Annotated in this window: 50 protein-coding genes and 1 other RNA gene (1 of these 51 cut by a window edge); 20 read left to right on the forward strand and 31 right to left on the reverse strand. The window is 70.0% G+C overall.

Going from position 1 to position 57,671, the window contains the following annotated elements:
* Positions 1-94, forward strand: the 3' portion of a protein-coding gene (locus tag AB7F12_RS08485) for a hypothetical protein (protein ID WP_428499559.1). Its footprint begins 134 nt before the window's first position; the window shows 94 of its 228 coding nt (coding positions 135-228); its start codon lies beyond the left edge, outside the window; the stop codon is at positions 92-94.
* 179 nt (positions 95-273) lie between these two features.
* On the opposite strand, the gene rnpB is transcribed toward AB7F12_RS08485, so the two are convergent.
* Positions 274-672, reverse strand: an RNA gene (gene rnpB / locus AB7F12_RS08490) — RNase P RNA component class A.
* A 90-nt stretch (positions 673-762) separates the two neighbouring features.
* Here rnpB and AB7F12_RS08495 point away from each other — a divergent pair.
* Both AB7F12_RS08495 and AB7F12_RS08500 read left to right on the forward strand, forming a co-directional pair.
* The gene (locus tag AB7F12_RS08495; protein WP_428499560.1) at positions 763-1,524 is read left to right on the forward strand and encodes a sulfite exporter TauE/SafE family protein; all 762 of its coding nucleotides are present in this window, start codon (positions 763-765) and stop codon (positions 1,522-1,524) included.
* Positions 1,525-2,787 (forward strand): ArsB/NhaD family transporter, encoded by a 1,263-nt coding sequence (locus AB7F12_RS08500; RefSeq protein WP_428499561.1) that lies wholly within the window; start codon positions 1,525-1,527, stop codon positions 2,785-2,787.
* Between the two features lie 20 nt (positions 2,788-2,807).
* Here the strand turns inward: AB7F12_RS08500 and AB7F12_RS08505 are convergent, their stop codons facing one another.
* The 23 genes from AB7F12_RS08505 to AB7F12_RS08615 all read right to left on the reverse strand — a co-directional run bounded on the left by AB7F12_RS08505 (position 2,808) and on the right by AB7F12_RS08615 (position 26,972).
* Positions 2,808-3,473 carry a histidine phosphatase family protein gene (locus AB7F12_RS08505; protein WP_428499562.1) on the reverse strand — a complete coding sequence of 222 codons (666 nt, stop codon included), beginning with the start codon at positions 3,471-3,473 and terminating at the stop codon, positions 2,808-2,810.
* A complete protein-coding gene (locus tag AB7F12_RS08510) occupies positions 3,470-4,210 on the reverse strand; it encodes a zinc ribbon domain-containing protein (protein ID WP_428499563.1) in 741 nt (246 codons plus the stop codon). The genes AB7F12_RS08505 and AB7F12_RS08510 overlap by 4 nt, the downstream gene beginning before the upstream one ends.
* Positions 4,207-5,355 (reverse strand): Nif3-like dinuclear metal center hexameric protein, encoded by a 1,149-nt coding sequence (locus tag AB7F12_RS08515; RefSeq protein WP_428499564.1) that lies wholly within the window; start codon positions 5,353-5,355, stop codon positions 4,207-4,209. The genes AB7F12_RS08510 and AB7F12_RS08515 overlap by 4 nt, the downstream gene beginning before the upstream one ends.
* Positions 5,352-6,443 carry an Rv2231c family pyridoxal phosphate-dependent protein CobC gene (cobC, locus tag AB7F12_RS08520; RefSeq protein ID WP_428499565.1) on the reverse strand — a complete coding sequence of 364 codons (1,092 nt, stop codon included), beginning with the start codon at positions 6,441-6,443 and terminating at the stop codon, positions 5,352-5,354. Before cobC ends, AB7F12_RS08515 begins: the two co-directional genes overlap by 4 nt.
* 358 nt (positions 6,444-6,801) lie before the next feature.
* Positions 6,802-7,971, reverse strand: coding sequence for an amidohydrolase family protein (locus AB7F12_RS08525; RefSeq protein WP_428499566.1), 1,170 nt, complete (start codon positions 7,969-7,971; stop codon positions 6,802-6,804).
* Entirely contained in the window at positions 7,907-8,326 is a 420-nt protein-coding gene (locus AB7F12_RS08530; RefSeq protein ID WP_428499567.1) for a Rieske (2Fe-2S) protein, read from the reverse strand. Before AB7F12_RS08530 ends, AB7F12_RS08525 begins: the two co-directional genes overlap by 65 nt.
* 85 nt (positions 8,327-8,411) lie before the next feature.
* Positions 8,412-9,179 carry a polysaccharide deacetylase family protein gene (locus AB7F12_RS08535; protein ID WP_428499568.1) on the reverse strand — a complete coding sequence of 256 codons (768 nt, stop codon included), beginning with the start codon at positions 9,177-9,179 and terminating at the stop codon, positions 8,412-8,414.
* A 248-nt stretch (positions 9,180-9,427) separates the two neighbouring features.
* The gene (locus tag AB7F12_RS08540) at positions 9,428-10,321 is read right to left on the reverse strand and encodes a hypothetical protein (RefSeq protein WP_428499569.1); all 894 of its coding nucleotides are present in this window, start codon (positions 10,319-10,321) and stop codon (positions 9,428-9,430) included.
* A 47-nt stretch (positions 10,322-10,368) separates the two neighbouring features.
* Positions 10,369-11,619 carry a cytochrome P450 gene (locus AB7F12_RS08545; protein WP_428499570.1) on the reverse strand — a complete coding sequence of 417 codons (1,251 nt, stop codon included), beginning with the start codon at positions 11,617-11,619 and terminating at the stop codon, positions 10,369-10,371.
* A gap of 72 nt (positions 11,620-11,691) precedes the next feature.
* Positions 11,692-13,215 (reverse strand): FAD-dependent tricarballylate dehydrogenase TcuA, encoded by a 1,524-nt coding sequence (gene tcuA / locus AB7F12_RS08550; RefSeq protein ID WP_428499571.1) that lies wholly within the window; start codon positions 13,213-13,215, stop codon positions 11,692-11,694.
* Between the two features lie 289 nt (positions 13,216-13,504).
* The gene (locus tag AB7F12_RS08555) at positions 13,505-14,188 is read right to left on the reverse strand and encodes a GntR family transcriptional regulator (RefSeq protein WP_428499572.1); all 684 of its coding nucleotides are present in this window, start codon (positions 14,186-14,188) and stop codon (positions 13,505-13,507) included.
* Positions 14,189-14,279: 91 nt separating this feature from the next.
* Entirely contained in the window at positions 14,280-15,659 is a 1,380-nt protein-coding gene (locus tag AB7F12_RS08560; protein ID WP_428499573.1) for a dihydroorotase, read from the reverse strand.
* A gap of 50 nt (positions 15,660-15,709) precedes the next feature.
* On the reverse strand, positions 15,710-16,456 hold the full coding sequence (locus AB7F12_RS08565; RefSeq protein WP_428499574.1) for an aldolase/citrate lyase family protein: 747 nt from the start codon (positions 16,454-16,456) through the stop codon (positions 15,710-15,712).
* 50 nt (positions 16,457-16,506) lie between these two features.
* Entirely contained in the window at positions 16,507-17,175 is a 669-nt protein-coding gene (locus AB7F12_RS08570; protein ID WP_428499575.1) for a cysteine hydrolase family protein, read from the reverse strand.
* On the reverse strand, positions 17,175-17,786 hold the full coding sequence (locus tag AB7F12_RS08575) for a cysteine hydrolase family protein (RefSeq protein ID WP_428499576.1): 612 nt from the start codon (positions 17,784-17,786) through the stop codon (positions 17,175-17,177). Before AB7F12_RS08575 ends, AB7F12_RS08570 begins: the two co-directional genes overlap by 1 nt.
* Before the next feature lie 211 nt (positions 17,787-17,997).
* Positions 17,998-19,611 (reverse strand): UGSC family (seleno)protein, encoded by a 1,614-nt coding sequence (locus AB7F12_RS08580; RefSeq protein WP_428499577.1) that lies wholly within the window; start codon positions 19,609-19,611, stop codon positions 17,998-18,000.
* Between the two features lie 39 nt (positions 19,612-19,650).
* Positions 19,651-20,439 (reverse strand): SDR family NAD(P)-dependent oxidoreductase, encoded by a 789-nt coding sequence (locus AB7F12_RS08585; protein WP_428499578.1) that lies wholly within the window; start codon positions 20,437-20,439, stop codon positions 19,651-19,653.
* Positions 20,440-20,527: 88 nt separating this feature from the next.
* Positions 20,528-21,580, reverse strand: a complete 1,053-nt coding sequence (locus tag AB7F12_RS08590; protein WP_428499579.1) for an ABC transporter ATP-binding protein — start codon at positions 21,578-21,580, stop codon at positions 20,528-20,530.
* Positions 21,577-22,569 (reverse strand): ABC transporter ATP-binding protein, encoded by a 993-nt coding sequence (locus AB7F12_RS08595; RefSeq protein WP_428499580.1) that lies wholly within the window; start codon positions 22,567-22,569, stop codon positions 21,577-21,579. Before AB7F12_RS08595 ends, AB7F12_RS08590 begins: the two co-directional genes overlap by 4 nt.
* Position 22,570: 1 nt before the next feature.
* The gene (locus AB7F12_RS08600; protein ID WP_428499581.1) at positions 22,571-23,566 is read right to left on the reverse strand and encodes an ABC transporter permease; all 996 of its coding nucleotides are present in this window, start codon (positions 23,564-23,566) and stop codon (positions 22,571-22,573) included.
* Positions 23,563-24,492: an ABC transporter permease gene (locus AB7F12_RS08605; RefSeq protein ID WP_428499583.1), complete on the reverse strand. Its 930-nt coding sequence runs from the start codon at positions 24,490-24,492 to the stop codon at positions 23,563-23,565. Before AB7F12_RS08605 ends, AB7F12_RS08600 begins: the two co-directional genes overlap by 4 nt.
* A 37-nt stretch (positions 24,493-24,529) precedes the next feature.
* On the reverse strand, positions 24,530-26,050 hold the full coding sequence (locus AB7F12_RS08610) for an ABC transporter substrate-binding protein (protein WP_428499584.1): 1,521 nt from the start codon (positions 26,048-26,050) through the stop codon (positions 24,530-24,532).
* A gap of 109 nt (positions 26,051-26,159) precedes the next feature.
* On the reverse strand, positions 26,160-26,972 hold the full coding sequence (locus tag AB7F12_RS08615) for an MBL fold metallo-hydrolase (protein WP_428516424.1): 813 nt from the start codon (positions 26,970-26,972) through the stop codon (positions 26,160-26,162).
* 1,384 nt (positions 26,973-28,356) lie between these two features.
* Between AB7F12_RS08615 and AB7F12_RS08620 the strand changes: the two genes are divergently transcribed.
* The 9 genes from AB7F12_RS08620 (at position 28,357) to AB7F12_RS08660 (ending at position 38,426) form a co-directional block, all read left to right on the forward strand.
* The gene (locus AB7F12_RS08620) at positions 28,357-28,833 is read left to right on the forward strand and encodes a low molecular weight protein-tyrosine-phosphatase (protein ID WP_428501350.1); all 477 of its coding nucleotides are present in this window, start codon (positions 28,357-28,359) and stop codon (positions 28,831-28,833) included.
* Entirely contained in the window at positions 28,830-29,672 is an 843-nt protein-coding gene (locus AB7F12_RS08625) for a fructosamine kinase family protein (RefSeq protein WP_428501351.1), read from the forward strand. The genes AB7F12_RS08620 and AB7F12_RS08625 overlap by 4 nt, the downstream gene beginning before the upstream one ends.
* Before the next feature lie 331 nt (positions 29,673-30,003).
* Positions 30,004-31,629, forward strand: coding sequence for an ABC transporter substrate-binding protein (locus AB7F12_RS08630; protein ID WP_428501352.1), 1,626 nt, complete (start codon positions 30,004-30,006; stop codon positions 31,627-31,629).
* Positions 31,630-31,683: 54 nt separating this feature from the next.
* Positions 31,684-32,523, forward strand: coding sequence for a MaoC/PaaZ C-terminal domain-containing protein (locus tag AB7F12_RS08635; RefSeq protein WP_428501353.1), 840 nt, complete (start codon positions 31,684-31,686; stop codon positions 32,521-32,523).
* Positions 32,523-33,692, forward strand: a complete 1,170-nt coding sequence (locus AB7F12_RS08640; protein ID WP_428501367.1) for an acyl-CoA dehydrogenase family protein — start codon at positions 32,523-32,525, stop codon at positions 33,690-33,692. The genes AB7F12_RS08635 and AB7F12_RS08640 overlap by 1 nt, the downstream gene beginning before the upstream one ends.
* A 7-nt stretch (positions 33,693-33,699) precedes the next feature.
* Complete coding sequence (locus AB7F12_RS08645; RefSeq protein WP_428501354.1) at positions 33,700-34,590, forward strand: SDR family NAD(P)-dependent oxidoreductase; 891 nt, start codon at positions 33,700-33,702, stop codon at positions 34,588-34,590.
* The gene (locus AB7F12_RS08650) at positions 34,587-35,468 is read left to right on the forward strand and encodes an amidohydrolase family protein (protein WP_428501355.1); all 882 of its coding nucleotides are present in this window, start codon (positions 34,587-34,589) and stop codon (positions 35,466-35,468) included. The genes AB7F12_RS08645 and AB7F12_RS08650 overlap by 4 nt, the downstream gene beginning before the upstream one ends.
* Positions 35,465-37,036: an AMP-binding protein gene (locus AB7F12_RS08655; protein WP_428501356.1), complete on the forward strand. Its 1,572-nt coding sequence runs from the start codon at positions 35,465-35,467 to the stop codon at positions 37,034-37,036. Before AB7F12_RS08650 ends, AB7F12_RS08655 begins: the two co-directional genes overlap by 4 nt.
* Before the next feature lie 76 nt (positions 37,037-37,112).
* Complete coding sequence (locus AB7F12_RS08660) at positions 37,113-38,426, forward strand: DUF2252 domain-containing protein (RefSeq protein ID WP_428501357.1); 1,314 nt, start codon at positions 37,113-37,115, stop codon at positions 38,424-38,426.
* 25 nt (positions 38,427-38,451) lie between these two features.
* Here AB7F12_RS08660 and AB7F12_RS08665 read toward each other — a convergent pair whose 3' ends face one another.
* Positions 38,452-39,219, reverse strand: coding sequence for an IclR family transcriptional regulator (locus tag AB7F12_RS08665; RefSeq protein WP_428501358.1), 768 nt, complete (start codon positions 39,217-39,219; stop codon positions 38,452-38,454).
* 291 nt (positions 39,220-39,510) lie between these two features.
* Here AB7F12_RS08665 and AB7F12_RS08670 point away from each other — a divergent pair, with 291 nt between their 5' ends.
* The 8 genes from AB7F12_RS08670 to AB7F12_RS08705 all read left to right on the forward strand — a co-directional run bounded on the left by AB7F12_RS08670 (position 39,511) and on the right by AB7F12_RS08705 (position 49,997).
* Positions 39,511-41,010 carry a nucleobase:cation symporter-2 family protein gene (locus AB7F12_RS08670; protein WP_428501359.1) on the forward strand — a complete coding sequence of 500 codons (1,500 nt, stop codon included), beginning with the start codon at positions 39,511-39,513 and terminating at the stop codon, positions 41,008-41,010.
* Between the two features lie 430 nt (positions 41,011-41,440).
* Entirely contained in the window at positions 41,441-42,373 is a 933-nt protein-coding gene (locus AB7F12_RS08675) for a sugar ABC transporter substrate-binding protein (RefSeq protein ID WP_428501360.1), read from the forward strand.
* A gap of 122 nt (positions 42,374-42,495) precedes the next feature.
* Positions 42,496-43,830, forward strand: coding sequence for an amidohydrolase family protein (locus tag AB7F12_RS08680; protein ID WP_428501361.1), 1,335 nt, complete (start codon positions 42,496-42,498; stop codon positions 43,828-43,830).
* On the forward strand, positions 43,827-44,867 hold the full coding sequence (locus tag AB7F12_RS08685; RefSeq protein WP_428501362.1) for a GntG family PLP-dependent aldolase: 1,041 nt from the start codon (positions 43,827-43,829) through the stop codon (positions 44,865-44,867). The genes AB7F12_RS08680 and AB7F12_RS08685 overlap by 4 nt, the downstream gene beginning before the upstream one ends.
* A 28-nt stretch (positions 44,868-44,895) precedes the next feature.
* On the forward strand, positions 44,896-46,323 hold the full coding sequence (hydA, locus tag AB7F12_RS08690; protein WP_428501363.1) for a dihydropyrimidinase: 1,428 nt from the start codon (positions 44,896-44,898) through the stop codon (positions 46,321-46,323).
* 45 nt (positions 46,324-46,368) lie between these two features.
* Positions 46,369-47,610: a Zn-dependent hydrolase gene (locus AB7F12_RS08695; protein WP_428517894.1), complete on the forward strand. Its 1,242-nt coding sequence runs from the start codon at positions 46,369-46,371 to the stop codon at positions 47,608-47,610.
* A 75-nt stretch (positions 47,611-47,685) separates the two neighbouring features.
* Positions 47,686-49,089 carry a uracil-xanthine permease family protein gene (locus AB7F12_RS08700; protein WP_428501365.1) on the forward strand — a complete coding sequence of 468 codons (1,404 nt, stop codon included), beginning with the start codon at positions 47,686-47,688 and terminating at the stop codon, positions 49,087-49,089.
* 236 nt (positions 49,090-49,325) lie between these two features.
* On the forward strand, positions 49,326-49,997 hold the full coding sequence (locus AB7F12_RS08705) for a GntR family transcriptional regulator (protein WP_428517210.1): 672 nt from the start codon (positions 49,326-49,328) through the stop codon (positions 49,995-49,997).
* Between the two features lie 57 nt (positions 49,998-50,054).
* Here AB7F12_RS08705 and AB7F12_RS08710 read toward each other — a convergent pair whose 3' ends face one another.
* The 6 genes from AB7F12_RS08710 to AB7F12_RS08735 all read right to left on the reverse strand — a co-directional run bounded on the left by AB7F12_RS08710 (position 50,055) and on the right by AB7F12_RS08735 (position 57,624).
* Positions 50,055-50,639: an SDR family oxidoreductase gene (locus AB7F12_RS08710; RefSeq protein ID WP_428502300.1), complete on the reverse strand. Its 585-nt coding sequence runs from the start codon at positions 50,637-50,639 to the stop codon at positions 50,055-50,057.
* Positions 50,640-50,675: 36 nt separating this feature from the next.
* Positions 50,676-51,830: an MFS transporter gene (locus AB7F12_RS08715; RefSeq protein ID WP_428502301.1), complete on the reverse strand. Its 1,155-nt coding sequence runs from the start codon at positions 51,828-51,830 to the stop codon at positions 50,676-50,678.
* Between the two features lie 231 nt (positions 51,831-52,061).
* The gene (locus AB7F12_RS08720) at positions 52,062-53,465 is read right to left on the reverse strand and encodes a PLP-dependent aminotransferase family protein (protein ID WP_428517208.1); all 1,404 of its coding nucleotides are present in this window, start codon (positions 53,463-53,465) and stop codon (positions 52,062-52,064) included.
* 113 nt (positions 53,466-53,578) lie between these two features.
* Entirely contained in the window at positions 53,579-54,988 is a 1,410-nt protein-coding gene (locus AB7F12_RS08725; RefSeq protein WP_428502303.1) for a WS/DGAT/MGAT family O-acyltransferase, read from the reverse strand.
* A 10-nt stretch (positions 54,989-54,998) separates the two neighbouring features.
* A complete protein-coding gene (locus tag AB7F12_RS08730) occupies positions 54,999-56,240 on the reverse strand; it encodes a class I SAM-dependent methyltransferase (RefSeq protein ID WP_428502304.1) in 1,242 nt (413 codons plus the stop codon).
* A gap of 1 nt (position 56,241) precedes the next feature.
* On the reverse strand, positions 56,242-57,624 hold the full coding sequence (locus tag AB7F12_RS08735; RefSeq protein ID WP_428502305.1) for an FAD-binding oxidoreductase: 1,383 nt from the start codon (positions 57,622-57,624) through the stop codon (positions 56,242-56,244).
* Positions 57,625-57,671 lie beyond the last annotated feature (47 nt).

The raw sequence follows: 57,671 nt of genomic DNA on the forward strand, positions 1-57,671 counted from the left end.
CAGATGGGCCCGGAAATCGGGATGTGCCCCGCGGTTCTACGACGACGGGCTGGCCGAGCTCGCCGTCCGCCACGGGGTGGCGGTCGAGGGCTGAGCGCTGCCGGCGCGACGGCGCGCGTCATGGATTCGTCGCATACCCTCCGCCGACCAGCGCGGTCCGACCCGCCCCGGCGGCCGGACGCTGACCGCAGGACGAGCGCTGCCGTGTGGAGCATCTTCCGTGCGGGCTGCGCACAGTCGCTGCGGACATGAGCGGCAGGTCGGGGACGTGCGCGGACGAGTCGGTCTGTAAGCCGGATCCTGTTCCCGGGGACCTCGCGGTCCTCCGTTCGGCGACCATCCATCTCGGTCCGCCGTTGCCGACGCACTCTTGCGGCCTACCCGCAGACTCGGACGGGCCGCCCTCGGACGTCTGCGCAGCTCCCTCGCGGGAGCCTTTTGGCCTTGCTCCGGGTGGGGTTTACCGAGCCACCCCGGTCACCCGGGGTGCTGGTGGTCTCTTACACCACCGTTTCACCCTTACCGCCGGCTCGCGCCGGAGGCGGTCTGTTCTCTGTGGCACTGTCCCGCGGGTCGCCCCGGGTTGCCGTTGACAACCACCCTGCCCTGCGGAGTCCGGACTTTCCTCGGCGACGACCCGGAGGCCGTCGACGCGGCCGCCCGACCGACTCGTCCGCACCCCCGACTCTACGTGCCCACGGTGTGACGCGATCACCACGGGGTGGACATGCCTATCGCGTGACCGCCGATTACCGTCGGTCCGTGCTACACCTGACCCCCGGGAGCCTGACGTTCCTGCTCATCGCCGGGCTCGTCGCGGGAGCGGTCAACGCGATCGCGGGCGGCGGGTCGCTGCTGGTCTTCCCGGCGCTGCTGGCGGTGGGGCTGCCCCCGTTGAACGCGAACGTCACGAACTCGATCGCGCAGTGGCCCGGCTATCTGGGCAACGTGGCGGGCCAGCGCACGGAGCTGGTGGGGCAGGGCAGGCGGATCGCGTGGACGTCCGGGGTGGCGGTCGCGGGGGCGGCCGTCGGGTGTGTGCTGCTGTTGTTGTTGCCGCAGAGCGTGTTCGACGCGGTCGTTCCAGTACTGGTGTTGCTGGCGAGCCTGGTGATGGCGGTCGGGCCGTGGCTGAAGAGGCGGATCGGCACCCCTGAGGCCGGCGCGCCGGACCGGATGACGGTGCTGCTGCCCGCGGTGTTCCTGGCCGCGGTGTACGGCGGCTACTTCGGGGGCGCGCTGGGCGTCATCCTGATCTCGACGCTGTCGTTGCTGGCCAACGACACGCTGGTGCGGCTCAACGCGTTGAAGGGGCTGCTGTCGCTGATCGTGGCGACGGTGACGGTGCTGATCTTCTCGTTGCGCGCGCCGGTCGAGTGGCTCGCGGTGGCGTTGCTGGCGCCGGCGACGCTGGTCGGCGGGTTCGTCGGGGCGCGGATCGCGCGTCGGATGCCAGAGAACGTGCTGCGCTGTGGCGTCGTGCTGCTGGGTGTGGGCGTCTCGATCTGGCTGTTCCTCAAGTAGATGGGTGCGACGGCGGGTGCGGCGGCGCTGCTGGCCGTCGTGCTCGTCGTCGCGGTGGTGCGTCCGCGCGGGCTGCCGGAGGCGGTCGCCGCGGTCCCGGCGGCGGGGATCGTCGTCGCGACGGGGTTGTTGTCGTTGCCCGCCGCGTGGGCGGAGGTGGTGGCGCTCGGCCCGACCGTCGGGTTCCTGGCGGCGATCCTGCTGTTGGGCAGGCTCGCGGAGGCCGAGGGCGTCTTCGACTGGTTGGGGGCGCGGCTGGCGGCGGGGTCGCGGGGGCGACCGGTGCGGCTGTTGGGCCTGGTGTTCGGGGCGGCGTCGGCGACCACGGCGGTGCTGAGCCTGGACGCGACGGTGGTGCTGCTGACGCCGGTGGTGCTGCTGACGGCGCGCCGGCTCGCGCTGCGGGCCCGTGCACACGCCTACGCGTGCGGGCACCTGTCGAACTCTGCGTCGCTGCTGCTGCCGGTGTCGAACCTGACGAACCTGCTGGCGTTCGGCGCGGCGGGGGTGTCGTTCCTGGGGTTCGCGGGGCTGATGGCGCTGCCGTGGGTGGTGGCGATCGCCGTCGAGTACGTCGTGCTGCGCGTGTTCTTCCGCGTGGACGTCCCCGAGCCGGTCGCCCTCGTCGCCGTCGAACGGAATCCGGCGCCCCGCTTCGCGCTCGGCGTGCTCGGGCTGACGCTGGTCGGGTTCGGGGTGTCGTCGACGGTCGGGCTGGAGCCGGTGTGGGTCGCCGCGGCGGGGGCGGTGGTGCTGGCGGCCCGCTGCCTGGCGACGGGGCGTATCGACGTGGCCGGTGTGGGGCGGGCGGTCGATCCGCTGTTCTGCCTGTTCGTGCCGGCGTTGGCGGTCGTGGTCGCGGCGGTGAGCGCCCACGGGCTGAGCGACCTGCTGCGGAGGCTCGTGCCGACCCCGGACGCCACGTCGTTGCTCGCGCTGCTGGCGGTGGCGGGGATCGCGGCGGCGCTGGCCAACGTCGTCAACAACATCCCGGCGACGCTGGTGCTGCTCGACGTGCTCGCGACCGCTCCCCCGGGCGCCCGGACGGGGCTGGTCCTCGCCGCGCTGCTGGGGGTGAACATCGGGCCGAACCTGACGTTCGTGGGGTCACTGGCGACGTTGTTGTGGCGGCAGGTCCTGGGGTCGCGCGGCACGCGGGTCGGGGCGGGCGAGTTCACCCGGCTCGGTGTGCTGACGGTGCCGTTGGCCCTGGCCGGGGCGACCTGCGCGCTGTGGCTGGGCCTGCGCGTCGCCGGTCTCTAGGCCGCTGCGGGAGCCGGCGGTCAGGACGGCAGGTGCGAGGTGTCGTTGACCAGCCGGACCGAGGTGCCGCCGTCGGGGTAGAAGTCGGCGACCGAGAGCGAGGCGGTGTCGAGGTGGAGCCGGTAGAGGATCGACGGGCCCGCGCCGAGGGCCTGCTGCAGCAGCAGCTTGATCGGGGTCACGTGGCTGACGACGACGACCGTCGACGCCGGGTACTCGGCCAGGATCGCGTCCCGCTCGATCATCACCCGTGCGCCGACCTGCGCGAAGCTCTCCCCGCCGGGCGGGGCGACGTCCTGGCTGCCCAGCCAGCGGGCGTGAGCGTCGGGGTCGAGGTCGCGGGCCTCGGCGAAGGTGAGTCCGTCCCAGGTGCCGAAGTTCGTCTCGATCAGGCCCTCGCGCACGACGAGCGGCGCACCGGTCGCGTCGGCGACGGCCTGGGCGGTGGCGCGGGTGCGGCGCAGCGGCGAGGTGAGGACGGCCGCGATCCCGGTGACGCCGGCGAGGCGGGCGGCGGCGCCGGCGGCCTGGGCGCGGCCGAGTTCGGTGAGCTCGGGGTCGCCGTGCCCGGAGTAGCGGCGCTCGACCGACAGCGGTGTCTGGCCGTGGCGCAGCAGCAGCATCCGGGTGGGCGCACCGACCTGGCCGGTCCAGGCGGCGCTCGCCGCCGGGGCGGACGAGGTCACAGACCCGACTCCGAGGTGCGGACCAGGATGGCGCCGCACTCCTCGCAGTGGACGACGTCGTCGGCGGCCGCGGCACGCAGCTGGCCGATGAACGTGCGGTCGAGCTCGAGACGGCATGCGCCGCAGCGGCGTTCGCGCAGCGGCCCGGCCCCGACCCGGCCCTGGGACAGGCGGGTCTCGTAGGCGGCGAGCAGGTCGGCGGCGCCGATCGCGGCGACGGCGGCGGCACGGGCGCGCCGGCGCCCCGCCTCGGAGGCGGTGATGTCGGCGAGGGCGGACTCCCGGCGGGCGGCGACGTCGGTCAGGGTCTCCTCGGCGGTGGCGAGCTCGCCGCGGGCGTGGTCGAGGTCGATGCCGACCGCTTCCCGCTGTTCCATGATCTCCAGCTGCTCGTCCTCGAGGACGCCTTGGCGGCGGCCGAGGGTTTCGAGCTCGTGCTGCAGGTCGGCGGCCTGCTTGGCACCGACCCCGGCGGCGGCGAGCATCTCGTGGTCGCGGACGGTGCGGGCGCGCACCCCCTCGACGTCGCGTTCGATGCGGCGGATGTCGCGGTCGAGGTCGCCCGCGGTGGTCTCGATGCCGATCAGCTTGTCCTTGGCCGCCTGCACGGCCTTCTCGGCGGTGGCGTGCTCGCCGTCCTCGGGGAGGGTGCGGCGGCGGTGGGCGAGCCGGGCCAGCTCGGCGTCGATCTCCGCGAGGTCCAGCAGCCGGCGTTGGTCGGCTGGGTCGGCCTTCATGTGGGGTTCCTTCCGATGGTCCACGGGTCGGTCCGCAACCGCGAGACACCGACGTCGACGCTACCGCCTGTCGCGGCGCGCACGACGTCGGCGGCCTGCGCACACCACGGCCATTCCGATGCCCAGTGTGCGACGTCGACGAGCGCGGGGCGTGGCGGGCGGGGCCCGGTCCCGGCGAGGACGTGCTCGGAGGCGGGATGGTGGCGCAGATCGGCGGTGACGTAGGCGTCGACGCCGGCGGCGGCGGCCGCCTCCAGTGCGGAGTCGCCGGCGCCGCCACAGACGGCGACGCGGCGGATCACACGGTCGGGGTCGCCCGCGGCACGAACGCCCCACGCGGTGGCGGGCAGGCCGGCGGCGACGCGGTCGGTGAAGGCGGACAACGGTTCCGCAACGTCCAGCGTCCCGATCCGGCCGAGCCCGAGCGGTGACGGCAGCTCGGCGAGCTCCAGGACGTCGTAGGCGGGTTCCTCGTACGGGTGGGAGGCGAGCAGCGCGGCCACGACGGCGCCGCGGCGGTGTCGCGGCAGGACCATCTCGATGCGGGTCTCGGCGACGCGTTCGAGCCGCCCGACCGCGCCGACGGCGGGTGTCGCGCCCTCGTGCGGCAGGAACTGGCCGGTGCCGGCCGTCGCGAACGAGCAGTGGCTGTAGTCGCCGATCTCACCGGCGCCGGCGTCGGCGAGCGCCTCGTGGACGGTGGAGAGCGCGGGCCCGGTCGGGACGAAGGCGACGATCTTGTCCAGCGGTGGGGCTGCAGCGGGCTGCAGCGGGCCCTCGACGGTGAGCCCGATCGCGGCGGCGAGCGCGTCGGACACGCCGGGTGAGGCGGAGTCGGCGTTGGTGTGGGCGGTGAACAGGGCGGCACCGCCGCGGATCAGCCTGTGCAGCAACGCCCCTTTGGGGGTGTCGGCGCCCACGCCGTGGACGCCGCGCAGCAGCAGCGGATGGTGGGTGACGAGCAGGTCGGCACCGGCGGCGAGCGCTTCGTCGACGGTCTCGGCGACGGCGTCGACGGCGATGTGGACGCGGCGGACCTCATCGTGCGGGTCGCCGCAGACGAGGCCGACGGCGTCCCAGTCGGCGGCGAGCCGCGGCGGGTACGCGGCTTCGAGGGCGGCGATGACCTCGCGCAGCGTGGTCATGCGGCGGCCTCCGACGTAACGTCGGCGAGCGCGGTCCGCAGGGCGTCGGCCAGCCGGGCGGCCACGTGGGGGGCGCGGACGGCGACGCGGACGTGGTCGGGTCCGAGCCCGGGGAACGTGTCGCCGCGGCGGACGGCGATCCCCATGGTGCGCAGCCGTTCGCGCGCGGCGGTGCCGGCCCCGCACGGCAGGGTGAGCAACAGGTACGGCGCGACGCCGGGGGCGACGTGCACCCCGGGGACGGCTGCCAGCGCGGCGGCCTGCTCGGCCCGCCACGCCGAGAGCCGGGCCGCGGCGTCGGCCGCGGCGGCGACGGCGGCGGGTTCGCTGCAGGCCCGTACCGCCTCCAGCACGAGCGTGCCGACGGGCCAGTGCGGCCGCCCGACCGCAAGGCGCGCAAGGAGCTCCGGGGAGCCGAGGGCGTAGCCGGCGCGCAGCCCGGCCAACGCCCAGGTCTTGGTGAGGCTGCGCAGCACGAGCAGCCCGGGGACCGAGGTGTCGTGGGCGAGGGACTCGGGTTCGCCGGGGACGGCGTCGGCGAACGCTTCGTCGACGATCAGCGTCCGTCCCGGCCGGGCCAGCGCGCGCACGGTGTCGGCGGGGTGCAGCACACCGGTCGGGTTGGTCGGGTTGCCGACGACGACGAGGTCCGCCTCGGCGGGCACGGCGGCCGGGTCGAGGCGGTGCTCGGTGGCGGCGTCGGTGAGGACGCGCACGACCGGCACGTCGGCGTCGCGCAGCACGGCCTCCGGCTCGGTGAACCCGGGGTGCACGACGGCGGCGAGCGAGGGCCGCAGCCGCGGGAGCATCGCGAACCCCTCGGCGCTGCCGGCGAGCACGAGGACGTCGGCGGCGTCGCGGCGGTGCCGGGCGGCGACGGCCTCGCGGGCGGCGGCGTCGTGGGCGGCCGTCGGGTAGGCGGCGAGGTCGTCGAGGGCCGCGGCCAGCCGGTCGCGCAACCACCGTGGCGGCGCGTCGCCCTGCACGTTGACGGCGAGGTCGAGCAGGCCGGGCGCGGTGTCGACGTCGCCGTGGTGACGCAGCGGGTCCGCGGGGGGCGGGCCGGGGTCGTCGTGGTCTCGCACCATGGGACGCCACCCTACGGTGATCGGTCCGGGCCCCCTCCCGGGACGAGCCTCACCACCGCGAGCCGGCCGGTTTGCGCGGCACGGTGTGCGCTGCATCGGGGTAGGTCATACCGGTCGATGGCCGGAGCTTCCCGGCCGTGCGGCACAGCACGTGCCCGTCCCGACTGGTCGCGTGCCGGAGACAGCCGTTCTCACCACGACCGGCCCGCGCACGACCTGACGACCCGACGCAGGCGGTTCCGCGGACCGCTTTCCGCCGAGCCGGGAGAGCCCCATTCCTCGTGCGGTCCTCGCGCCGAGCCGGGGTCTCCATCCACCCTGCGTATGTGGACGTCGGCACCGCTGCGGCTGCCGGCCTTCACCCCCCGCCCGTGGTCGGATCGCCGACCAGATGTGAGCAGATATCACCTCGGTAGAAATCCCGGGGATTGTCGTGAAACACCCTTCGACGAAGGCTCGACGGGATGCGCCGCATCGAGACGGAGGGGTCGTCGCCGTCCCAGTGCGGGTAGTCGGTGCTGAACATCAGTACCTCTTCCGCGTGAATCATGTCGAACATCTCCAGCAGATGCGACCTCTTTTCAGGTTCATACATCGGCTGCGTCGTCACCCGAATGTGCTCTCGCACGTAGTCGCTGGGAGGGCGCCGCACCCATGGCGTCTCTCGGCGCAGACCCTTCCAGTTCGAATCCATCCGCCAGAGAAAATGGGGCAGCCAGGCAAATCCGGCCTCGACAATTCCCACCTTGAGGCGCGGGAACCGCTCGAAGACCCCCTCGAAGATGAGGCTGCACAGATGCGCCATGAATGTCGTGGCCGAGCACGACAGGTACTCCACGAAGTACGATGGAGCCTGGACGGGCAGGAGGGCCGAGTTCACGCCGGCCGCGACTCCGCCCGGATGCACCGTGATCGGGAATCCACACGACACCGCGGCCTCGTATATCGGGTACATCTGCCGCTTTCCGAGCAGAACGTTCGCGTTGGGGACGAACACGCACACCATCGAAGGATGATCTGCCCACCGAGAGATCTCCTCGGCGGCCTGCACAGGATCCTGCGGAGCCACCACCACAGAGCCCTTCCACCGGGGATCGCGGTTCAGCCAGTTGTCCGCAAGCCAGGAATTGTAGCCCGCAGCCAATGCCGCAGCGAGGTCTGCATTCGCCAGGCCACCGAGACCGAGGATGTCACCGCCCATGAGGACCGCGGCACCCAGGTTGTGACGATCAAGGAGGTCAGCGGCGCTGAACGCCGGGTCCGAGCATGCCGCTGCGCCCGATGGCGGAGCTGCATCGAGCCGGGTCGAGCCACCGAGGTTCACGTAATGGGTGGACGGAGGGGCGAAGGAGGCCTTGCCGCCGGCTTCAGGTCGGCCGGCGCGAAGGTGACCATGCCATTCCTCTCCCATGTAGTCCTGGAGGTCGACCACGCCCCCCGGTAGGTAGGGGTGGACGTCGGAATCAATGACCGGTCTGCTCAACATGTCCCCGCCGCCCTGGATCATCATCTGATCGACCTGTGCCATCCTCGACGAGCTGCGCATACAGTCGCCCTTCGTACAACCGGACCGGAATACTGCGCAGCGTGAATCGAGGATCTGCCAGGCATTGCAGGGTCGTCATGTTGAACTCCCAGCGATGCCAGGGACAGACGAGAACCTGGAAATCTCGACCCAGTTCCAGATCGTGTGGCGCAGAGGGAACCAGCGTGCGCTCCACGCGTCCACGCCCTATGGGAGCCCCGTGGTGGGGGCACCAGTTGCGAAGTCCGACGAACTGACCGCCGACGTTGACGACGACGACGGAAACGTTTCCGACGTCGAACACCCGCATTTCAGCGGGGGGAACGTCATCGGCCAGGCAGAGGGCCACCTCCGCCATCACATCGACACCTCGTCGCGGGTGGGATGGATCGGGGCGTCGTCGTCCACCGGTGCGCGGGTGTCGCCGCCGCGGGCCCGGCGGTTCACGGCCACCCCAAATGGTTCGACGCGTCGAAGTAGATGGCGGGACGAGGGCCACCTGCCTCCCACTCTCCGACGGGAACACCGCCCGAGCACTCCTGCAGGAACGCGGTCCAGCCGGCGAGAACCTCCGCCGGCCCGCGCGCCAGCATCAACACGCCGAACCTGAGAACAACGTTGTTCCCTTCCGCGAACGTCCGGCGGAAGTAGTTCATCGCGTTCGCGACATCCAGCTCACGAAAATAGAGCAGCGACAAGTCGGAGTAGTCCGAGCTCGGGACGTGGCGCAGACCGTCCGGAACGTCCGCAGGAACATAGCGAACGGGCGAGAGGAACCAGTCGATGTCTGCGTCCGCGACACCTGCCAGCACCTCGCGGTCGAGGCGCTCGCTCCCACACATCCACAGGCCACGGGCACCGGCTCCGAGCGCACGGAGGTCGGCCACACACCGCGACAGATCCTGCGCAACGTCGTGCCGGCTGAACTGGCGGGTGAAGAGAAAGTGGCGGGAACCGTGCGTCACGACCTCATGTCCCTCGTCGACCATGCGGGAGATGACCTCTGTACGGTGCGGGACGTCGCGGCCCAGGAACGCGAACGTCGCACGTGTCCCACTGGCCTTGGCGGCGTCGAGGATCCTGGCGTAGTCCTCGACGGTCCACCACTTCGAGTGAAGGTTCAGCACCTTCTCCCGTCCGGCAGGGTTTCCGTCCAGGTCCTGCAAGAACCATTCGAGTTCCAGCCTTCGGGTGTCGAGCTCCTTCGTCACACCGGCTCCAATCTGTTCCGGGCTCGCAGGCCCGATGGTCGACAAGCCCCGGTCCGGCGACCGGACTCGGTGCACGTGTCTCGTGAGACATGACGAACGGGTGGTGCCCCGGAACCCACGACCCGCGGACTGTGGCCTGCTGGTCACCGGTGGAGCCAACGTCCCCGGAACGTGATCCACGAATGTCACATCACGGCGTCCCGGAGCAGCAGGACCGCGTCGCATCCCTGGCGCCCGGATCGACCGCATCACCGACGCGGCGGCGCCGGGTCTTCGAGGGCCGCGAGCATCAGGCGGTAGTGACGTTCGACTGCTGCACGTCCCACGATCGGGCATCCATGGGTCGGAGCGATGACCAGAACGTCGAGCGCCTCGAAAATTGCCTGCAGGTCTTTGCGGAGCGGTTCCGGGTCCGCGCCCGAGATCCAGTCGAACTTCGTCAGGAGATGTCGACGCACGGACTCGACGGTTGTGTCGTCGTCGTCGTCGGAACGCAGGACTCGCCGATCGTCGGCGGACCGGAGCTGAACATGGCCGAACGTGTCCGAGGTGAAAAGGGCCCCCGTCCTGCTGTCGAATGCCCACGACGTGGCGAGAAGCCGAAGACTGGGTGCGACCAGTCGAACCGACCGCGAGCGGCCGACAGGCACTTCGCCCTGAGCCGGAACCCTGATCAGCTCTGCCGAGTGTTCGGCGCGGATCGTTTCTCGCTGCGCTATGTCGTCGAAGAAGTCGAACGGGTTGGACACACCCGCGCCGTAGACGTTCTCGATCTCATGTCTGCCCATCAGCCACGCTCCGTTGGCCACACAGTCCGGCTCGAATCGGGTGAAGAAGATCGACAACGGACGCGTCGCCGGCAGCACCGCATCGAGTTGGCGACCGAGACGCTCCCGATCAGCAGGTACGCCGCCGTCGATCAGGAGTGCCCCGTCTTCCTCGAGGAGGAGATACGAGTTCACGAGGGTGTGCGACCCGGCGCCGGGGGGCAGCCAGCTGATCCGCCCGTCCGACGGTAGCGATCCGCCCAGGACGTGAAGTCCGTCCGCAACGAGCTCCGCCGCCGAATGGTTGTGCACCGTGCGCCGCCTTCCGTCGATCATCGTGGTGTGTGCCCGTGGATCGTCGACCCGCATCGACATGCGGACGAGTGTGGACACGAGCGGTGAGGCACCGGGATGTCCCCCGCCTAGAGCGCGGTCAACGTCACCGGGAGCGACACGTACTCGTCGTAGAACGTCGATGACGTCAACCTGGGCGGGCTGTCCGGATCGATCTCGAGCCCGGCCTCGAACAAGTGCAGGGCCAACGTCGTCATCGTTCCGTAGACATGCGCGCTACCACCGTCTGCGGTGCGCCGCGGGAAGCCCGTGATCACCGTACGGCCGATACATGAATGGGGACCCGCCCCGAACGCCAGACCCCACGGCCGGTTCCGCCCGTCCTCCCGCAACGGGTTGAACTCGAGCGCGTCCGGGCCGAAGGTGGCGGCCTCCATGTTCGCGGGCACGAACCAGAGTGCGAACTTCGCACCGGCCGTGACGCGACGCCCGGTCGACGCCAGTAGACAGTCCTCACGAGCCTCCCGGAGGCGCGCGGGCGATGCCACGAAGAACCGCAGCGACTCGTTGACCGCTCTCTGGATGAAGTCCTGGTTCACCAGTTCGGGCCGGTACTCCGGATGGTCGGCCATCCAGTCGAGCAGCCGCACGATGAAGTGCGGGAAGGCGCCGGCCGTGGTGGTGATGGACGCCATCAGGAACATCATCGTCTCGGCGAGAATGGTGCCGGCGTCCTCGTCGGGACGAAGATTCTGCAACAACAAGGAGATCAGGTCACGAGGAACGTCCCCGGCAGCACGCCGACCGGCGCGTACCTCCGCCAGGAGGTTCCGGCGCCGGGCTACCGAGCTGTCGAAGAAGTCTCGACGCAGAGCCGCCCGGGCCTCGAGGCCCCGTCGGAGGATCTCCTCATGGTCACCGACCTGCCAGCCGATCGTCACCGCAGCGGCAATGTCCTTGACGTACGTCGTCAGTGTGGCCGCACCCGCTGCGTCACCGGCACCGTCGATGCCGGCCAGCACCGCCGGGATGGCCTGCGCCATCCGCCATGTCAGTGGCACGAGGTCTGTCCGAACCACCCCCGACGCGTCCTTCAGGGACCTGAGCTCGTCCATTGCGGCAGCCATGGAAGGCAACAGCGCAGCCTGCCGGTAGTACTCGATCCGGTCGGGACGGAACAGCTTCGACTCGATCCTCCGGCGTTGTGAGTGCTCCAGCCCGTCCAAGGTCGACAACGCGCCGGGGATGAGCTGTGAATGCCCGACACGGGACGCGACCTGAATGAAGGAGGACGATTTCAGGATCTCCTCGATCTCTGCGGAATCGGTGACGTGCACCATTCCGGAGACGAGGGGGCTACGAACAGGGTCGAGTGCCATCAGCCCTCCACGATCGACAGAGTCTTGCGCGACTGATCGGTCGACTTCGATGTACTCTGCTGGCCACGACTGTTACCGGGCGCCGACGCTTTCGATCTCGGCCCTGCCGTCGGCTGCGAATGCAGACGCACTCGATCCTGCAATCCGCCCGAACACCGAGCCGGACGTCAGCCCCGTGCCACCCGGGTAGTTGAAGTAGAAGAGTCCGCCGACCAGCTCACCACACGCGAACAAGCCTGGGATCGGAGCAGCCTCGCTGTCGAGGACCTCCGCGTCGGTGCTGATCCGAAGTCCACCGAACGTGAAGGTGATGCCACACGTGACCGCGAACGCCTGGAACGGCGGCGTGTCGATCCGCTGTGCCCAGTTCGACTTCTCGATGCGCAGGCCTGTCGTGCGCTTACCGTCCCGAATGTTCGGATCGAACTCGACGTCGGACACCGCGGAGTTGAACTGGTCGACCTCGCGAAGGAAACCTTCCGGGTCCACGCCGTCCATCCGCTTCACGAGCGCTGCCAGGCTGTCGGCCCTGACTTTCGACGTCTGGCGGATGCGGTACTCGTCCCGTAGCAGGTGCTCGCTCTTCCCGTCGAACACCTGCCACGCGAACTGGCCGGGCTGGGCCAGAACCTCGCGTCCGTACTTGGCATAGGTGTAGTTGCGAAAATCGGCGCCCTCGTCCACGAATCGCTCGCCGCGCGCATTGACCATGATGCCGAACGGATAGCTGTGCTTCTGAAACCCGTCGCCGACTGTCAGATCGCCGAATTCGGGAGCATTCAGGTCCCAGCTGACAGCATGGCATCCCGACCAGTTCCCGGCCGCGCTGGCACCGACATCGAGCGCGATCCGAATTCCATCGCCCTGGTTGTAACGAGTGCCGCGAACCTTTGCCAGATCCCACCCCGGACCCAGGTAGCGGGTCCGCCACTCCGCGTTGGCCTCGAATCCTCCGCTCGCAAGGACCACGGCATCGCACGCCAGCACGCGCGTACCGTCCTTCTGGCGTACCCGCACGCCCTCGACCCGGGCGTCGCCCCGCTCGAGCCCGATCGCCCTGGTGTCATGGAGGATCGTGATGCCGGCACGCCCGGCGGCGGCCATCAGCGCACTGACCAGGCCCGGCCCACCGCCGTTCGCCTCGACCGTCATACCGCCCCAGAAGCGGAACCGCCCGTTGACCTTGAAGGCCTGACGGCCATACATCGGCAGAAACCGGACGCCCTTCTCGCGCATCCAGCACAGCGTCTGGAAGGAGCGCTCGACCAGCACCTCGACGAGCTCCGGGTCGGCCCGGTGCTCGGTGACCCTTTCCATGTCCTCGTAGAAGGCGGAGGCCGGATACGAGCCGAAGTCGGTGTCGTCGACCTCGCGCTGGCTCAACTCAGGCATCAACCGCCTCAGGTCCTCGACGCCCTCGTAGACCACGCGCATACCGCCGGCCGTGTAGGCGGTGTTCCCGCCCTGCTCCGCCTCGGGCGCAGCCTCGAGAACCGTGACCGACGCACCCTGCTCCCGGGCAGCCAGCGCCGCACACAGACCGGCATTCCCTGCACCGACCACGATGACTCGCATGTTCGGCTGTCGTGCGTCCACATCTACCTCCACGCTTGTGTATGCCGCTGCATACGGGTGGTCGGTCTGACCATCCGCCTCTGAGCTGTCGGCCGACAGTGCACAGAGTCCGGCCGTGGTGGTCGAGCGTCGCTCCGAAGAGCGGACCGGCGCGCGGTCTAGCGACCGCTTCCGTGGTGCCCGCTGCACGGCGCGGTCACCCCGCAGGCCGACCGTTCCGTCGAGGCAGAGCCCGACCGGAACCTCGTCGACCCCGGGACAGGGATCGGAACCCGGCCTCTGCCCTCGCCGAGCAGAGGTCCGCTACAGGTCAGAGGGGACCCTCCTCCAGTTCCCAGACCCGCAGCCTGATGTCCCGTGCACGCGAGAAATGGGCCTCCGCGATGTTTCCGGCTTCCGTCGCGTCGCCCGCGACGATCGCCGCGACGAGTCGCTTGTGCTCCCCGAGCGCCTCCGCCCATCTGTCCTTGTACGACAACGTCGTCGCCGGATAGCGGATGAGGTGCATGTTCAGCCTGCCCAGCAGGTCGACCAGCGACTCGTTGTGCGAGGCCGCCCAGACACCCTTGTGGAACTCACGGTTCCTGCGGGCCATCTCGGCGGGATCGCTGGTGTCGACCTCGGTGAGCGCTGTCATGAGGCGCTCGATCCGGACCAGATCCAGCTGCGTCCGCCTCGCTGCTGCGACGCGCGCAGCCGTCGCCTCCAGCACGATGCGCACCTCGTAGATGTCCAGAATCTCTTCCGGGCTGCGCTCCCTGACGACCAGACCTCGCTCACCCCGCCGGACGAGGCCGTCCTGTTCCAGCCGCGACAGCGCCTCCCGGACCGGGGTCCGGCTGACCCCACACCACTCGGCGAGCGCCGATTCCACCAGCTGCGCCCCCGGCTCGAGTGCGCCGCTGACGATCGCGTCACGAAGTCGTTCGTACGGCGCCGGCCGTTGCTGACCATCTGGAAGATGGCCTCGGCCGCCGTTCAGCAGTCCCGACACTGATGTCCCCTTGCCGTGTTGGACACGGTCCCCACCCTGTGGACCCGAACAAGAACTGTCAGTCGGCATGGTATGCCTCGTACGACGGCCCTCAGTTCGATGACGTGGAAGCATCACCTCTGACCGAACGCGGGATGTACCTGCCGCCGCCCGCAGGACCCACAACGGCCCCGTCGTCCAGCACGACCCGCCCGCGCTGCATGGTCCACAGCGCCCGACCGCGGACGCGGCTCCCCTCGTACAAGCTGTAGTCGGAGTTCCCGTGCTGGTCCGCCGCGCGGACGGTCCATTCCTGCGCCGGGTCGAATATCGCGACGTCGGCGTCCATCCCCACTGCGATACGTCCCTTCCGCGGGAGATCGAAGATCTCCGCCGGGCGTTCGCAGACCCGCTTCACCAGCATCTCCACAGGGACCGATCGTCGGTGCACGCCCTCGTTGAAGATCAACGGGAAGAACTGCTCGACGCCCGGGATTCCGGACGCGACATCGAAGATGTTGGGCTCGCCGTGATGCTTTGCGACGCAGGTCTGCCCCGAGCAGTCACTGGCGACGATGTCGATGCCGTCGTCGAGAACCCCCTGCCAGAGGCCATCACGATCGGTGGCCGTCCGCATCGGCGGGGAGATCTTGGCCCGACCGCCGATACGGATCTGGTCATGATCCTCCAGAAGCAGGTAATGAGGGCAGGTCTCGGCATAGCGGGCCGGTCCACCGCGCTGCCGGAACTGGCGGACGATGTCGACGGACTCAGCGGTACTGACATGCACGACATAGCAGTCGCAGCCCGCGACCTCGGCCAGTGACAGCGCCCTGTAGACGGCCTCGCCCTCGAGCTGGGGAGGACGCGACGCAACGTAGTCCGACACCGAGACCCGGCCGGCACTCCGCATCTGGTCCTCGAGGAGCTCGATCGCCAGACCGTTCTCGCAATGCACCATGCAGAGCCCGCCGACCCGCGCGATCGCCTGCATGAGGCCCAGCGCCATGTCGTCGGCGAACATCCGCTTCTGCCGGTGGAACGCGAAGAAGATCTTGAACGAGGTGACTCCCCGGTCCAGCAAGGGGGCCAGAACATCCAGCGGGTCGTCCGCAGGCGTCAGGATGACGTGCAGGCCGAAATCCAGGTACGAACGTTGCTCACCATCCCGGATGAACTCGTCGACCATGTCGATCACGTCCGTGACCGGGGAGTTCAGAGGCCGACCCGCGAACGACATGAGGGTCGTCACACCACCGTGCGCGGCTGCGTAGGAGAACGACTCCAGGTCGTCGTAGTAGTACGGGTGGTTGTGGCTGTCGATGAGTCCCGGGAGGACCAGCCTTCCGCCCGCATCGACCACCGACGTCGCGTCGCCGCGACTCAGCGAGGGGGCCACCTCCACGATGCGGTCGGCGACGATCCCGACATCAGCGATACGTGATCCGCTGCCACTGACAACAGTTCCGCCCTTGATCAGCCAGTCGTACACGATGACCTCACTCCGCGTCTCCGGCGATGTTCATGATGTTCGGGTACCGCTCACGACGGGGTTTCACTCGCAACCCCGAGGAGGGAGCGATAGAGCCACTGGATCACGAACCCGTTGTTCTGCAGCCACAGGAAGTCGAATCCCTCGGCGGTGAGGGTGTCGATCCGGGCGCGTGTCTCCGACACCGACCGTGAGAACTGGTAGCCGACGTTCGCGCCGACGAGCACCCCGTGCTCGCGCCCGGCCTCGATCACGGAGGCAGTGAACTTCCGCACGTCGGGATGCTCGTACTCGAAGTCGTGTCCCAGCATCCGGGAGATGTCGGTCATGCCGAGCGACACCGCTCGCAATCCGGGGATCGCGAGTATGCCCTCGATGTTCTCGATTGCGCTCGCGCTCTCGATCAGCGGCATCACGAGGCATTCCGCGGAAACCGTCTTCGCATACTCGGCGAACTCGTCGTCACCGAACGGGTGCAGATGGATGTCACGATGCCAGTCCTTCGACACCGCGACGAGCTGCTCCACCTCTTCCACCGTGGCGCACGACGTCATCACACCTGACGCACCGCAGCCGAGCGCACGAACGGCATCAGCCGCCATGTGGTGGTCGGTGCGGTCGAACCAGGGGTACCCCGGGATACGCACCAGCACATCCATGTCGAAATGCTGCCCCGCACGGACCATGGCCGCGATCGTGGACCAGTCGGTCGGGCAGAACATCATGTCCACCAGAGCGGCGTCGACGCCCGCGAACCCCATCACCTCGGTCAGCCTCGGACTCCCGATCGTATCCATGCTCCCGAGGGGACGACCCCCACTGCTCAGCTTGTCCAGAAATCTACCCATCAGCCTGAAGCCTCCGTGCGTTCTCCCGCCCAAAATTCGCGGATGGCGGTACTCGGCGCAAAATCGTAACGACCTTTCTGGCACAGCATCGAGGCGTCGTGCACGTGCCGGTCGGTCGTGCCGACACAGTCGCTCGCGTGGACGACGTAGTAGTCGTAGAACGTCGCGTCACGGGCCGTCGACTCGACACAGCCCTGCGTCACTGCTCCCCCGATGACGACCGAAGCGATCCCGTTCGAACGGAGGATCAGGTCGAGGTGGGTGCCGACGAACGCGCTCGACCGGTGCTTCTTCACCACCGGCTCGCCTGCCCGCGGCACCAGCGGTGCCACGAACTCCTGGCCCCAGGAGCCGTCGATCGTCCACTCCGGCGGCGCAGTCCCCTGCGTCCGTCGGCGAAGCCACGCCGCTGAGTCGGCACGGGCATCGGGGAGCAGGGTCTGCTGGATCCACACCACCAGGACGCCCGCTTCTCTCGCGGCGTCCACCAGGACACTCATTCTCCGCACGGCCAGCTGGATCGCGCTCAGGTCCTTTCCCAGCTTGCCGTAGTAACCGTCCTCGGCGCAGAAGTCATTCTGCATATCCACGACGAGCAGCGCCGTGTGTTCGACGCGGACGATCTCGGCGACGCTGCTGAATACGTCCTTGCCCCAGATTCGCTGCATCAGCCGACGCCAATCGGAGTGTTCAGGGATTCGAGCACCGCCGGCGATGGGCGCCGACGCTCGATGGTGGCGAAACCCTCGCAGAGGTCCAGCGCGGAATCGTGGAGGTCCGCCCGCGTGCTCGCCACACAGGTCGCCATCACGATGACCCGGAAGTCGAGATTCGCCGCTTGCACGACCGTGGCCAGCACGGACTGCTGAGTCTCGACTCCCGCCAGGAGGAGCGTGTCGACTCCTTCGGACCGCAGGAGCACCGTCATGCTGCTGTCGGACATCGCACCCGATCGAAACCGGGGTACGACGAACTCGCCCATCCGGTCCGCGAACCCCTGGACCGGCTGCGATCCCCACGATCCCGACCGGGCGAACCCGTCCGACAGGCCGTTGCGCCGACACCCGGCGGTCCACGCCGGCGAGTCGGACACACCCGCCGCCAGCGACTCGAGTCGGGAATGGAACACCGGCACCGCGGAACTCCGGCACAGCTCCAGGAGCTCCTCCGCAGCCGGCGCCATCGCGGCGATGGAGTCCACCGCCGCACCCGTCGACGACAACGCGCCACTCGGACTGCAGTAGTCATTCTGCATTCCGGTCACGATGAGCGCTAACACTCCACCCTCCTTCCGACCACCAGATCAACTGTCGAGCGCTTCACGAGGCGGCCGACCGTGCGTATCGGCTCGAATTCTTGACCTCCACGAGTACCGCACGATTCCTGTATACCGCAGTACACCGAATCGGGTCAAGCATTCGAAGAATTTCGTGGACGGTGACGGACCCAGCAGGACACGCCGTCCCGGTTGCACGCTTCGGCTCCACGAATTACTCCGACATACTTCCGGAGAATTGCCTTGCAACCCCCCGCGAGTATCCCCACGGAACGATCACCTGCGACTGTGGGCCCGGCGCGCCCGCCACCACGACGACGACGTCGTCCGGATTCTCGACGATCGGCACCGCCTGCCCGACCCACGGCTTCCAGTTCGGTGTGATTCCTCTTCCTTCCAGGTCAGAACGCTGCCGCCGCGCATTCTCGAAGATGAACATCTGCACGTCCCGCTTGGACCAGCCAGCCTCGGCGAGAATCCTGGCGTGCTCCGGATTCAATACGATCACCGTTTGCGCTCCGGGGCTGTAAAGGTTGTTTCCGCCGAGACTGCTGGCTGTGTCTGCGATACCGCCGAGGAGCGCCAGCGGATCGCGACTCGTGTGGTCGAGGACATTATGACCGCCCTCGGCACGCAATACCAGGACGACTGACGAGTCAGCAGCGGCGATATCCTCGTTGAGTCCGCTCCATGGACTCTCGGCCACATTCTCGGCGACACAGAACGAATACTCCGCCGGCGATCCCTGCACACCGATGTCGCCGTGGCCGGGCCGCATACCCAACAGGAACCCGTAGCTCAGCGCCACTGCACGCCCGATCGTGGCGTTTGCCCTCGATCCCGGCCCGAGGCATCCGTACCCGGAGTTCATCCCGGCTGCGTCAGCGGCCGGTCCGCTGACCAGAACCAGTGTTCCGCTCGGATGGGCGGTGATGGCCGCCTGGAAGAGACGGAACTCCGCTGCGGCCATGCATCGGAACGCCTCGAGGACGATCCGCCCCACCGCGGGTCGACAACCGGCCATCACCGCGATCGCGGCGACGTCGCGGACGACGACACTGGACCGTCGCGCACCCACCGGGGCCCAGACGACATCGTCTGCAGGCGCACCCATCGCCTCGACCATGGTGGAGACGAGGCCCGATCGTGGCGCGATCAGCGGGAGCCCGTCCCCGAACCCGTCGGACTCGACAACCTCGGTGAACTCACCGTCACTGAGCTCGGACTCGACATCCAGCAACCGCCAGCCGGTGCTCACCGATCCGGCGGCGCGGGGCGCGCCGTCTCCCGTCCTGACCACGCCGGCGAGGACATCGGGCCACAGTTCCTTGGCGTCGACCCGCACGTCCTCGGCGGCGGACAGCCGCCAGACCCGCAGCGCGTGGATCGGCAGGCCAGGCACGAGGAAGCTCGCCATCGTGCGGACGACCGACGTCCCGACGCCCTGGCAGATGACACCGGTCGGAATCCCGAGGCCCTCGAGATGGGCTGCGAGCACGACCGATGGTGCGCTCACCCCGGCGTCCGCCAAACCTATGATCACTGCGTCGGTGCTGCCGGCGATCGACGCGGCGAGCTGCTGCAGTGCGGGCTCGCTGAAACCTCCGCCGCCGAGAAGGTCCACCGACCTCCGTTGCACGGTTGCCCCGGCAGATGTGAGCTCCTCCGCGAAGAGTTCGAAAGCTGCGTCGTACGACCCGTACTCGGACCGAATCTTTCCGTTGTCGAACAGCAGCACCTTCTTGCCACTCACCGAGCCGGTACCCGCCGCCGGCTCGAGCGGCGCAGAACCAGGCATCCTGGGGTCGATGATCTCGTTCTCGGTCATCTTTGCCTCCTCTCATTCTGGACGCGAACGACCAGCAACTCAGGAACGGAATCGTGCTGCGGACGACAGACCACCGTCGACCGGTATCGCCGCCCCGGTGATCCAGCCGCTCTCGGCGCTCGCGAGGAACACCGCGAGGTGAGCAACGTCGTCCGGATCTCCGATCCGGCGGAGCGGGAACCGCTGGGCTGTTCGCCGCAGCCGGTCCGACAGCGGCTCCCGGTCATCGACACCGGCCTTCGCATCGCGCTCCATCAGCACGCCCTCGGCGAAGGGAGTGAGCACGAAGGACGGACACATCGAGTTCACACGGATCCCGCTCGGACCGTATTCGGCTGCCATCTGCCGCGCCAGCGCGATGACACCCCCCTTGGCCGCCGAATACGGCGCGTCTCCCAGCTCACCGATCAGTCCCGCTGTGCTCGCGTTGCAGATTATGGACCCACTACCTTGGCGAATCATCGTGGGAAGGACAGCTCGAGCAGTGAGCCATACGCCGGTCAGATCCACCGACAACACGGCGTTCCATGCCTCGAGCTCCGTCTCGTGGGCTTTTCCCGGAATATTGATCCCGGCATTGGCGAACAGGATGTCGACTCTGCCGAACGCGGTGAGCGTGGCCTCCACCATCGCTGTCTGATCCGCTTCGGAGGTGACGTCGGCGACCGAGGATCGACTGGTCCCACCGCCCGCCTGGATCGACGAGCTGCAGTCCGCACCGGACGTCTCGTCGATATCGACGCACATCACCGCCGCGCCTTCACGAGCGAATGCATGAGCGACGGCCCGCCCCAGCCCGGACCCGGCTCCGGTGACCACCGCGACCATGTTCTCGAGTCTCAACACTGCGGGTCTCCCGTCCGGGCATTCCCTCGGCCGCTCGGCAATGGTGCGCTGATCGGCAAATACAGGTCCGTCACGAGAGGTCGTCCCCGCACACCGTGGCGGGGACGGCCGGCGAGATCCGGTGCCGATCGTCCTCCCGGGCGACGAAGCACGCGCAGCGCTGTCCGGCCGCCAGCAGCTCGAGCTCCGGTACTTCCTCCGCACACCGGGACTCGGCCCTGTCGCATCGGGTCCGGAACCCGCAGCCCGACGGTGGATGAGCCGGATCCGGCAGCTCGCTCCCCATCCGCACTCTGGCCGAGCCCTTGCTGTGAATGCTCGGGACGGCAGCGATGAGTCCCCGGGTGTAGGGATGCGCTGCGGAGCGGAAGATCGTCTCCGACTCCCCTGTCTCAACCATTCTCCCGAGGTACATGACGGCGACCCGATCAGCAATCTGGCGAACCACACCGAGGTCGTGCGAAATAAACAGATAGCTGAGTCCCAAGTCCCGCTGGAGCTCGCGCATGAGCTCGATTATTTGCGCCTGGATCGATACGTCGAGGGCCGAGAGCGGTTCGTCGCACACGATCGCCTCCGGCCGGGCCGAGAGAGCACGCGCGATTCCGATCCGTTGACGTTGCCCACCCGAGAACTCATGCGGGTACCGCGCCAGGTGGTCCGGATGGAGCCCTACACGCTCGATCAGCAGAGCCAGTTCGTCCTCACGGTCGGCTGGCGCCGGTCGTAGGTGCGGGTGGATCGTCCACGCCTCGCTCAGAAGCTGACGGACCGTCATTCGTGGGTTGAGCGCCGCATGCGGGTCCTGGAAGATGATCTGAACACGCTGACGGAGCCGTCGCAGATCGGCACCGGTCGACTCGAGGACGTTGTGCCCGTTCACGAGGATCTCACCGCGGTCCGGTCGAAGGAGGGAGACCACGAGGCGCGCGATCGTGGATTTGCCGCACCCCGACTCGCCGACCAGCGCCAGGGTCTCGCCCGCCCGGAGCTCGAACGACACGCCTCGGACAGCCTGCACGCGCTCCTTCCGGCGCCGCCCCGACCGCCCTTTCACGGAGAAGGATTTCTCGATGTCTCGAGCCGCCAGCAGCGGTGGACCATCGACTTCCATCGCGGTCATGGCGACACCGCGAGTTGCTCGCTGAAATGACAGCGCGCGCTACCGACGCCCACTTCGCGCAGAAGTGGACGCTCCCCCACGCAGAGGTCCTCGACGAAATCGCACCGGGGTGCGAAGAGACAGCCGGACGGCAGGTCGTGCAGGTTCGGAACAGCACCCCCGATCGGGTGCAGCACTTCCTTCGGCCGATCCAGGTCCGGCAGCGAGCGGAGCAGGGCCTTCGTATACGGATGAGCCGGCCGCTGCAGGACGGCTGAGACCGGTCCGCTCTCGACGACCTGGCCGGCGTACATCACCACCAGCTCGTCGACGACGTTGGCGACCACAGCGAGGTTGTGACTGATCAGAATGACGCTGAGGCCCATCTCCGCTGTCAGGGACTTCAACAGGTCGATGATCTCCGCCTGAACGCTCACGTCGAGCGCCGTCGTCGGCTCGTCCGCGATGAGCAGCCGGGGCCCGCCGATCAGACCCATGGCGATCAGCACGCGCTGTCGCATACCGCCGGACAGCTCGTGCGGGTATGCGTTCATCCGCGCCCGGGCCGACGGAACCTGTACTCGTTCGAGAAGGTGGACCGCGCGCTCACGCGCTGCTTCCTTCGTCAGTTCACGGTCCGCCTGCCGGGCGGCCTCCACCAGTTGGTAACCGACCTTGAGCCTCGGGTTCAGTGAGGTGAGGGCGTCCTGGAAGACGATGGCGATCTGCCTGCCGCGTATCGCCTGCATCCGGCGTTCCGGGACTTCGAGGAGATCCACACCGTCGAACAGGACACGTCCACCTTCGACCCTCCCCGGCGGGCTGTCCAGGACGCGGAGGATCGCCTGTGCCGTGACGCTCTTGCCCGACCCGGACTCCCCCACTATCCCGAGAGATCGCCCTGCCCGAACGGTGAAGCTCACGCCGTTCACCGCCTGTGCCGGGCTGCCGATCCCGTCGAAGACGACCGTCAGATCGACGACGTCCAGCAGCGTCTCACCTACGCGCATGTCACCTCGATTCATCCTTCCGCCGCCGCCGCGATCCTCGGGTCTTGTGCGTCGAGGATCCGCGCAGGAGCCAGCGCCATCGATCCGTCGGATCCGTGATGCCGCGGAGCCACGTCGCGAAGAGAGTCACGGAGAGTGCTGTCAGGAACATCGCCGTCCCCGGCATCGTCACGAGCCACCACGCAGTTCTGATCTTCTCGTTGCCGACCTCGATCTGCAGACCCCACGACGTCAGCGGCGCCTGAATTCCGAGCCCGAGATAGCTGAGAGTCGCCTCGAGGAGGATCATCCGCGCGAGTTCGAGCGTGGCGAGCACCACGAGCGGCGACACAAGATTCGGGAGTATGTGCCGGAAGATGATTCGCATCGGCCCGGCGCCGAGTGCCACCGCGCCCTCGACGAATTCCCGCTCACGTAGGGAGAGAACGAGTCCCCGGGTCAGGCGAGCGTAGACCGGCCACCGGAGAATAGCCATGACCAACAACATGTTGGCAAATCCGGGGCCGATGGTGAACAGCACGAACAGTGCGATGAGCAGTGTCGGAAATCCGAGTTGCAGATCGGACACCCGCATCACGAGATCGTCGACCCAGCCACGCCGGTATCCCGCGACGAGACCCAGGACGACGCCGACGAGTCCCGACAAGAGCACGCTGATGACCGCGACCGTGATCGAGATCCGGCCGCCTTCGATCAGGAGTGACAGAACGTCACGGCCGACGGCATCGGTGCCGAGGATGTGAGGCGGGCCCCCGTCCCCTGGACTGAGGGGCGGCAGCAACGCCTGTCGCAGGTTCTGTTCCTGTGCGGAGTACGGGCTGACGAATGCGGGAAAGGCGACCGACACGAGCAGCACCACGATGTAGATGCCGGCGAGCAGGGTCACCCAGTCCCGCAGAAGACTGCGAAGGGCCATTCGCCACGAGGACGGCTTTCCCGCCGCCCCGCGAGCGCTCGTGTCTGCAGCGCCGATCGTCGGCGGCCGGGTGGTCGTCATTTGAACTCGATCTTCGGGTCGATGGCGGTATAGGTCAGGTCCACGACCAGGTAGACGAGGATCACGATCACCGCTATCACCAATGCCGTTGTCTGCACCAGCACGAAGTCCCGGTTCGTTATCGACTGGATCATCATGAGGCCGAGGCCGGGCCAGGCGAAGATCGTCTCGATGACGATCGTCCCGCCCAGCAGTTCAGCTGCATCGTCACCGACGGTGGTCACGATGGGGACGCCGGCGTTCTTCAGGGCGTGGCCCACGACACGTACCGTCCCGCAACCCTTGGCACGGGCCGTTTTCACGTACGGCTGCCGCAACTCCTCGAGCACCGAACTGTAGGTGAAGACCGCAATCCTGCCGAATGGACGGAAGGCAAGTGCCAACGCAGGCAGGAATACATAACTCCACCCCTGGAGGCCGTACCCTCCGAAGCCTCCCGTCTTGAACAGACCCAAACTGATCGGAAAGATCAGGATGAGCATCAGGGCCAGCCAGAAATGCACCACCGACGTGCCGATGTAGGAGAGCACGTGGACCGCCCGATCCAGGACCGATCCCGGTCGCAGCGCTGCCACGGTCCCGAGGGCGATACCCGCAGGAATCGCCATCAGCAGCGCGACTCCTGCGAGGAACAACGTCGCCGGAACCTTGCTCAGCACGAGCGGCAGGGACGGCACCTTCTGCCACAACGAGTCCCCCAGATCACCGGTGACGACACCGCTCAGATACGCACCGAGCTGTGTTGCGATCGACTGGTCCAGTCCGAGACTCGTTCGAAGCTGGTCCCGCGCCTCCGCCGGGGCGTCGGGCGGAAGCATGATCGAGACCGGATCACCGATCAGCCGCGTCATGACGAAGACGAGGATCAGGGCGGCGACGACCACGCTCACCGACTGGACGACGCGCCGGGCGGCATAGTTGATCATCCGACCTCCGGATGTCGTTAACTAGCGGACGGCCTGGTCACATACTCGCCAGACCCATGTCCTTGACGTAGAAGAAGCCATCCGCCCGCGGCGTCCATTGGAGGTTCTCGCCGACTCCATGGCGCAGCTCGGTCTGGAACAGGGGTATCCACGCGTACGCGTCGTAGAGCTTCGTCATCACAGCCTGGTAGGCGGTGTCGCGCTCGGAGCCACCGGCCGCTGCTGCGGTCTTGGCATCCTCGTCGATCGCCGGGTCACAGAACGCGGAGTTCGGCCCCCCGCACCGGGCATAGGATCCGTAGGTTCCGGATGCATCGAACACCTGGTTTGCGTGTTCGTGGAGGGTGATGAGGCTGCGCCCCTCCGGAGGGGTCCCGAGGAACTCCTTGAGGAAGGCCTGCTGGTCCTCGATCTCGACGGTGATGTTGAGCGGGAGCACCTTGAGCGCGTCCCTGATGATGTCGGTCAGGTTCTGAATGCTCCGCAGACGGGTCGGCTCGGCGACGATACGAATGGGTGTGCTCGTGGGAACGCCGTCTGCTGCTGCCTGGTTCACCAGCTCCACGGCCTTCGCGGGGTCGAACGGATACGGGGCGAGGCCGTGGGGATATCCGACCATGTAGTCGGCGATGATCGTCGGGCTGACCGGCGCGTTCGCGTACAGCTGCTTCGCGATGGTGTCCTTGTCGATCGCGAGAGCGATGGCCTCACGGATCCGCGCGTCCTTCAGCACCGGGCTGCTGGTCTGGTCCGGCCGCAGGAACGAGAAGGCATTGCTCGGCGCGGAGATGCAGCGGTCGTCGAGAGCCTGCAGGCACGAGTCCACAGCGAGCCGGTCCGCGAGCTGCGCCTCACCGGACTGCACGGCCGCGAGCCTCGACTCGTCATCCGGCCGCTGCAGCCAGATGACCTTGTCGATCTTCAGCTTGTCCGCGCCCGCCCACCAGTCGTTGTTCTTGGTCAGGATGAACTGCCGGCCCCGCTCCCAGGAGTCCATCACGTAGGGACCCGTCCCGATCGACTTCTGCTCCCAGGCGGCTTGCCCACCGGTGTCGAACTGCTGTTTCGACTGAATCAGTGCGCTCGTCATCCGCTGCTCGAGGATCGGGTCCGCACCAGCAGTCACGACATCGACCGTGTGGTCGTCGACCACGTTCGCCGTGATCTGCGGTCCCATGACCTGCCGGATCCCGAAGTTGTTCTCCTTCGCGAACAGGCGGTTGATCGCGAATGCCGCCACCTCGGCGTTGAAGTCCGACCCGTCCTGGAACTTGACGTTCTGCCGCAGTTGGAAACGCAGCGTCTGGGGGTCGACACGGGTCCAACTGGTCGCGAGGACCGGCACCAGAACCGACGGGTCCTTGCCGTCACGGTCGAGGAGGGGTTCCATCACCTGGCGTTGGACCTGGCCCCGCGTGGCGGCGAAGGCGAACGACGCGTCGACGGTCGGGTACTCGCCGAAGCTGGCAACGGTGATCTCAGCCGGGGCGTCGTTCGCCGGCGATCCCGAACCACCGCAGGCGCTCGTGACCAGTGCTATGGCGAGGGCAGTGGACACGACCGGAACACATCTCGATATTCGACCCCGCCGAAGTTTCATCGTCATTTTGGTCTCCACGATCGGCTTTCGATCCAGAATGGTTGTTGAGAGGGCCGTGCAACTCGAGCTAGGCAGAGTAGCCGACAACCGGTCTGTTCTCTCTCTCCGCGAGAGTCGTGACCATCCCTTCGTAGATGAGCTGCGTCATCTCGTCGATGTTCGTGATGACGCTGCCGTGCGCCGGCGCGAGCATGGCCGGGGGGTATGTCGCGAAGAGTTTTTCGATCTCCCGGAAGGCCTTCTGTGGTCCGACGTACCGGGTCCAGAAGAGCGCCCGTTCGTTGAACCAGGCGATCTGACGTTCACTCGGGACCGATCGCTCGGTCGAGAGGAGCGCACATTCGCCACTCCGATGGTCGTGCAGGTAACAGAAACCATCGGAGACGAACATCGTCCGGCTACGGGTGTCATACCCCCAGACCGTATTGGGAAGGTCTCGGAGCAGGGCGGGCAGGACCACGAAGTCGCGGCCACCCAGTTCGATCTTCTCGCCGACACCGCGCGGCTCCAGGCGGCCGGCGAACCTTGGATAGAAGAGGTGGTAGTCGCGGGTGTCCCCGACGACACGGGCCTGCGGATACTTCTCCAGAAGCCTTGCAACGTTTCCTGCATGGGGATACTCGGTATGGCTGGGAAAAATGTAGTCGAGGGGGCGGTCCCCCAATATCGCGTCGAGATCGGCGCTGACCTTCTCCCAATGCGCCGGATGGCCGGTGTCGACGATCAAGGATGCATCCGCCCCGACGACCACGTAGGTGCACATGTGGCTGTGAATCTGAGCATCTCCGCTACCGAAGACCATGCAACCACCGGTCCAGAAGACGCCTGCCTCGAATTCTCGGGGAAACGCCGGGTCGATCACGATCTCGTCATCACTCATGCATTGACCTCCGCGCCGCACGCAATGACCACCACCTGATCCGGACACAATCTCTCGACCGAGCTCACCGACGACATCTCTCGCTGTTCCCGCAACTGTCGAGCAGTCTGCACAGCATTACCGGCACGGATCTCCGCGCCGGTCGTGGAACCGCCAGTGACCGGCATCGTGAAGAGCTGCCGATCCACGAGGACCGCCGCCCAGACGGACCCGCAGTTCGCGGTCAGAAAATAGGGTTTTCGTGAAGTACGAGTGCGGAGCCTTGCCTCTTACGCATCATCGTCATGCTCGCGCCGCTCCGACCTCGAGAGCGGCGCCGACCGTCGTACGAGGCGATAATATACAGCTGTCTACGATTGTCAACTGCTGTATACCGTCGTCGTCCGTGCATGGATTCTCGCCCGGTCCGCCCCGCGGCACTTCCAGCTCTCGTCGCACCGCGACGACCGCTGTCAGTAGCTGCGCGGGACGTCCACAGCAGCCCGGGCGGGTCGCCCCGCGGTTCGCGATGAGAGCAGCGCGCCGCGGTGGACGCCGCGATCAGCAGTTCGTGAATCCATGTAGCCCGACCTGCGTCAGGAGCCTCACCCGGCAGCCGAGCCGCCGCCCGCACCTCCGACCCCGAACCGTGGAACCGCTACGTGCAACCCACCGCTGCTGCAGCGGACACTGTCCCGGCACCGTCGGCGGACGGTCGTCATTCGCAGCCCAGATGACGCCGAGCAGCGTGGCCGGCAACGAGCACGTTGCACGGGGCCCCCGACGCTGGATTCAGGCAGCACCTTGCCCGGCCGGCAGGAGCGACCACGGCCGGCGGCCTCCAGGAGCCGCCGATATCCGTTCCTGGGGGGCCAGGGCCTCGTCCCAGGGGCGCCGATCAGACGCTTCCTCCGGCGTTCCGTCACCAGGGCTGCAGGTAGGCACCCCTCATCGCTCCGAGGATCCCGAGGGCCTCATCGGAGCCGGGCGCGGGTCCGTTCCGTCGTGTTCCACCCGTATGCCTGGTCGAGCCGGGGACCAGGCGGCGGCAGGTACCCACAGCACGCCGCCCTGGCGTCGCCGAAGATCGAGAGCGTGTGATGCAGCCCGGCCACGGGGCAGCTGTCGTACTCGTCGATGCATCGCAGCGCGGCGCGAGGCACGAATGCGCCCGACATGCCGTCCATGATGGACGGCGTGCGTCGCCGGGACACCCTGTCGCACGCACCTGGTCCGATCGCCCAGCGGCGACCCCAACCGCTCAGGTGTCAAGATGAGGTCCTTCGGCGCGGTCGTGAGTCGGCACCGGCACTCCGCCACGGCCTCTCATCCTGGTTGCCCCGAGTGACCAACGTCAGTGGTCGAACGGGAGCAATTGCGCACAGCCACTAGCTACGGTTGGCCTATGGCTGGACACCCGGCGCGCCTTCATGTGAGTTTCGTCTGTACGGGCAACATCTGCCGCTCCCCCATGGCCGCGCAGGTGCTCCGCGCCCACCTGGACCATGCCGGAGTGCGTGACGTCGTCGTCACCAGCGCCGGGACGGGTGGTTGGCACGCCGGTGAGCCCGCCGACCCCCGGGTGGTGGAGGTGTTGCGCAGCAACGGGTACGGCACCGAGCACGTGGCACGTCAGATCGACTCCGGGAGCCTGTCGGCCGATCTGGTGGTGGCGCTCGACCGTGGCCATCTGAGCTTGCTGCGCGGGCAGGTGCCCGAGCCCGACCGGGTGCGGCTGCTGCGTTCCTTCGACCCGGGCGCCCCGTCCGACGCCGAGGTTCCCGATCCGTACTACGGCCCGCCGGAGGGTTTCGACGAGGTCCTGCGGCTGATCGAGGCCGCGATGCCGGGTCTGGTCGAGTGGGTGCGGGCCGGGGTGTGACCCGGCCGGGCGGCGCGGTGGCCCGGCTGCTGGGCCTCGACGTCGTCTCGACGGCGTCGCTGGGTGGCGCGACGCGGGTGGAGCTGGCCGACGGGTCGGCGGTCGTCGCGAAGTCCGGGGCCGCCGTCGTGGCGGAGGCCGCGGGGCTGCGGTGGCTCGCCGAGGGCGCCGGGCCGGCGGTCGCGGAGGTGGTGGCGGCCGACGAGGACTGGTTGGTCACCGGTTTCGTGCCGACGAGCGCGCCGACGGCCGCGGCGGCCGAGGCGTTCGGGGTGGCGCTGTCGCGGCTGCACGCCGCGGGTGCTGCGGCGTTCGGCTCACCGCCACCGGGTGGGCCTGTCGACGCCTGGATCGGCGGGGCCCCGATGCGCAACGTCGAGGGACGGGACTGGGCGAGCTGGTACGTCACGCACCGGGTGCTCCCCTATGTCCGGGCGGCCCGCGACGCCGCGACCCTGGACGCCGACGAGGTCGCGCTGGTCGAGCGGGTCTGTGCGCGGCTGCCGGAGCTGGCGGGGCCCGCCGGGGCACCGGCGCGGCTGCACGGTGACCTGTGGTCGGGGAACGTGCTGTGGACGGCTGCCGGGGCGCTGCTGATCGACCCGGCCGCGCACGGCGGGCATCCGGAGACGGATCTGGCGATGCTGGAGCTGTTCGGGCTGCCACACCTCGTGCGGGTGCGTGCGGCCTACGACGAGGCGGCGCCGCTCGCCGCCGGGCACGAGGCGCGGATCGGGGTGCACCAGCTCTTCCCGCTGCTGGTGCACGTCGTGCTCTTCGGTGGTGGCTACGCGGGCCGTGCCGTGGCCGCGGCCCGTGCGGCGCTGCGGGCGGGCTGACGGCCGCCGCCATCCGGCGGAATTCGGCGTCGCCCCGGGTCCTCGCGCGCCGCGGGTCGGGCCGGTGCCGAGCGCGCCGGGATCAGGGCTTCGACCTGCGGGACTGCGCGGGGCCGGGCGGAGCCGAGGGGCCGGGGGAACCGGACATCGAGCGCGAAACCCCGGTGCCGGCGTCACCATAATTGTTAACAATCTGGTTGCCATGTTTGGGCCCGCCTCGCTACCGTCCGTTTCATACCGAGAGCCGGAGGCCCATCATGGGTGTTGCCGTCAACGTCGACGGACGAGCTGACCGACACGTCGTGGCACTTCCCCAGGGGGTGGTGCCGGTATGAACCGGTCACTCCCACGCCGCCGGCACCGCCGCGCCGCGGTGACGGTCCTCGCGATCGCCACACTGGTCCTCGGCGCCTGCGGCAGCAACGCCGGCTCGTCGAACGGGCCGCAGCTGCGCACCGTCAACCCCTTCGGCGACGACCTCGCCTCCGAGGGCACCGCCAAGAACGGCGGCACGCTGATCCTGGCCGAGGACCGCGAGATCGTCAGCTTCGACCCGACCGTCCAGAACTCCAACATGGCCGCGCTGGCCGTCTACGACTCGCTGCTCAAGCTCGACGACAAGGGTGTCCCCCAGCCCTACATGGCGAAGTCGATGGACACCACCGACAACGGCACCACGTGGCGGATGGGCCTGCGGCCCGAGGTGAGGTTCTCCGACGGCACCCCGCTCGACGCGCAGGCCGTCATCACCAACGTGCAGCGCCACATCGACAAGAAGTCGTCGCCGTCGAACCGGTACGCGGTGGTCATCGCGTCGATGCGCGCGGTCGACCCCACGACCGTCGAGTTCACGCTGAAGAACCCCAGCGGGACGTTCCCGCAGCTGTTCGCGCTGCCGTTCAACTCCGGCAACCTCGGCACGATCGTGTCCCCGAAGGCGTTGCAGGAGAAGGGTGAGGCCGGAATCGCGAAGGAACCGGTCGGCGCCGGACCGTTCGTGTTCAGCAGCTGGGTCCGCGACTCGAAGCTGACCCTGTCGAAGAACCCGACCTACTGGCAGCAGGGCCTGCCCCATCTCGACGGCCTGGAGTTCCGGCCGTTGCCCGACACCGAGACCCGCTACGCCTCGATCGAGAACGGTGACGTCGACGTGGTGTACGGGGGCTATCACACCGAGCTGATCCGCGGTCTGGGCAACCCGAACCTCAAGGTCTACTACGGCTCCGGGAACGGCGCGGAGTACATCTACTTCAACCAGACGCGAGCACCGTTCGACGACCGGCGGATGCGGGAGGCCGTCGTCCGGGCGATCGACCTGAACGCGTTGGCGGCCAGCCAGTACCGGGGTCAGATGGAGCGTGCCGACGGCTACTTCGGCACCGACAGCCCGTTCGCCACCCAGGCCTCGCGCGACGCGTGGCCGGCGTTCGACCTCGAGAAGGCCAAGCAGCTCGTCGCCGACTACAAGGCGAGCGGCGGCAGCGCCGTCGTCCAGTACAAGACGACCAACGCCCCCAACCGCGTCGCGTTCGCGGAGTTCCTGCAGGCCCAGCTCAAGGCGGCCGGCATCGACATCCAGGTCCAGTTCTACGACCTCGCGCAGTACTCGTCGAGCGTCGTGCAGAGCCACGACTTCCAGATCGCGGGCTGGGTCGGCGGTCCGGTCGACGGGCCGTTCCCGGGCGCGTTCAACCTGTTCCATTCCGGTGGCAGCACGAACTTCGGGGAGTACTCCAACCCGCAGGTCGACGCGGCGCTCGACACGGCCGTCGCCACCACCGACCCGGAGGAGCTGGCGAAGGCCTACCAGCAGGTCCAGCAGCTCACCAACCAGGACCTCGCCGTCGCCTACTACAGCCGTGGATACCTGTCGACGATCGCGAAGCCCGAGGTCGAGGGCATGCAGCGGTACCTGACCCGCGACACGTTCTTCTCGAACATGTGGCTCGACCGGTGACCGCCCGGCACATGGCGACGACCCACATGACAACCCGCACGGGAGGGCACTGACATGCCGATCGACCCGGGCGCCGTGGGGCGCGAGGGTGAGCCCCGCACACGGTCGTGGGACTCGACGGACGCGCTGCTCTACGCCGTCGGGGTGGGCGCCGGGCTCGGCGCTCCCGCGCAGGAGCTGGAGTTCACGACGGAGAACTCCGACGGCGTGACGCAGCGGGTGCTCCCGACGTTCGCCGTCCTGCTCTCCCAGGCCCCGACGCCGGACTTCGGCGAGTTCGACCGGTCGATGCTGGTGCACGCCGAGCAGCACCTCGTGCTGCACCGGCCGGTGCCCGTCGAGGGCAGCGTGACGACGACGGCGCGTGTCACCGGTGTGCACGACAAGGGTTCGGGTGCGCTCGTGAGCGTCGAGGCCACGGCGGTCCTCGACGGTGGCGAGCCGCTGGCCACGAACCGCAGCGCCGTGTTCATCCGCGGCGAGGGCGGCTTCGGCGGGGAGCGCGGCCCGACGCAGACGTGGTCACCGCCCGACCGGGCGCCCGACCACACCGTCACCTACGCGACCCGGCCGGAGCAGGCGCTGCTCTACCGGCTCTCGGGCGACCGCAACCCGCTGCACTCCGACCCGGCCTTCGCGGCCAAGGGTGGGTTCGACACCCCGATCCTGCACGGGCTGTGCACCTACGGGGTGACGGGCCGGGCGCTGCTCGCGACGGTGTGCGGCGGCGACCCGGACCGGCTGACGGCGATGTCGGGCCGGTTCTCCGCGACGGTGCTCCCGGGGCAGTCGCTGACCGTCGACGCCTGGCAGGACGGGGCCGACGTCTGGTTCCGCACCAGGCTCGACGACGGCACGGTGGTCATCGACCGCGGCAGAGCCACGGTCGGATGATCGACTTCTCGCTGTCCGACGAGCAGCGCCAGGTCCGCGACACGGTCCGCGCGTTCGTCACCCGTGAGGTCGTCCCGCTCGAGGCGCAGGTGCTGCGCAACGAGCGGGACGGCCGGCCCGGTCTCGAACCGGGCGTCCTGGAGACGTTGCAGGACAAGGCCCACGAGATGGGCTTCTGGGGCGTCACCACCCCGGAGGAGTTCGGCGGGATCGCGCTCGGACCCGTCATGGACGCGGTGCTGGCGATGGAGCTGGGCCGCACGTTCGTCCCGTTCCGGTTCGGCGGCTCGGCCGACAACATCCTGTTCGACGCCTCGGCGGAGCAGCAGGCGGAGTACCTGGTGCCGACGATCGAGGGTCGCCGACGCAGCTGTTTCGCCATCACCGAGCCGGGCGCCGGGTCGGACGCCCGCAACATCCGCACCCGGGCCCGCCGCGACGGCGAGGACTGGGTGATCACGGGTGAGAAGACGTTCATCACCGGCGGGACCGAGGCCGACTTCTGCATCGTCTTCGCCGTCACGGACCCCGACCTGGGCGCCGACGGCGGCATCACGTGCTTCCTCGTCGACCGCGCGATGGGCTGGACGTCGTCACCGATCCCGACGATGGGCGAGTGGGGCCCGGCCTCGCTGAGCTTCGACGAGGTGCGGGTGCCGGCGCGCAACGTCCTGGGCGAGGTCGGCAAGGGTTTCGAGAAGGCGCTGCGCTGGATCGGGCAGGGCCGCTACCTGATCCCGGCACGGGCCGTCGGGTCGGCGGAGCGGCTGCTGGGCATGGCGGTCGACTACGCGCAGGTCCGCGAGTCGATGGGGCACAAGATCGCGGAGTACCAGGCCATCCAGTGGCAGATCGCGGACTCGGCCGTCGAGATCGAGTCGACGAAGTGGCTGACGCTGCACGCCGCGTGGCGGGCCGAGACCGGTCGCGACGCCCGGCACGCCACGTCGATCGCCAAGCTGACCGGCGCGCTCATGGCCAACCAGGTCGTCGACCGGGTCCTGCAGATCCACGGCGGCATGGGCTACACGAAGGAGCTCCCGATCGAGCGCTGGTACCGCGAGCTGCGGCTGCTGCGCATCTACGAGGGCACCGACGAGATCCAGCGCCGCACCATCGCGCGCAACCTGCTGAAGGGCCACGTCGCCCTCGGCACGATCGGGGAGTGATCAGGAGATGCTGACAGGACGTTCGGTCGTCGTGACCGGATCGGGGCGCGGGCTGGGCCGCGCCTACGCGAAGGCCGTCGCGGCCGCGGGGGCGGGTGTCGTGGTCAACGACGTCGACGCCGAGGCCGCCGACGCGGTCGTCACCGAGATCGAGGCCGACGGCGGCCTGGCCACCTCGGTGGTCGCGCCGGTGGGCCCCACCGAGACCGCCGACGCGCTCGTCGCCGCCGCGGTCGAGCGGTTCGGCCGGCTCGACGCCATGGTCACCAACGCGGGCCTGCTCCGCGACCGGTCCGTCGCCAAGATGAGCGACGACGACTGGGACGCCGTCATCGCCACGCACCTGCGCGGCACGTTCACCTGCGCCCGCGCCGCGATCGCCCGGTTCCGCGAGCAGGGTGACGGGGGCCGGCTCGTGCTCGTCGGCTCCCCCGCCGGCCAGCGCGCGAGCTTCGGGCAGACCAACTACTCCGCGGCCAAGGCCGGGATCGTCGGCATGGCCCGCACGCTCGCCGCCGAGACCGCCCGCCACGGGATCACGGTGAACGCGCTGGTCCCGGTCGCGCTGACCCGCATGGTGGCGACGATCCCCGCGTTCGCCGACGCCGTCGCCGCCCTGGAACGCGGCGAGCCGGTCCCGGAGCAGCTGCGCGCGAACGGGGTGGGCAGCGCCGAGGACGTCGCGCCGCTGCTGGTGTGGCTGCTCTCCGACGCCGCGGCCGAGGTCACCGGGCAGGCGCTCGGCGCCGGCGGCGACAGGATCACGGTCTGGACGCACCCGACGGTCGCGGCGGAGGCGTCTATGCCCGGCGGGTGGACCGCCGAGGCCATCGCGAAGGAGTTCCCCGCCCAGCTCGCCCCGCACCTGCAGGCCTACGCCCCGGAGCGCCACGCATGAGTCTCGACATCAGCACCTTGGCGGCCATCGACGTCCACACCCACGTCCACTTCTCGCAGGCCGCCGCGGCGAGCCCCGAGGGTGGGGCGCGGATGGAACAGATGCGGGCCCGGTTCGGCTCCGACATCCTCGGCATGGACCTGCCCGGGATCGCCGAGTTCTACCGGCAGCGCAACATGGCCGCGGTCGCGTTCACCATCGACAGCCTCGGCGAACCGTCGGAGCACGCCCCGACCAACGAGGAGATCGGCGAGCTCGCCGCGCAGCACACCGACGCGATCATCCCGTTCGCGAGCGTGCACCCGTTGCGCGGCAAGGGTGGCGCCAAGATCGCACGCCGGCTGATCGAGACCTACGGGTTCAAGGGGTTCAAGTTCCACCCCAGCGTCCAGGAGTTCTACCCCAACGACCCGGTCGCGTTCCCGATCTACGAGGTGCTCGCCGAGTACCAGCTGCCCGCGCTGTTCCACACCGGCCAGAACGGCGTCGGCGCCGGGACGAAGGGCGGCGGCGGGATCCGGCTGAAGTACTCCGATCCCCTCCACCTCGACGACGTCGCCGTCGACTTCCCCGACATGCCGATCGTCATGGCGCACCCCTCGTTCCCGTGGCAGGACGTCGCGCTGTCGGTGGCCACGCACAAGGCGCAGGTGTGGATCGACCTGTCGGGCTGGTCGCCGAAGTACTTCCCGCCGCAGCTGGTGCAGTACGCGAACACGTTGCTGCGCAAGAAGGTGCTGTTCGGGACGGACTTCCCGCTGTTCACCCCGGAACGCTGGATGGCCGACCTGGAGAAGACCGAGATCCGCGACTCGGTGAAGCCCGACATCATGCTGCACAACGCGGCGCGGCTGTTCGGGCTGGAGCCGACGGGATGACCCCGCTGCCGGACGACTTCGCCAGCCACTTCGAGCTCGTCGCCGACCTCGCCCCGGACCGCCTCGCGGTCGCCCGGGGCGAGGTGGCGCTGACGTGGGCGGAGTTCGAGGACGGCGCGGCACGGCTGGCCGGGTGGCTCGCCGGGCAGGGCATCGGCGACGGCGACCGCGTGGCGATGATGGCGCGCAACTCCCCCGGCTACCTGGTCGCGCTGTTCGCGATCTGGAAGCTGCGGGCGACGATGGTCAACGTCAACTACCGCTACCGCGCCGAGGAGGCGGCCTACGTGCTGGCCGACGCCGGCGCGACGGCGGTGCTCGCCGACGACGACCTGCTCGACGTCGCGCGGGCCGCCTCGACCGGCACGACGCTCGTCGTGCGGCTCGGTGCCGGGACCGGCGGACCCGCCTTGCCCCGGACACGGCGCGACGGCGACCGGGAGTGGCTGCTCTACACCGGCGGGACGACCGGCAACCCGAAGGCCGTCGTCGGGTCGCACGCCGAGCGGTGCCGCACCGCGCAGTCGGGGACGCTGCGCAGCCTGGGGCTGGACCGCGCCGACGGCGTCGACGCCCTGCGCGCCGCGCTCGCCGTCGACCCGCGGGGACCCGACGGCATCGTGTGGCTGCCCGCGCCACCGCTGATGCACGGCACCGGGCTGTACTCGGCGCTCGGGGCGCTGGCCGGCGGGGCGCCCGTCGCGCTGCTGCCCGGCCGCGGCACCTCGGGCGACGACCTCGCCGACACGATCGCGGCGCACGGCGTCACCGACCTGACGATCGTCGGCGACGCCTTCGCCCTGCGCCTGCTCGACGCCCTCGACGCCGACGCGGCCGCGGGCCGGCCCTCGCGCATCCCGACGTTGAGCCGGATCCGCAGCATCGGGGCGGTGTGGAGCCCGGCGGTCAAACGCCGCCTGCTCAGCCACGCCGACCTCGCCCTGCACGACTCCATCGCCGCCTCGGAGGGCGGGCTGTACGCCGTCTCGGTCGTCACCCGCGACACCCCCGACGACCGGCTCGGCGGCTTCGAGCTCGCCCCGGACGCGCGGCTGCTCGACGAGGACGACCACGACGTGGTCCCCGGCTCGGGCGTGGTCGGGCTGCTCGCGGCCCCCGTGGTCGAGGACGCCGGGTACGCGGGCGACCCGCAGCAGACGGCGCGGGCCTTCCGCGATCTCGACGGGGTGCGGTTCTCGATCCCGGGCGACATGGCCCGGCTCGGCGCCGACGGCCGCCTGGAACTGCTGGGGCGCGGCAGCTCGGTCATCAACACCGGCGGCGAGAAGGTCTACACCGACGAGGTCGAGATCGTGCTGCGCGAACACCCTGCGGTGCGCGACGTCGTCGTGGTGGGGGTGCCCGATCCCGTGTACGGCAGCGTCGTCGGCGCCGTCGTCGCGCTGGAGCAGGGCCGTCACGCCGACCCGGACACGTTGCGCGACTTCGTCTCCGCCCGGTTGGCGTCGTACAAGAAGCCGCGACGGCTCCTGCTGGCCCCGGAGGTCGAGCGGCTCGCCAGCGGCAAGGCCGACCTGCGCTGGGCCAAGGAGCAACTGAGCCCGTGAGCGACCGCTGACCGGTCGGACCGTTCCGCGAGCGGCACGCCGCCGCTAACGTCGGCGTGTGACCACAGTGGCCGAAGTGACGGCACAGGACGGCCAGGACGTCGGCAGGGCCGCTCGGGAACGCGCACCGCGGCGCGCGTTCGGCGACTGGACGCCGTCGCTGCGCAGCGTCGACGTGATCGGGATGCTCACGGCGCAGAACACGATCCGCGCCGCGGACCTCGTCCCGGTGCGCTGGGCGCGGATGAGCGCGTCGCCGTGGACGTTCTACCGCGGCGCGGCGGCGGTGATGGCCGCCGACCTCGGCGCACGGCCGCACAGCGGGCTCACGGTCCAGCTCTGCGGCGACGCCCACCTGCTCAACTTCGGGCTCTGGGCCACCCCCGAGCGGAACCTGTCGTTCGACCTGCGCGACTTCGACGAGACCCTCCCCGGCCCGTTCGAATGGGACGTCGCCCGCCTCGTCACCAGCATCGAGGTGCTCGCGCGCGTGCACGGCGGGGACGCCGCCGCCGCGATCGCGCACTGCCTCGCCGCCTACCGCACGCAGATCGCCCGGTACGCCGGCGCGCACGTCCTGGACACCTGGTACGACCTGATCCACGTCGACCGGTTCCTGTCGGTGTTCACCGACGCCGACCGGCCGCGCGCCGCCGCGCACATCGCGCGCAAGGCGCAGCGCCGGACCCACCGTGGTGTGCTACGCAAGCTCACCGAGATCCGCGACGACCGGCTGCGGATCAGCGAGGACCCGCCGATCCGCGAGCACCGTCCCGACGGTCCCGCCGAGGAGCTGTTCGCACGCTACCGCGAGTCGCTGTCCGACGACCGTCGTCACCTCCTCGACCGTTTCAGCCCCGTCGACACGGTGCGCCAGGTGGTGGGCGTCGGCAGCGTCGGGATGCGGGTGCACCTGCTCCTGCTGCAGGGCCGGGACACGACCGACCCGCTGTTCCTGCAGATCAAGCAGGCGGGCGCGTCGGTGTACGAGCCGTTCTGCGGCGCGAGCCGCTACGGCGCGCACGGACGCCGGGTGATCGAGGGCAAGCGGCTGGTGCAGAGCGCGACGGATGTGTTCGTCGGCTGGGCGAGCGCCCGCGGCCACGACTACTACGTGCGGCAGTTCCGGGACATGAAGGTCATCGCCGACGGCACGCTGATCGCGCCGCGGCTGCCGGAGTTCGCGACGGCCTGCGGACAGGTCCTCGCCCGCTCCCACGCCCGGTCGGGCGACGCGGTGGCGATCGACGCCTACATCGGAAAGGGCCGGGCCTTCGACGACGGTATGACGGCGTTCGCCGCCGCCTACGCCGGCCAGAACGCGGCCGATCACCGCCGCCTCGTCGACGAGATCGCCGCCGGCCGCCTGCCGACCGCGAACGACTGGTGAGCGGCCCACCGGCAGGCGTGCGCGCTCAGGCCGGGACGCCGGCCCGCGGCTCGACCGCCCGCTGCAGCCCACGGACCGTCGAGAGGAGCTGGCCGGCGAAGGCCTGCAGCTGGGGCTCGACCCGGGGTCCGGGGCCGGACAGGTTGACCGCAGCCACGATCTGCCCGGCGCGGTCCCGCACCGCGGCGCCGATCCCCACGAGCTCCGGGCCGAAGATCCGGTCGGCGACGGCGAACCCGGACCGTCGGGCGGCCCGCACCCGGGCGAGGTAGTCCTGCGTCTCCCGGGGCCCGATGCCGTTCGGGCCCCGGCGGACGATGTCCACGATGTGCTCGTCGTCGTGGTCGAGGAGCAGGGCCATGCCGCTCGCGCAACAGTTCACCGGGACCGTCCGGCCGGCCCATCCGGCGGCCTCGCCCGGGCGGTGCGAGCTCTCCGAGTGCACCGTGAGTACCTCGCCGCCACTGAGCACGGTCAGATAGCTGCGCTCACGCACGAGGGCCGTCAGCCGGAACATCAGGGGCACGGCCGCCCGGGTGAGCAGCCGATCACCGGCCCGGATCGCCAGCCCGTACAGCCGCCAGCTCAACGTGTAGTGCCCTGCGGGGGTCCGCGACACCAGGCCGGTCTCCAGGAGGCTCCGGAGCTGCCTCGACACCACCGACCGCTCGCGTCCCAGGAGCCGGGCGACGTCGGCGGCCGTCGGACCGTGGGGGAACTCCGCCGGGTCGGCGGAGCCGAGCACGTCGAGCACCGCCATGACCTTGGCCGCGCCGCTCTGTTTCTGATCCATGTCGATCTCCGGCGACTCGCAGACGGACAGATTTTGGGATCCCAAACTAGGCCCGACGGCGATGCTAGGGACAGCCCACATGGGTGTCAACGACGACGGCTACAGGCGTACTCCCTGCACAATGATCCTTTCGGGGCCGCGACCAGCCCGCTCCCGAATCGTTGACAGTGAGCGGCCTCACTCTTAGAGTCCCGTTTTGGGATCCCGAAACCAGTGCACCCCGGGCTGCGACGCGTCTGCAGCCGTACGCGGGGCCGCAGCCAACCCGCTCACAGCGCGGAGGTCCACCCGATGAAACCGACCGACGACGACGCCGGACCCGAGACCGGAGGCGTCGCCACCGCTCGTCCCGAGGACGAGAACCTCCCCGTGACGAGCACCTTCGCCTACGGTTTCCAACACGTGTTGAGCATGTACGGCGGCATCATCGCCGTCCCGCTGATCGTCGGACAGGCCGCCGGCCTGTCCGCGGGCGACATCGGCATCCTCATCGCCGCCGCCCTGTTCGTCGGGGGCCTCGCGACCCTCCTGCAGACCCTCGGCGTCCCGCTCCTCGGCTGCCGGCTCCCGCTGGTACAGGGAGTGTCGTTCTCCGGTGTCGCCACCATGGTCGCCATCGTCTCCGACGGGGGCGGCCTGTCCGCCGTGTACGGGGCGATCATCGTCGCGGCAGCCGTCGGGCTCCTGATCGCACCGGTCTTCGCCAAGATCGTCCGCTTCTTCCCCCCCGTCGTGACGGGCAGCGTCATCACCACCATCGGGCTCTCCCTGATGCCGGTGGCGGCCAACTGGGCCATGGGCGGCAACAAGACCGCCCCCGACTACGGCAGCGTCTCGAACCTGACCCTGGCCGCCGTCACGCTCGCCCTCGTGCTCGTCCTGAGCAAGGTCGGGGTCGCGGCGATCTCCCGGCTGTCGATCCTCCTGGCCATCGTCCTGGGCACGCTCGTCGCGGTGGCGGTGGGCAAGACCGACTTCTCGAAGGTCGACGACGGGGCGATCGTCGCCTTCCCCACGCCGTTCCACCTCGGTGCCCCGACCTTCGACGTCGCCGCGATCGTCGGCATGCTCATCGTGATGCTGGTGATCCTGACCGAGACGATGGCCGACATCCTCGCGGTGGGCGAGATCATCGGCACGAAGACGGACTCCAGGCGCATCGCAGCAGGGCTGCGGGCGGACATGGCCTCCAGCCTGGTCGCCCCCGTATTCGGCTCCTTCCCGCAGAGCGCCTTCGCCCAGAACGTCGGGCTGGTGGCCGTGACCCGGGTGAAGAGCCGGTACGTGGTCGCCGCCGGAGGCCTCATCCTCGTGCTCCTGGGCCTGCTGCCGGTGCTCGGGCGCGTCGTGGCGGCGGTCCCCACCGCGGTCCTCGGTGGGGCGGGCATCGTGCTCTTCGGCACCGTCGCCGCGAGCGGGATCCGGACACTGGCCAAGGTCGAGTACCGGGACAACATGAACCTGATCATCGTCGCGACCTCGATCGGCTTCGGCATGATCCCGATCGCCGCGCCGGCCTTCTACGAGCACACCCCGAGCTGGTTCGGCACGATCTTCCACTCCGGGATCAGCTCGGCCGCGGTCATGGCGATCGCGCTCAACCTGCTCTTCAACCACCTCAGGCCGGGCAGCTCCAGGGCCGAGCAGCCGGCGACCGCCGTTACCGGGCGTGTCGTCTCCCCCAGGGACCTCGAATGCCTCGTCGAGGGAGACCGCTACGAAGGCGGCAGGTTGATCGACCGCGACGGCATCGAGGTGGCACGCGCGCCCGAGGGCCTGTCCGGACACTGAGCCGTGGGTCCGGGCAGCGGCCACCACCGCCTGCACCCGACCCTGCCGGTGACGCCGCCGGTTGCCACGCGGTGCGGGCGATGCACGGCTCCGCCGGCGCGCTGAGCCGGCAGCGCGGCACCGTCGCGCCGTCCACATCCGTGGCGACGGCGTCCGATTGCCGCACCCTCCGCCGACATTCGCGCATTGTCTGGGGGCGCGACGGAGAAATGTGCAATGGTCCGGCGGGTCGCCGAAGGCGCATTCCCGACGATGGTGCAAGAACTGCAACAGTTGTTGGGGACCGACCGGCGGCCGTTGCTAGGTTCGTGTCGTCGCCGACGCACCGATGAGACTCCTCCGGTGCAGGTCCACACCTTCGAGGTGAGCGCGACGAATTCGTCCGGGCTCTGTCATGAGCCGACTCAATTCTCAAGACGAGGAGAACGACATGCGTCAGGGTTCCCCTGTTGGTTCGGGCAAGGTCATCGCATCCATGACCAACGGGTTCAACATCTACACGCGGTACCTGTCCAGCGGTGTGCAGAAGGGGCTCGAGGGCACCGGCTACGGCTACATTGGCCGGCAGAACGGCTTCGACAGCGGCCGGGAGCTCGCCAACTTCGAGGAGCTCATCGAGCTCGGCGTGGACGGCATCGTCATCATGCCGCACAAGCTGGAGTCCGCCGCCCGCGGCGCCGAGCTGGCCGCGAAGGCGGGCATCCCGGTCGTCAGCCTGCTGCGGTTCGGTCCCGGCCCGATGGACGAGCACATCGTCGGTTCGGTCCGTCAGGACGCCCGGGTCGCCGACATCGCCGAGTGGGTCACCGCGAACACCGAGCCGTGCGAGGTCCTGCTCGTTCCCAGCGTCCTCGGGCAGGGCTTCTCCGAGACCTACACCAAGACGCTCGAGGACGCCTTCGAGAGGTTCGGCGGCGGTCGCTGGAAGATCGTGGGCGCGGCCGAGGGGCACTACGACCGGTTCAGGGCACGCGCCGCCGTCGAGGGTCTGCTGCGCGAGCACCCGGGTGCGAAGGTGGTCATCGACTACGCCGCGGAAATGGCGATCGGAATCGCGCAGTACCTGAAGGCGAACGACATCCAGGACGTCGTCACGATCACCAGCGACTGCACCGAGGAAATGATTCCCTGGGTGAAGGACGGCTGGATCACGGCCTCGCGCTACTACTCGCCGGCATGGCACGGCCTCACCGGCGTGCAGGTTCTCCGCGACTACCTCGAGAACGGGGGGAAGAAGCAGCTGGAGGCCGTCGAGGTTCCCGTCGCCGACGTGATCGTCACCAAGGAGAACATCGACGAATGGACCGCGAAGCAGCCGGTTTGTTACGAGGAGTACTTCGCGAACGTCGTGCGCATCCCGTGACACGCACGGCCGCGTCCACGGCAGCCACGCTGCCGGGACCGGCCCCGGCCCCCTGATCTCGTCCTCCCTGCCCCCGAGCCCCGGGGGCAGGGAGGACCTACCGCGAGAAAGGCCGCTCGAGCATGGACGACCTGCTGATCGAAGGGGCTCGGTTGTGGACCGGTGGACCGCTGCGCACCATCCACGTCGCCGGGGGCCACATCGTGTCGGTCACGCCGGAACCGGACCGCCGGGAACGCAGCGCCGACGTCGCGGCGGGGACGACGACGGTCCGCCTGGACGGGCGGCTGGTGTTCCCGGGCTTCGTCAACGTGCACGCCCACCTGGACAAGGCGATGCTGGCCGCGCGCGTCCCGGACGAGACCGGGACGATCGACGAGGTCCGGCGCACCATGGCCCGGGCGAAGTCGTCGTTCACCCACGACGACGTGCGCGAGCGCGCCGCCCGAACCCTCGACCGGTGCATCCGGCACGGCGTCACCGCGGTACGGACCCACGTCGACGTCGACCCGACGGTCGGGCTGGTGAGCCTGCGGGCTCTCGCGGAGCTCAAGAAGGAGTACGAGCACGCGATCGACCTGCAGATCGTCGCGTTCCCCCAGGAAGGCATCGAGGAGTTCCCCGGTACCGAGCAGCTCCTGCGGCAGGCGCTCGCGGACGGCGCCGATCTCGTCGGTGGCCACGCGAGCATCGCGGCCGGGACCGCCGAGCTCCGACGTCAGGTCGACATGGTCTTCGCGCTCGCCGAGGAGTTCGACGTGGACGTCGACTTCCACGCGGACTTCGGCATCACCGAGGACTACGGGCGGGAGGTGACCCGCCACCGCGACGGGCGCGACTACCCGGACAACCTGGGCGCGGTCCACATCGCCGAGCGAACCGTCTCGGCGGGCTACCAGGGGCGGGTGACGGTCGGTCACCTCTGCGGGCTCGACATGGTGGCGCCCGCACTGCGGGCGAACGTCTGCGACCTGCTGCGCACCGCCGGGGTGGCCGTGGTGTCGACGCCGGCGAGCAACCTCTACGGCAACGGTCGCGGCGACGCCGTCGGGGCGCGGCGCGGGGTGACCCGGCTGACCGAGCTGATGGCGGCCGGGGTCGACGTCGCGGTCGGTACCGACAACATCCGGGACGCCTTCAACCCGTGGGGCAACACCGACCTGATCCAGAACGCGGTCATCGCCTCACTGGCGTGCCACCTGGTCACCGAACAGGACTTCATGACCATGCTCGAGCTGCACACCACGGCACCCGCGAAGATCATGGGGCTGGCCGGCTACGGACTCGCCGCCGGCGACGAGGCCTCCCTCGTGGTGCTCGAGGCCCGCTCCCTCGCCGATCTCCTGGACGGCGACGTCGCCAGGCGGCTCGTGCTCAAACGCGGCCGGTCGGTGGGGCCGCCGCCGCCGGCCCCGCTCGAGGTGTGCGGCGGCCCATTGCCGGGTGTGGCCCCGTGACACGGCGGCCCCTCGACCTCAGAAGTGACACCGTCACCACACCGACCGCCCGGATGCGGTCCGCGATGGCTGCCGCGGAGGTCGGCGACGACGTCTTCGGGGAGGACCCGACGGTCCGGGCCCTCGAAGCGAAGAGCGCCGGGATGTCGGGGATGGAGGACGGGCTGTTCGTCCCGTCCGGCACGATGGCCAACCACCTCGCCATCCTGGCCCTGTGCGGACGGGGCCGTGCCGCGATCGTCCTGGAGCACTCCCATCTCGCCCGGATGGAGCGAGCCGGCGCCGCGGTCCTCATGGGGGTGCCGCTGCTCGCCGTCACGACGGGCAACGGCGTCGTCGACGACGTCCGGGTCGAGGCATCGCTGGCCCGTGTCGCCCCGATCCAGATGCCCAAGCTGGGCGTGCTCTGCCTCGAGAACACCTACGACCTGAACCGGGGGCTGGTGATCTCACCTGCCGAGACCGCCGCCATGGCTGCCGTCGGGCGGGGCCTCGGCGTCCCGGTGTTCCTCGACGGTGCGCGGATCTTCAACGCCGCGGTCGCCGCGGGCGCACCCCTGGAGTCGTTCACCCGCACGGTCGACGCCGCCCAGTTCTGCCTCTCCAAGGGGCTGTCGAGCCCGATCGGGTCGGTACTGGTCGGCCCACGGGACCTCATCGCCGAGGCGAGATGGCTGCGCCAGCAGCTCGGCGGTGGTTGGCGGCAGGCCGGGATCATCGCGGCGGCGGGGCTGGTGGCGCTCGACGAGATGGTGGGCCGCCTGGCCGAGGACCACGCCCACGCGCGTGAGCTCGGACGGTTGCTGGCGGAGGCCGGCCTCGGCGTCGACCACGCACAGATCCAGACCAACATCGTCAGGGTCGACGTCGGCGGGGCAGGTCTGACCGCCGAGGCCTTCGTCGCCCGGATGGCGGCCCGGCGGGTCCTCGTGAAGCCGGTCGGCCCCGACACCGTGCGCCTGGTCGTCCATCGCGAGATCGCCGCGAGCGACCTGACCGTGATCGCACGAGCGGCCGGCGCGTCCGTCGCCGCGTGAGGCAGAAACCACGCCCAAGGAGGGTGAGATGTTCGATCTCCTCGTCAGGAACGGCACGCTGGTCACCGCGGAGGAGGTCTTCCCTGCGGATGTCGCGATCCGCGACGGGAAGATCGCGGAGGTCGGTGCGCCCGGCACCCTCGCCGGGGCCGTCGAGACCGTCGACGCCGACGGCCTGCTCGTACTCCCCGGGCTGATCGACCCGCACGTCCACTTCGGCCACCGCGTCCACCTGGACCACGGCTGGGTCGGCGCACTCGACGACATCGCCTCCGGCTCGGCGTTCGCGGCCGCCGGCGGCACCACCACCGCCATCGACTTCGCCGTCCAGCGCGAGACCGACGTCATGGACACCCTGGAGGCGCGCCGCACCGAGACCGAGGCCGGGGCGGTCATCGACTTCTCGCTGCACTCGGTGCTGACCGAGACCTCGACGGGCACCGTGGACCGGCTCCCGGAGCTGATCGAGGCCGGGTTCCCCACCTTCAAGCTGTACATGCTCTACAAAGCGCAGGGCCGGATGGGCGACGACGCGCTCCTGCTGGCCGCGCTCGACGCGTCGGCGAGCCGGGACGGCATGACCATCGTGCACGCGGAGAACGCCGCGATGATGGAGTTCAACGTCGCCCGCCTGGTCGCCGAGGGCCGGACCTCGGCCCTCGACTTCGCGCGGACGAAGCCCAACATCGCCGAGGCCGAGGCCATCAACCGCGCCCTGTTCCTCGCCGAGCAGACGGGCGGCAGCATCTACGTCTTCCACACCTCGACACGCGAGGGTGTCGAGCTGATCCGGCAGGCGCAGGCGCGCGGGGTCGCGGCCTTCGCCGAGACCTGCCCCCACTACCTGACGCTCACCGAGGACGTCCTCGCCGGGCCCGAGGGGCACCGGATGCTGTGCAGCCCGCCGCTGCGCACGGCCGCGGACGCCGACGCCCTGTGGCGGGCCCTGGCCGACGGGGTGATCCAGGTCGTCAGCTCCGACCACTGCGGGTACGGCACGGCGGTCAAGGACCTCGGCCGCGACGACTTCCGCCGCGGCGCGAACGGGCTCCCGGGCGCGGGACTGCGCCTGCCGCTCGTGCACACCCACGGTGTGCGGGCCGGACGGCTCGGCCTGACCGAGATGGTCGCGGTCCTGAGCACCAACGCCGCCCGCCTGTTCGGGTTCGCGCCCGCCAAGGGGACGATCACCCCCGGTGCCGACGCCGACCTGGTCCTGTTCGACCCGGAGCGCGAGTGGGTCGTGCGGGCGGCGGAGCTGGACTCGCCGGTCGACTGGTCGCCCTACGAGGGCATGCCGCTGACCGGTTGGACGGTCATGACCCTCTCCCGCGGTGAGGTCGTCGCCGAGAACGGCAAGTGCGTGGCGACGCCCGGGCGTGGGCGGGTCGTCCACCGCGCCGTGTCCGGGCTGGCCGCGTTCGGCCCCGCCGGCGCACCCCGCACGTCCTCCTGAACGCCCGGCGTCGCCGGGTCACAGCAACGAGAGAGGTGAGCTCCGGTGAGAGAGCGCATCGAGAACTTCGAGCACGACGTCGCGACGATGCTCGACCAGCTCTACGCGCTGGGTGCGCATCCCGACGGCGGGACCTACCGGTCGTTGTACGACCCGGCCTGGACCCGGGCGCAGGAGCTGATCACGAGCTGGATGGTCGAACGCGGCCTCGACGTGCGCGTCGACCCGGTGGGCAACGTCGTCGGGCGCCTGCGGGGCAGCGGTGACGGGCCCGTCGTCGCCACCGGGTCGCACATGGACACCGTCAGGAACGGCGGCCGGCTCGACGGCGCCTACGGGGTCGTCGGCGGCATCCTCGCCCTGGGCGCGCTGGCACGGTCGGCGGGCACACCCACCCGCACCCTCGAGGTCATCGCCTTCTGCGAGGAGGAGGGCAGCCGCTTCACCAACCACTACTGGGGGTCCCGGTCCATCGTCGGGCTGACCGACGAGCGGGAGGCCGACCGCAGCGTCGACAAGGCCGGGACGTCGCTGGCCGAGGCCATGCGTGACCAGGGGCTCGACCCCGGGGCCATCGGGGCGGCCCGGCGTGACGACATCGGCCACTTCCTCGAGCTGCACGTCGAGCAGGGCGGGATCCTCGAGAGCGAGGGGCTCGACCTGGCCCTGGTCACCGCGATCACCGGGATCACCCGCTGGGACGTCGTCGTCACCGGGGAGGCCAACCACGCCGGGACCACCCCGATGAACCTGCGGCACGACGCGCTGGCCGGCGCGGCCGAGATGGTGTCCGCCGTCGAGACGGCCGCCCTGCACGCCGGGGCTCCCGCGGTCGCCACGGTGGGTCGGCTGTCGGTCGTCCCCGACCAGATCAACGTGGTCCCCGGAAAGGTCGTCCTCACCGTCGAGCTCCGGACCCCCGACCGCGAGCAGCAGGTCTCGGCAGGCAAGGCGATCGAGACCGCCCTCGTCGAGATCGCGGCCCGCCGCGGACTCGGGATCGACCTGGACCTCCAGCACGACCACGAACCGGTACCGATGAGCCCCGACGTGATGGAGGCGGTCCGGGCGACGCTGGACGAGAGCGGGCTCCCGTACCGGCGGCTGTCGAGCGGGGCCGGCCACGACACCCAGCTGATGTCCCGGGTCGCGAACGTCGGCATGATCTTCACCTCCTCCCGGGGCGGCATCAGCCACTCCCCGCTGGAGGACACCGACCCGCGCGCGCTCGGCGCGGGCGTGGCTGTCCTGGCCGGTGCCCTGCGGCGGCTCGCCTACGGCAGCTGACCGCTGCCGACAGTGCCCGCCGGGCGTTCACCCGCGCCCGATGCCCCACGCCGTACTGCTCTCGAGGATGGTCGGATGTCGCTCGGATGGAAGATCCACGCGGACGGCAGGTCGCTCGCTCCGGGTGGCTCGGTGGCCCACGACGAACGCCTGACGTGGCCGAGGACGTTCGGTCTCGCCGTGCAGCACGTCGGCGCCATGTTCGGGCCCACGTTCGTGGTGCCCCTCCTGATGGGCCTCGACGCCAGGCTCGCGGTGATGATGAGCGGCGTCACCACCATCATGTTCCTGCTCGTGGTGCGGGGCAGGGTTCCCGCCTACGTCGGCACGAGCGGGGCGTTCGTCGGCGCGGTCGCCGTCGTCCGGTCCCAGCCCGGAGCCGGGTCGGCCGAGGTCACCGGAGCCGTCCTGGTCGCCGGGGTGGTTCTCGTCCTGGCGGGGCTCCTCGTCCACCACGCGGGGGCGGGCGTGGTCAACCGGGTCCTGCCGCCCGTGGTGACCGGGGCCATCCTGGTAATGATCGGCTTCAACCTCGCCCCGGTCGTCGCCGACACCTACTGGCCGCAGGACCAGTGGGTGGCCCTCACGGTCATGGTCGTGACGATGGTCTGCGCGATCGCGCTCCGCGGGTTCCTCGGTCGGATCGCGATCTTCCTCGGCCTGGTCCTCGGCTACGTCCTGTCCTGGGTGCTCGATCGCGTCCTGGGGCCAATCACGTCCTACGACCCCGGTGTCGGCCGGGTCCTCACCCATCCGCGTGTCGACTGGGCGCAGGTGCGCGAGGCCGACTGGATCGGGCTGCCCTCCGCGACACGGCTCGCGGCCGACGGGCACGAGATCGTCGGTTGGCACCTGCCGTCCTTCTCCGTCGCGGCGATTCTGGTGATGATGCCGGCGACCGTCGCGGTCGCCGCCGGAGTGATCGGACACGTGAAGGCGATCGGCGAGGCCACCGGCACCGACCTCGACCCGCTGATGGGGCGCTCGGTCGTGGCCATCGGGCTCGGTACGGCGGTCGCCGGCTCGGTCGGTGGCTCACCCGTCACCACCTACGGGGAGAACATCGGCGTGATGGCAGCCACCCGGGTGTTCTCCTCGGCCACGTTCCACCTCGCCGGCGCCGTGGCGATCCTGTTCGGGTTCTGCCCGAAGTTCGGCGCGCTCTTCGCCGCGCTGCCCGGGGGTGTGATGGCAGGCAGCACCGTCATCCTCTACGGCATGATCGGCCTGCTCGGGGCACAGATCTGGAAGGAGAACGGGGTCGACTTCGGCGACCTCGCCAACATGGTGCCGGCGTCCGCGGGCGTGATCATCGGGATCGGCGACACGAGCCTGCGGATCAGCGACTCGTTCGCGCTCGGCGGGATCGCACTCGGGACGATCGTCGTCATCCTCGGTCATCACCTGTGTCGCGCCCTCACCCCACGCGGGCCGCGGGCGGGGGCCGGCGACGAGCACCTGCCGCGGATCCTCCGCTGACGTCCGCCCGGCGAACGGGAACGGCCGCCTGACCCGACGACCGGGAACGGCTGCCCCGACGCCGTGCCGGCAACGCGACCGCCACCCGGTTCCCGCCCGCTCGGCGGTGCTCACCTGCCCGGTGCCCGGCAGTTGGGCGAGCCGTCGGCCGGCGCTCGCTCCCGTACAATCGGTGCGGGCGGTCGCACGTCGTCCGAGGTGGGTGTGTGGCGGTTCGACAGCACGACGGGGGCACCATGGCTGCGTCCAACGGGGTGTATCGGCACGAGGTCCCGCTCGCCGAGATCGTGGGCGAACGGATCCGCAGCCGCATCCTGAGCGGCGTGTTCCTGCCCGGGTCGAGGCTGGTCGAGCGGGACCTCGCAGCGGAGTTCGAGGTCTCCCGGTCGCCGGTGCGCGAGGCCCTGCGCAACCTGGACAAGGAAGGGCTCGTCGAGAAGCTGCCGACGCGGGGAATCATCGTCAAGGAGCTGACCCGGCGCGAGGTGTCGGAGATCTTCGACATTCGCGAGGCCCTCGAAGGGATGGCGTCGAAGGCCGCAGCGCAGCGGATCGCCGACGGCGAGGCGAGCAACCTGCGCCAGCTCGTCGAGCAGTCACGCGCCGCGCTCGACGCGGGCGATCTCGACGCCGTGCGCGAGTCGAACTGGGGCTTCCACGACGAGATCATCGCGTTCTCCGACAACCACATCCTGCAGCAGATGCTCACCCCGCTGATGGGCCGGCTGCACTGGATCCTGCGCCAGGTCACCGACTTCGAGCGGATCGAGGTCGATCACCTGCGCCTCGCGGCGGCGATCGAGTCGGGGTACCCGGACATCGCCGCGGCCGAGGCGCAGCAGCACGTCCGGACCTATCGCGCCATCACCGTCGAGCACCTGTTCGGCGACGTCCTGCCCGCGTCCTGAGCGACGGACCGTGCCGGTCCCGGGCCACGAGCGACCCGGGACCGGCAGCGGTGTCGGTCAGTCGACGATGGTGACGACCCCGCTGTCCGCGCCGAGGACCGCGACAGTGCGGGCCGCGGCGCGGTCGATGTGCACGCGCGGCTCGGCTGGGACGCCGTCCTCGTTGTAGGTGCCGGGGCCGTAGAACTGTCCGTAGCTCAGGACGACCCCGCCCTCGGCCAGCACCGACGACTCCAGCTGTTCGACCGCGACGGCGTCGGGCCCGTCGGGCAGCGTCCAGGCGACGGTCTGGGCGAGGATCCGCGGCGACCCCGCGGCCCGGGCGGCGTCGATGATGTTCTGGTTGCCCTCGGTGCGGATGCGTGCGTTGAGATCGCCGAACTCGGCGATCCGGTTCACGTCGTCGGGCAGGTCCGTCAGCTCGTTGAGGACGATGTCGGGGCGGAACTCGACGACGGCGGCGATGAGCGCGTCGCGGTCGAAGACGTCGACGACGACCGGTTGCGCACCGAGGTCGGCGACCTGCTGGGCCTTGCCCGGCGAGCGGGTCATTCCGGCGACGACGTGGCCTGCCCCGACGAGCAGCGGGACGAGCCGCCGGCCGATGACGCCGGTCGCGCCGGCGAGGAAGATTCTGGACATGGTGTTCCTTTCCCGAAGGGTGGGGGGTGTGGGGGCTCAGCCGCGGCGGGCGGGTCGGGTGCGGGCGACGAGGCCGGCGACGGCGAGCAGGATCGTGAGGGCGGTGTAGCCGACGACCACCGGGATCTCACCGAGAGGCCCGGCGAGCCGGCCCTCGACCACGATCGGTACCCCGAACGCGGTGTAGGCGACGAGATAGACGGCGGCCACGATCCCGGCGCGCTCGTGCGGCGCGACCAGTGGGATCACCAGTTGCAACGCGGCGGTGAACGCGGATCCGAACCCGATGCCGGCGACCGCCTGCCCCACGATCATGAGGGCCAGGCTCCCGGCGAGGACGCCGCCGATGATGCCCACGGCCCCGAGGACCGAGGCGTGGATGCCGATGGTCATCGCCCGCCGGGGCGAGATCGTGGCGGTGAGGAGCCCGACGACGGTGGCGACCGCGGGCGCGACGAACCCGGCGAGGCCGCCGAGGAACGCGCTGTCGAGACCGAAGACGGTGCGGACCATGTTCGGGGCCAGTCCCCCGGACAGCCCCGCGAGCATCCATGCCGCCGCGACCACGGGGGCGCAGGCGTAGAACTCGCGGCGGGCCGCCGCGGGCACGACGATCCGGGGGGCCAGCGACCGGACCGACCCGGGGCCGGGGGTCACGGTCTCGTTCGACGCCAGCACCGTGACCCCGCCGAGCACGGTGAGCGCGATGAGCACGACGAAGATGATCGTGTTGGCCGCCGGGGTCAGCTCGACGGCCAGCCCGGCCAGGAGCGAGCCGACGGCCAGTCCCCCGGTGAGGCTGACGCTCGCGAGGATCGCGCCGATCCGCTTCCTGCCCTCGGGTGCGAACTCGACGATCGCGGCCGTGAACGCCGACGTGGCGGCGCCGCTCGCGATGCCCTGCACCACCCGGCCGGCGACGACCCAGCCGATGTCGGTGCCGACGAGGAACAACACGTTGGACAGCAGCTGGACGACGAGTGCCGCCACCAGCACCGGGCGGCGGCCGACGTGGTCCGACAGCGAGCCCAGGGTGAGTGTGGCGACGAGGAACCCGGCGGCGTACACGGCGAACGCGACCGTGAGCAGCTCCGGCGCGAAGCCGAAGTCGTGTTCGTAGGTCACCAGGAGGGGGGTGAGCGCCCCGGCTCCCAGGTAGAGGCTCATGAAGGCGACGGACGCGCCCACCATGGCCACCCCGGCCGGCAGTCCCCGACGTGTCGCGGGGCTCGCACCGTGGGCCGGTACTCGGACGGAAGACACGGGACGCTCCTTCGGCTGCGACGAGGTCGGGCCCTCGTTGTCTTCACGCTAACGAGAGTTGGTCTCCTTCCTCGGTCCAATTCAGCCGCGAGAGCTCGGACCACTTCGACCGTCCGGTGCCGCGTCGACGTCCGGTGCCGCGTCGACGACGGCTCCGGATCACAGCAGCGGAGGCAGGGCGCGCGACAACGCCCGCAGCGCCCCGGGCCACGCGCTGTCGGAGACATTGGAGAAGTTCACGACCAGCGCGTCGCCCCACGACGGACGGCCGCCCGCCGCGGGGTGGCGGAACTCCGTCAGGCCGCTGACGACCAGGCCCTGCCGCCCGGCGGCCCGCAGTACCCGTGACTCCGTCCCGGCAGGCAACGCGAACACCGCCTGCAGCCCCGCCGCCATCCCGATGACCTGCACCGACGGTGCGACCCGCGCGAGCGTCTCGATGAGCTCGCCACGACGACGCCGGAACTTCTGCCGTCTGCCGCGGACATGCCGGTCGAACGCCCCGGACGCGAGGAACTCGGCGAACACGAGCTGGTCCAGCGCGCTCACCGTGTCGACCCGCCCCTTGGCCTGCGCGACTGCCGCCAGCAGCCGGCCCGGCACCACCACCCACCCCAGCCGCAACGCCGGCGCCACGGCCTTGCTGGCCGTCCCGAAGTACGCCACGTGGTCGGGGTCGAGACCCTGCAGCGCCCCGACCGGCCTGCGGTCGTAGCGGAACTCGCCGTCGTAGTCGTCCTCCAGGACGACACCACCCGTGCTGCGGGCCCAGTCGACGACAGCGGTCCGCCGCTGCGCGGACAGGGCGTACCCCGTCGGGAACTGGTGCGCCGGGGTGAGCAGGACGGCGGCGGCCCCGGCGACGTCGTGCAGCTGCCCGACCCGGGCACCGGCCTCGTCGACCTCGACGGGCCGGGTGTCGAGACCGGCGTCGGACAGCACCCCCCGGTAGATGTCGAGGCCGTACTCCTCGACCGCCACCGTGGCGGCGCCCCGCGTGCCCAGCGCGCGTGCGAGTACCCCCAGCCCGTGGTGGAAGCCCGAGGTGATGACGATGTGTGCCGGGTCGGCGTGGATCCCCCGGGCGCGGGCGAGGTACTCGGCGAGCGCGGTGCGCAGCTCCGGGCGGCCGAGCGGATCGCCGTAGCCGTAGGTGCTGTGCGGCGCGGTCGCGAACGCGCGGCGCGCGGCGGCCAGCCAGGGCCCGCGCGGGAACTCGGCGTAGTCCTCGGCGCCGGGCTGCAGCCCGCGTGAGGGCTGCGCCCGTGCGGGCCGCCGTGGTGCGGCCGTCGCGTCCGGGCGCGACGGCACGCGCGCGGCGACGCGGGTGCCCGAGCCGGGCCGGGCGGTGAACCATCCCTCCTCGATCAGAGCGCCGTAGCACTCGGTGACCGTGCTCCGGGCGATCCCGAGATCGGCGGCCAGGGTCCTCGTCGGGGGCAGGCGGGTGCCGGGCGCGAGTCGCCCGGACCGGACCGCGTCACGGAGGGCATCGGTCAGGCCCGCCCGCAGGCGCGGGCCCCGGAGCTCGAGGTGGAGGTCGACCCCCGCGTCCGGAACCACGTCGCGACGCGATGTGGTCCGACGTTCCGCCATGGAACCGGACCCTACATACCGGCCATCGCCCACCCCGCCGGCGAGTTCGGGGCCACCGGGGTCGTCGTCGGGGGCGTGGGCTACTCCAGGAGCTCTGCCAGCGCCGAGTTCATCGCCTCGGCGAGGACGTCGACGTCGGGCATCGTGTCCCGGTCGGCGTTGAGGCCGTAACAGACCGAGCCGCCGTAGGACGTCACGCCGATCCCGACGGCCTGCCCCTTCGCGAGCGGCACCACCGGGAACAGGTCCTGCAGCCGTGCACCCATCGCGTAGAGCGGGCGCGGCGGGCCCGGCACGTTGGTGACCAGCACGTTGAACAGCCGGCTCGACAGGCGGCTGGTCAGCTTGGCGCCCATGCTGTGCAGCGGCGGCGACATCAGCCCGGCGAGGCCGACCAGCGCGGTCGGCGCCGCGTCGTGCGCGCCCCGTTTCCGGGCCTGCATCTGCTCGGCGACGCGCTGCAGCCGCGCGGCCGGCTCGTCGAGCCCGACGGGCAGGTCGACGAAGTAGGCCGAGATCCGGTTGCCGCCCGACGTCTCCCCCGCGTCGCGGCGGCGCCGCACGCTCACCGGGACCATCGCCCTGATCGTCGTGTCGGGGTGCAGCGCCTCGCCGCGCGTCATCAGCCAGTAGCGCAGCGCGCCGCACACCACGGCGAGGACGACGTCGTTGACGGTGCCGGCCCCGCCGCCGCAGTGGGCCCGGCGCGCGGCGCGGTGCCCGGCCAGCGATGTGCGCGCCATCGAGTAGCGACGCTGCTCGCCGATCGGGCGGTTGAGGGCGTCGAGGGGGCCCGACGCCTGCGCGGCGCCGCGGGTGGCCGCGGCCAGGCCCGACATCGTGCGGCCCACGGTGGCCACGGCCGCACGCAGGTCGGCCGCCGCGCGGGTGGCCGCGTCCAGCGCGCCGCGCGGGCGGCGCAGGTTCTCCATGACCGCCGAGGCCGCCAGCTCGATCCCCGACGGCTCCCGCTCGGGCACCCACTCGTCGTCGGGCACCTCGCGCGGTTGCGGTGTGCGGTCGAGCAGCAGCGCCCCGATGTCCATCGACGCGACACCGTCGACCATCGCGTGGTGGGTCTTGGTGACCAGCGCGAACCGCCCACCCGACACCCCCTCGACGACGTAGATCTCCCACAGCGGGCGGTCCCGGTCCAGGCGCCTGCTCAGCAGCCGCCCGACCAGCTCGCGCAGCGCGTCGTCGGTGCCCGGCGCGGGCAGCGCGGAGCGCCTGATGTGGTAGCTGAGGTCGAAGTCCGGGTCGTCGACCCAGACCGGCAGCCCCAGCCGTCCCGGCACCTCGCGCACCCGCTGCCGGTACCGCGGCACGAGCGACAACCTGCTGCCGACGAGCCGGACGAACGCGTCGACGTCGAACTCCGACCCGTCCGCCGGCGGCAGGAAGGTCATCACGCCGCCGACGTGCATGCCCGTCGTCGGCTGTTCCATGTAGAGGAAGGACGCGTCCAGCGGGGACAGTCGGTCCGGCACGATCACCAGCCTACGAGGCCGACCTCCAACCGCGGAGCGGGAACCCGGACCGTCCGTGCTCGCCCAGCTTGACGCCCAGCACCTGGTGGAGCTGGATGTTGTCGCGGGCGAAGCCGAGCCTGCTCGCGGCCATGTAGAGCCGCCACACCCGGGCACGTTCCAGGCCGACCTCGGCCACCGCCTCGTCCCAGTGCGCCTCCAGGTTGTCGCCCCACCCGGCGAGCGTCTTGGCGTAGTGCTCGCGCAGGTTCTCCTCGTGCCGGATCTCGAACCCGTTGTCGTTCATCGCGGTGATGATCGTCCCGACGGTCTCGAGCTGGCCGTCGGGGAACACGTAGCGGGCGATGAAGGGGTCGAGACTGCGCTGCGGGGTGGTGAAGGGGTGGGTGATGCTGTGGTTGAGCAGCCGCCCCTCGGGGCGCACCTTCGAGGACAGGAAGCGGAAGTACGACGGCAGCTGCGCCTTGCCGATGTGCTCGGTGAGCCCGATCGAGCTGACCGCGTCGAACCCGGACTCCTGCACGTCGCGGTAGTCGAGGTGGCGCACCTCGGCGAGGTGGGCCAGGCCCTGACGCTCGATCTCGGCCTGCGCCCACTCCGCCTGGTTGCGCGAGAGCGTGACCCCGAGCGCGCGCACGCCGTGGTGGGTGGCCGCGTGGCGGACCATGCCGCCCCAGCCGCAGCCGACGTCGAGCAGCCGCATCCCGGGCTGCAGGTCGAGCTTCTGCGCGACGAGCTCGTACTTGGCCTCCTGGGCCTGCTCGAGCGTCGAGGTGTCGGTCGGGTAGCAGGCACACGTGTAGGTCATCGACGGCCCGAGGACCCACTCGTAGAAGCGGTTCGACACGTCGTAGTGGTGGGAGATGGCCTGGCTGTCGCGGAACTTCGAGTGCAGCCGCCCCCGTGGCCGCGCCTCGATCGCCGGCGCCGGCCTGCGGTGGCGCAGCCACACCGGCGCGAGGTCCCGGACGATCCGGAACTGCTCGCCGCGCGGGATGCCCTGCAACGCGACGTCGGCGAGCGCGTCGAGCGCGGTGTAGAGGTCGCCCTCGACCTCGATCTCACCGGTCACGTACGCGCGCGCGAGCCCGAGCGTGCCGGGCGCGGAGACCAACCGCGCCAGCGCCGCCGGGGACTCCACGCGCAACGCGACGTCGCTGTCGTCCGGGCCGGTCTTGCTGCCGTCGTAGGCGACGATCCGGATGCGCGCGTCGCGCCCGATGATCCTGCCGAGGATGTCGGCCACCCTCATGTCACCCCACCACCTTCGAGTAGAGACCCGGCAGCCGCCCGGCCGGGTCGTAGCGGTCCTTCACGGCGCGGTAGGCGTCGCCGTTGTAGCGGCGCCAGAACTCGTCCTCGCCGTAGTGCACCGTGGAGTACAGGGACTTGTGCCCGCCCAGCTCGGCGACCAGCTCCTCGACGAGCCGGTTGTGGGCGTCGGGCCGTCCGGGCACCTCGTCGACGGTCGACCAGAAGCCGACGTTGACGTAGAGCCGGCCGGCCTCCATCGGGTAGAGCGGCCACTCGCGCTTGCCGCGCAGCCGGATCGGGCACAGCCACACCGGCGAGATGCCGACGTCGCGGTGGAAGACCTCCAGGAACCGGTCCAGGTTCTCGACCGGGATCTCGACGTCCTGGACGACCATCTCCTGGCGCGGCGAGTGTGTCAGGTCGCTGATCCGGTTGGTGATGCCGTGTCGCTGGTCGAGCGCGACGAGCCGGCGGTAGACGTCGGAACGCCGGTAGCGGCGCGGCCAGACCCTGCGCACCAGTGGGTTCTGCACGCCGAACGCGCGCGAGCACCAGAACCAGTCGGTGTCCCAGCGCCAGATGTAGTCGCGGGTGGTGAGGTGGTCGACCGGGCGCTGTTGCAGCGACCGGTAGAAGACCTGCTGTCCGGTGTAGTCGGAGACCTGGGCACCCGGCATCGGCTCGTCGACGAACCGGCCGACGGTCACGTACTGCTCGCCGCCGGCGAAGACGGTGCCGTCGACGAAGTCGATGCCGGCGCCCGCGCCGTCGAGGTCGCAGAGCCGTTCGATCGCGGCGGCGGCCTCGGTGGCGGTGCCGAAGCGGTGGTGGGTCAGCCGCACGAACGGTGCGACCGGCTGCAGCTCGATCCGCAGCCGCAGGGTGTAGCCGAGCGTGCCGTAGGAGTTGGGGAAGGTGGCGTAGAGGTCGGCGTGCTCGCCGTCGGGCCTGGCGGTGACGACGTCGCCGGACCCGGTCAGCAGGTCCATCTCCAGCACCGACTCGTGCGGCAGCCCGTGGCGGAACGACGTCGACTCGATCCCCAGCCCGGCGACGGCACCACCGAGGGTGATCGTCTTGAGCTGCGGGACGACCAGCGGCATCAGCCCGTGGGCCAGGGTCGCGTCGACGAGGTCCTCGTAGGTCGTCATGCCCTGGACGTCGGCGGTCCGGGCCACGGGGTCGACATCGATCACACTTGTGAGCCGCGACGTGTCCAGGAGACGGACGTCGGGGCGCGAACCACCGAAACGGAACAAGTTCGACGACGGCTTCCCGAGCCGGACCCGCTGGCCCGGCGGCACCGCCCGGTAGCGTTCGACCAGGTCAGCTACGGCGTCGGCATGATCGGACCGGCCGGCCGACGCCACGCTGGAGTTCATGTCGGGGACGCTAATCGGCAATCGCCGCCGGTGCACGCCCCTTCCGC

It is taken from the genome of Pseudonocardia sp., from assembly GCF_050250275.1.
Taxonomy (GTDB): domain Bacteria; phylum Actinomycetota; class Actinomycetes; order Mycobacteriales; family Pseudonocardiaceae; genus Pseudonocardia.

Coding starts and splice junctions, on each gene's coding strand:
- AB7F12_RS08500 (WP_428499561.1), top strand. CDS start 1,525: ATGGGTGCGACGGCGGGTGCGGCGGCGCTGCTGGCCGTCGTGCTCGTC.
- AB7F12_RS08510 (WP_428499563.1), bottom strand. CDS start 4,210: ATGAAGGCCGACCCAGCCGACCAACGCCGGCTGCTGGACCTCGCGGAG.
- AB7F12_RS08515 (WP_428499564.1), bottom strand. CDS start 5,355: ATGACCACGCTGCGCGAGGTCATCGCCGCCCTCGAAGCCGCGTACCCG.
- cobC (WP_428499565.1), bottom strand. CDS start 6,443: ATGGTGCGAGACCACGACGACCCCGGCCCGCCCCCCGCGGACCCGCTG.
- AB7F12_RS08525 (WP_428499566.1), bottom strand. CDS start 7,971: ATGGCACAGGTCGATCAGATGATGATCCAGGGCGGCGGGGACATGTTG.
- AB7F12_RS08530 (WP_428499567.1), bottom strand. CDS start 8,326: ATGGCGGAGGTGGCCCTCTGCCTGGCCGATGACGTTCCCCCCGCTGAA.
- AB7F12_RS08540 (WP_428499569.1), bottom strand. CDS start 10,321: ATGTCGATGCGGGTCGACGATCCACGGGCACACACCACGATGATCGAC.
- AB7F12_RS08545 (WP_428499570.1), bottom strand. CDS start 11,619: ATGGCACTCGACCCTGTTCGTAGCCCCCTCGTCTCCGGAATGGTGCAC.
- AB7F12_RS08565 (WP_428499574.1), bottom strand. CDS start 16,456: ATGGATACGATCGGGAGTCCGAGGCTGACCGAGGTGATGGGGTTCGCG.
- AB7F12_RS08570 (WP_428499575.1), bottom strand. CDS start 17,175: ATGCAGCGAATCTGGGGCAAGGACGTATTCAGCAGCGTCGCCGAGATC.
- AB7F12_RS08580 (WP_428499577.1), bottom strand. CDS start 19,611: ATGACCGAGAACGAGATCATCGACCCCAGGATGCCTGGTTCTGCGCCG.
- AB7F12_RS08585 (WP_428499578.1), bottom strand. CDS start 20,439: ATGGTCGCGGTGGTCACCGGAGCCGGGTCCGGGCTGGGGCGGGCCGTC.
- AB7F12_RS08590 (WP_428499579.1), bottom strand. CDS start 21,580: ATGACCGCGATGGAAGTCGATGGTCCACCGCTGCTGGCGGCTCGAGAC.
- AB7F12_RS08595 (WP_428499580.1), bottom strand. CDS start 22,569: ATGCGCGTAGGTGAGACGCTGCTGGACGTCGTCGATCTGACGGTCGTC.
- AB7F12_RS08600 (WP_428499581.1), bottom strand. CDS start 23,566: ATGACGACCACCCGGCCGCCGACGATCGGCGCTGCAGACACGAGCGCT.
- AB7F12_RS08605 (WP_428499583.1), bottom strand. CDS start 24,492: ATGATCAACTATGCCGCCCGGCGCGTCGTCCAGTCGGTGAGCGTGGTC.
- AB7F12_RS08615 (WP_428516424.1), bottom strand. CDS start 26,972: ATGAGTGATGACGAGATCGTGATCGACCCGGCGTTTCCCCGAGAATTC.
- AB7F12_RS08620 (WP_428501350.1), top strand. CDS start 28,357: ATGGCTGGACACCCGGCGCGCCTTCATGTGAGTTTCGTCTGTACGGGC.
- AB7F12_RS08630 (WP_428501352.1), top strand. CDS start 30,004: ATGAACCGGTCACTCCCACGCCGCCGGCACCGCCGCGCCGCGGTGACG.
- AB7F12_RS08635 (WP_428501353.1), top strand. CDS start 31,684: ATGCCGATCGACCCGGGCGCCGTGGGGCGCGAGGGTGAGCCCCGCACA.
- AB7F12_RS08645 (WP_428501354.1), top strand. CDS start 33,700: ATGCTGACAGGACGTTCGGTCGTCGTGACCGGATCGGGGCGCGGGCTG.
- AB7F12_RS08650 (WP_428501355.1), top strand. CDS start 34,587: ATGAGTCTCGACATCAGCACCTTGGCGGCCATCGACGTCCACACCCAC.
- AB7F12_RS08655 (WP_428501356.1), top strand. CDS start 35,465: ATGACCCCGCTGCCGGACGACTTCGCCAGCCACTTCGAGCTCGTCGCC.
- AB7F12_RS08665 (WP_428501358.1), bottom strand. CDS start 39,219: ATGGATCAGAAACAGAGCGGCGCGGCCAAGGTCATGGCGGTGCTCGAC.
- AB7F12_RS08670 (WP_428501359.1), top strand. CDS start 39,511: ATGAAACCGACCGACGACGACGCCGGACCCGAGACCGGAGGCGTCGCC.
- AB7F12_RS08675 (WP_428501360.1), top strand. CDS start 41,441: ATGCGTCAGGGTTCCCCTGTTGGTTCGGGCAAGGTCATCGCATCCATG.
- AB7F12_RS08680 (WP_428501361.1), top strand. CDS start 42,496: ATGGACGACCTGCTGATCGAAGGGGCTCGGTTGTGGACCGGTGGACCG.
- hydA (WP_428501363.1), top strand. CDS start 44,896: ATGTTCGATCTCCTCGTCAGGAACGGCACGCTGGTCACCGCGGAGGAG.
- AB7F12_RS08700 (WP_428501365.1), top strand. CDS start 47,686: ATGTCGCTCGGATGGAAGATCCACGCGGACGGCAGGTCGCTCGCTCCG.
- AB7F12_RS08705 (WP_428517210.1), top strand. CDS start 49,326: ATGGCTGCGTCCAACGGGGTGTATCGGCACGAGGTCCCGCTCGCCGAG.
- AB7F12_RS08710 (WP_428502300.1), bottom strand. CDS start 50,639: ATGTCCAGAATCTTCCTCGCCGGCGCGACCGGCGTCATCGGCCGGCGG.
- AB7F12_RS08715 (WP_428502301.1), bottom strand. CDS start 51,830: ATGGTGGGCGCGTCCGTCGCCTTCATGAGCCTCTACCTGGGAGCCGGG.
- AB7F12_RS08730 (WP_428502304.1), bottom strand. CDS start 56,240: ATGAGGGTGGCCGACATCCTCGGCAGGATCATCGGGCGCGACGCGCGC.
- AB7F12_RS08735 (WP_428502305.1), bottom strand. CDS start 57,624: ATGAACTCCAGCGTGGCGTCGGCCGGCCGGTCCGATCATGCCGACGCC.